At 64.8% G+C, this 57,398-nt stretch carries 49 protein-coding genes (2 of these 49 running past the window's edge); 31 read left to right on the top strand and 18 right to left on the bottom strand.

Translation table 11 applies throughout. The features are described 5' to 3' along the window. The 4 genes from EBB56_RS07390 to EBB56_RS07375 form a co-directional block, all read left to right on the top strand. A protein-coding gene (locus EBB56_RS07390; RefSeq protein WP_124803594.1) for a TRAP transporter small permease crosses the window boundary here: on the top strand, positions 1–170 show its final stretch. The gene continues 358 nt to the left of window position 1, outside the view; the window shows 170 of its 528 coding nt (coding positions 359–528); its start codon lies beyond the left edge, outside the window; its stop codon occupies positions 168–170. Beyond that, positions 160–1,449 carry a TRAP transporter large permease gene (locus EBB56_RS07385; protein WP_124803592.1) on the top strand — a complete coding sequence of 430 codons (1,290 nt, stop codon included), beginning with the start codon at positions 160–162 and terminating at the stop codon, positions 1,447–1,449. The genes EBB56_RS07390 and EBB56_RS07385 overlap by 11 nt, the downstream gene beginning before the upstream one ends. Positions 1,450–1,642: 193 nt before the next feature. Further along, positions 1,643–2,944, top strand: coding sequence for an acetyl-CoA carboxylase biotin carboxylase subunit family protein (locus tag EBB56_RS07380; protein ID WP_124803590.1), 1,302 nt, complete (start codon positions 1,643–1,645; stop codon positions 2,942–2,944). A 138-nt stretch (positions 2,945–3,082) separates the two neighbouring features. Then, positions 3,083–5,122 carry a CocE/NonD family hydrolase gene (locus EBB56_RS07375; protein ID WP_124803588.1) on the top strand — a complete coding sequence of 680 codons (2,040 nt, stop codon included), beginning with the start codon at positions 3,083–3,085 and terminating at the stop codon, positions 5,120–5,122. 155 nt (positions 5,123–5,277) lie between these two features. On the opposite strand, the gene EBB56_RS07370 is transcribed toward EBB56_RS07375, so the two are convergent. Continuing rightward, a complete protein-coding gene (locus EBB56_RS07370; protein ID WP_108132226.1) occupies positions 5,278–6,210 on the bottom strand; it encodes a helix-turn-helix domain-containing protein in 933 nt (310 codons plus the stop codon). Between the two features lie 172 nt (positions 6,211–6,382). Here EBB56_RS07370 and pobA point away from each other — a divergent pair, with 172 nt between their 5' ends. Next, positions 6,383–7,606 (top strand): 4-hydroxybenzoate 3-monooxygenase, encoded by a 1,224-nt coding sequence (gene pobA, locus EBB56_RS07365; protein WP_124803586.1) that lies wholly within the window; start codon positions 6,383–6,385, stop codon positions 7,604–7,606. Between the two features lie 221 nt (positions 7,607–7,827). Beyond that, on the top strand, positions 7,828–8,673 hold the full coding sequence (locus EBB56_RS07360; protein WP_260425302.1) for an ion transporter: 846 nt from the start codon (positions 7,828–7,830) through the stop codon (positions 8,671–8,673). A 34-nt stretch (positions 8,674–8,707) separates the two neighbouring features. Here the strand turns inward: EBB56_RS07360 and EBB56_RS07355 are convergent, their stop codons facing one another. Next, complete coding sequence (locus tag EBB56_RS07355; protein ID WP_124803582.1) at positions 8,708–9,061, bottom strand: hypothetical protein; 354 nt, start codon at positions 9,059–9,061, stop codon at positions 8,708–8,710. Then, positions 9,051–9,530: a PepSY domain-containing protein gene (locus EBB56_RS07350; RefSeq protein WP_185696399.1), complete on the bottom strand. Its 480-nt coding sequence runs from the start codon at positions 9,528–9,530 to the stop codon at positions 9,051–9,053. Before EBB56_RS07350 ends, EBB56_RS07355 begins: the two co-directional genes overlap by 11 nt. Before the next feature lie 167 nt (positions 9,531–9,697). On the opposite strand from EBB56_RS07350, the gene EBB56_RS07345 reads away from it, so the two are divergent. The 4 genes from EBB56_RS07345 (at position 9,698) to EBB56_RS07330 (ending at position 13,193) form a co-directional block, all read left to right on the top strand. Then, positions 9,698–10,087, top strand: coding sequence for a PepSY domain-containing protein (locus EBB56_RS07345; RefSeq protein WP_240184325.1), 390 nt, complete (start codon positions 9,698–9,700; stop codon positions 10,085–10,087). 48 nt (positions 10,088–10,135) lie between these two features. Next, complete coding sequence (locus EBB56_RS07340; protein ID WP_045994628.1) at positions 10,136–10,813, top strand: response regulator transcription factor; 678 nt, start codon at positions 10,136–10,138, stop codon at positions 10,811–10,813. After that, a complete protein-coding gene (locus EBB56_RS07335) occupies positions 10,810–12,165 on the top strand; it encodes a sensor histidine kinase (protein ID WP_124803578.1) in 1,356 nt (451 codons plus the stop codon). The genes EBB56_RS07340 and EBB56_RS07335 overlap by 4 nt, the downstream gene beginning before the upstream one ends. Positions 12,166–12,233: 68 nt before the next feature. Next, positions 12,234–13,193 (top strand): sugar-binding transcriptional regulator, encoded by a 960-nt coding sequence (locus EBB56_RS07330; RefSeq protein WP_045994626.1) that lies wholly within the window; start codon positions 12,234–12,236, stop codon positions 13,191–13,193. A 159-nt stretch (positions 13,194–13,352) separates the two neighbouring features. On the opposite strand, the gene EBB56_RS07325 is transcribed toward EBB56_RS07330, so the two are convergent. Further along, entirely contained in the window at positions 13,353–14,660 is a 1,308-nt protein-coding gene (locus EBB56_RS07325; protein ID WP_124803576.1) for a nitrate/nitrite transporter, read from the bottom strand. Between the two features lie 752 nt (positions 14,661–15,412). Between EBB56_RS07325 and EBB56_RS07320 the strand changes: the two genes are divergently transcribed. From EBB56_RS07320 to EBB56_RS07275, 10 genes are all read left to right on the top strand, one after another. Beyond that, complete coding sequence (locus tag EBB56_RS07320; RefSeq protein WP_124803574.1) at positions 15,413–16,762, top strand: sugar ABC transporter substrate-binding protein; 1,350 nt, start codon at positions 15,413–15,415, stop codon at positions 16,760–16,762. Between the two features lie 89 nt (positions 16,763–16,851). Beyond that, entirely contained in the window at positions 16,852–17,742 is an 891-nt protein-coding gene (locus EBB56_RS07315; protein WP_124803572.1) for a carbohydrate ABC transporter permease, read from the top strand. Positions 17,743–17,798: 56 nt separating this feature from the next. Next, a complete protein-coding gene (locus EBB56_RS07310) occupies positions 17,799–18,689 on the top strand; it encodes a carbohydrate ABC transporter permease (RefSeq protein WP_124803570.1) in 891 nt (296 codons plus the stop codon). Between the two features lie 203 nt (positions 18,690–18,892). Continuing rightward, a complete protein-coding gene (locus tag EBB56_RS07305) occupies positions 18,893–20,035 on the top strand; it encodes an ABC transporter ATP-binding protein (RefSeq protein ID WP_045991259.1) in 1,143 nt (380 codons plus the stop codon). Between the two features lie 9 nt (positions 20,036–20,044). Further along, the gene (locus EBB56_RS07300) at positions 20,045–20,725 is read left to right on the top strand and encodes an HAD family phosphatase (RefSeq protein ID WP_045991258.1); all 681 of its coding nucleotides are present in this window, start codon (positions 20,045–20,047) and stop codon (positions 20,723–20,725) included. Then, positions 20,722–21,525, top strand: coding sequence for an L-iditol 2-dehydrogenase (locus tag EBB56_RS07295; protein WP_124803568.1), 804 nt, complete (start codon positions 20,722–20,724; stop codon positions 21,523–21,525). Before EBB56_RS07300 ends, EBB56_RS07295 begins: the two co-directional genes overlap by 4 nt. Before the next feature lie 25 nt (positions 21,526–21,550). Further along, entirely contained in the window at positions 21,551–22,174 is a 624-nt protein-coding gene (locus EBB56_RS07290; RefSeq protein WP_108132238.1) for a nucleoside triphosphate hydrolase, read from the top strand. Between the two features lie 60 nt (positions 22,175–22,234). After that, entirely contained in the window at positions 22,235–23,707 is a 1,473-nt protein-coding gene (locus tag EBB56_RS07285) for a mannitol dehydrogenase family protein (protein WP_124803566.1), read from the top strand. A gap of 61 nt (positions 23,708–23,768) precedes the next feature. Beyond that, the gene (gene xylB / locus EBB56_RS07280) at positions 23,769–25,241 is read left to right on the top strand and encodes a xylulokinase (protein WP_124803564.1); all 1,473 of its coding nucleotides are present in this window, start codon (positions 23,769–23,771) and stop codon (positions 25,239–25,241) included. A gap of 101 nt (positions 25,242–25,342) precedes the next feature. Next, positions 25,343–26,914: an amidase gene (locus EBB56_RS07275; protein WP_124803562.1), complete on the top strand. Its 1,572-nt coding sequence runs from the start codon at positions 25,343–25,345 to the stop codon at positions 26,912–26,914. A gap of 31 nt (positions 26,915–26,945) precedes the next feature. On the opposite strand, the gene EBB56_RS07270 is transcribed toward EBB56_RS07275, so the two are convergent. Next, entirely contained in the window at positions 26,946–27,941 is a 996-nt protein-coding gene (locus tag EBB56_RS07270) for an LLM class flavin-dependent oxidoreductase (RefSeq protein WP_045991252.1), read from the bottom strand. A gap of 384 nt (positions 27,942–28,325) precedes the next feature. Between EBB56_RS07270 and EBB56_RS07265 the strand changes: the two genes are divergently transcribed. The 4 genes from EBB56_RS07265 to EBB56_RS07250 all read left to right on the top strand — a co-directional run bounded on the left by EBB56_RS07265 (position 28,326) and on the right by EBB56_RS07250 (position 33,024). After that, complete coding sequence (locus EBB56_RS07265; protein ID WP_083970190.1) at positions 28,326–29,993, top strand: BCCT family transporter; 1,668 nt, start codon at positions 28,326–28,328, stop codon at positions 29,991–29,993. Positions 29,994–30,289: 296 nt separating this feature from the next. Beyond that, a complete protein-coding gene (locus EBB56_RS07260) occupies positions 30,290–31,939 on the top strand; it encodes a BCCT family transporter (RefSeq protein ID WP_124803560.1) in 1,650 nt (549 codons plus the stop codon). A gap of 147 nt (positions 31,940–32,086) precedes the next feature. Beyond that, positions 32,087–32,266, top strand: coding sequence for a hypothetical protein (locus EBB56_RS07255; protein ID WP_045991250.1), 180 nt, complete (start codon positions 32,087–32,089; stop codon positions 32,264–32,266). Positions 32,267–32,346: 80 nt separating this feature from the next. Then, entirely contained in the window at positions 32,347–33,024 is a 678-nt protein-coding gene (locus tag EBB56_RS07250) for an extensin family protein (RefSeq protein ID WP_124803558.1), read from the top strand. Between the two features lie 63 nt (positions 33,025–33,087). Here EBB56_RS07250 and EBB56_RS07245 read toward each other — a convergent pair whose 3' ends face one another. The 5 genes from EBB56_RS07245 to EBB56_RS07225 form a co-directional block, all read right to left on the bottom strand. Further along, positions 33,088–33,330 (bottom strand): hypothetical protein, encoded by a 243-nt coding sequence (locus EBB56_RS07245; RefSeq protein WP_045991248.1) that lies wholly within the window; start codon positions 33,328–33,330, stop codon positions 33,088–33,090. 394 nt (positions 33,331–33,724) lie between these two features. Continuing rightward, positions 33,725–33,973, bottom strand: coding sequence for a hypothetical protein (locus EBB56_RS07240; RefSeq protein ID WP_045991247.1), 249 nt, complete (start codon positions 33,971–33,973; stop codon positions 33,725–33,727). A 142-nt stretch (positions 33,974–34,115) separates the two neighbouring features. Continuing rightward, positions 34,116–35,288 carry an agmatine deiminase gene (gene aguA, locus EBB56_RS07235; RefSeq protein WP_108132247.1) on the bottom strand — a complete coding sequence of 391 codons (1,173 nt, stop codon included), beginning with the start codon at positions 35,286–35,288 and terminating at the stop codon, positions 34,116–34,118. 8 nt (positions 35,289–35,296) lie between these two features. Continuing rightward, entirely contained in the window at positions 35,297–36,646 is a 1,350-nt protein-coding gene (locus EBB56_RS07230) for a Na+/H+ antiporter NhaC family protein (RefSeq protein ID WP_108132248.1), read from the bottom strand. A gap of 124 nt (positions 36,647–36,770) precedes the next feature. Further along, entirely contained in the window at positions 36,771–38,234 is a 1,464-nt protein-coding gene (locus EBB56_RS07225; RefSeq protein WP_124803556.1) for an aminotransferase, read from the bottom strand. A 274-nt stretch (positions 38,235–38,508) separates the two neighbouring features. Between EBB56_RS07225 and EBB56_RS07220 the strand changes: the two genes are divergently transcribed. Then, positions 38,509–40,941 carry an autotransporter outer membrane beta-barrel domain-containing protein gene (locus tag EBB56_RS07220; protein WP_124803554.1) on the top strand — a complete coding sequence of 811 codons (2,433 nt, stop codon included), beginning with the start codon at positions 38,509–38,511 and terminating at the stop codon, positions 40,939–40,941. A 9-nt stretch (positions 40,942–40,950) separates the two neighbouring features. On the opposite strand, the gene EBB56_RS07215 is transcribed toward EBB56_RS07220, so the two are convergent. Next, on the bottom strand, positions 40,951–41,775 hold the full coding sequence (locus EBB56_RS07215; RefSeq protein WP_108132251.1) for a helix-turn-helix transcriptional regulator: 825 nt from the start codon (positions 41,773–41,775) through the stop codon (positions 40,951–40,953). A gap of 164 nt (positions 41,776–41,939) precedes the next feature. Here EBB56_RS07215 and EBB56_RS07210 point away from each other — a divergent pair, with 164 nt between their 5' ends. After that, positions 41,940–43,289, top strand: a complete 1,350-nt coding sequence (locus tag EBB56_RS07210) for an MFS transporter (protein ID WP_260425301.1) — start codon at positions 41,940–41,942, stop codon at positions 43,287–43,289. Between the two features lie 65 nt (positions 43,290–43,354). After that, positions 43,355–44,113, top strand: a complete 759-nt coding sequence (locus EBB56_RS07205) for a sulfite exporter TauE/SafE family protein (protein WP_124803550.1) — start codon at positions 43,355–43,357, stop codon at positions 44,111–44,113. An 89-nt stretch (positions 44,114–44,202) separates the two neighbouring features. On the opposite strand, the gene EBB56_RS07200 is transcribed toward EBB56_RS07205, so the two are convergent. Both EBB56_RS07200 and EBB56_RS07195 read right to left on the bottom strand, forming a co-directional pair. Next, on the bottom strand, positions 44,203–44,841 hold the full coding sequence (locus EBB56_RS07200) for a flavin reductase family protein (protein ID WP_108449722.1): 639 nt from the start codon (positions 44,839–44,841) through the stop codon (positions 44,203–44,205). A gap of 187 nt (positions 44,842–45,028) precedes the next feature. Beyond that, complete coding sequence (locus EBB56_RS07195; protein WP_239452495.1) at positions 45,029–46,294, bottom strand: homoserine O-acetyltransferase; 1,266 nt, start codon at positions 46,292–46,294, stop codon at positions 45,029–45,031. Between the two features lie 134 nt (positions 46,295–46,428). On the opposite strand from EBB56_RS07195, the gene EBB56_RS07190 reads away from it, so the two are divergent. Together EBB56_RS07190 and EBB56_RS07185 are read left to right on the top strand one after the other, a co-directional pair. Then, positions 46,429–46,989, top strand: a complete 561-nt coding sequence (locus EBB56_RS07190; protein WP_045991239.1) for a TIGR02281 family clan AA aspartic protease — start codon at positions 46,429–46,431, stop codon at positions 46,987–46,989. Next, entirely contained in the window at positions 46,986–48,023 is a 1,038-nt protein-coding gene (locus tag EBB56_RS07185) for a nitronate monooxygenase family protein (RefSeq protein ID WP_045991238.1), read from the top strand. Before EBB56_RS07190 ends, EBB56_RS07185 begins: the two co-directional genes overlap by 4 nt. Positions 48,024–48,437: 414 nt before the next feature. Here the strand turns inward: EBB56_RS07185 and EBB56_RS07180 are convergent, their stop codons facing one another. From EBB56_RS07180 to EBB56_RS07165, 4 genes are all read right to left on the bottom strand, one after another. Beyond that, entirely contained in the window at positions 48,438–48,827 is a 390-nt protein-coding gene (locus tag EBB56_RS07180) for a cupin domain-containing protein (RefSeq protein WP_052704216.1), read from the bottom strand. Positions 48,828–48,887: 60 nt separating this feature from the next. After that, a complete protein-coding gene (locus EBB56_RS07175; RefSeq protein WP_052704215.1) occupies positions 48,888–49,268 on the bottom strand; it encodes a carboxymuconolactone decarboxylase family protein in 381 nt (126 codons plus the stop codon). A gap of 258 nt (positions 49,269–49,526) precedes the next feature. Further along, positions 49,527–50,555 carry a patatin-like phospholipase family protein gene (locus EBB56_RS07170; protein WP_045991237.1) on the bottom strand — a complete coding sequence of 343 codons (1,029 nt, stop codon included), beginning with the start codon at positions 50,553–50,555 and terminating at the stop codon, positions 49,527–49,529. A gap of 121 nt (positions 50,556–50,676) precedes the next feature. Beyond that, positions 50,677–51,456 carry a 3-hydroxybutyrate dehydrogenase gene (locus tag EBB56_RS07165; RefSeq protein WP_124803548.1) on the bottom strand — a complete coding sequence of 260 codons (780 nt, stop codon included), beginning with the start codon at positions 51,454–51,456 and terminating at the stop codon, positions 50,677–50,679. A 428-nt stretch (positions 51,457–51,884) separates the two neighbouring features. Between EBB56_RS07165 and EBB56_RS07160 the strand changes: the two genes are divergently transcribed. Together EBB56_RS07160 and EBB56_RS07155 are read left to right on the top strand one after the other, a co-directional pair. After that, a complete protein-coding gene (locus EBB56_RS07160; protein ID WP_124803546.1) occupies positions 51,885–53,579 on the top strand; it encodes a VRR-NUC domain-containing protein in 1,695 nt (564 codons plus the stop codon). Further along, positions 53,572–55,908, top strand: a complete 2,337-nt coding sequence (locus tag EBB56_RS07155; RefSeq protein WP_124803544.1) for an ATP-dependent DNA helicase — start codon at positions 53,572–53,574, stop codon at positions 55,906–55,908. The genes EBB56_RS07160 and EBB56_RS07155 overlap by 8 nt, the downstream gene beginning before the upstream one ends. A gap of 155 nt (positions 55,909–56,063) precedes the next feature. On the opposite strand, the gene EBB56_RS07150 is transcribed toward EBB56_RS07155, so the two are convergent. Next, positions 56,064–57,398 carry the 3' portion of a monovalent cation:proton antiporter-2 (CPA2) family protein gene (locus tag EBB56_RS07150; RefSeq protein WP_124803542.1) on the bottom strand. It continues 522 nt past the right edge of the window, so only the last 1,335 of its 1,857 coding nucleotides appear in the window; the start codon falls outside the window, past its right edge; the stop codon is at positions 56,064–56,066.

The following is a 57,398-nucleotide window of genomic DNA, read 5'->3' as shown; positions in this document are numbered from 1 at the left end:
CCCACGCCGCTGTCGAGTACGGCGAGGTCACCCAGGACCTGAGGATCTCGCTCGGGCCGATCTATCTTGTCGCTGCAGTGCTCAGTGGTCTGCTGGCGTTGCGCAGCCTGCTGCACGCGCTCCTGGGGGCGCTGTTCGGCCAGAGTGCGGAGGTGTCCCATGGCGACTGAGACGATCGGCGGGTTCGGGCTGCTGCTGTTGCTGGTGTTGATGATCCTGCGGGTGCCGGTAGCTCTGGCGATGCTGCTGGTCGGTGTCGGTGGTTTTGCCACCATCATCGATCTCGGCGCGGCGGTATCGATGTTGAAGTCGGTGCCGGTGGAGGTGTTGTCCAACTACAGCTTCAGCGCGATTCCGATGTTCATCCTGATGGGCGTACTGGCGGCGCATTCAGGCATGGCCGGCAAGCTTTTCCAGTCGGCTCGGGTGATCTGCGGTGGCTGGAAGGGCGGCCTGGCGATCGCCGCCGTCGGTTCCTGTGGCGTCTTTTCGGCGATTTCCGGATCTTCTCTGGCCACCGCCAGCACCATGACCCGGGTGGCCCTGCCGGAGATGGAGCGATACGGCTACCATCGTGGCCTGGCCACCGGGGCGCTGGCCGCGGGCGGCACCCTAGGCATCATGATTCCGCCCAGTATCGCCCTGCTGATCTATGCCATCCTGACCGAGCAGTCGGTGGGTGACATGTTCATGGCGGGTCTGGTGCCCGGGCTCCTGGGACTGGTGCTGTACGCCCTGACCGTCAGCGTGGTCATGCGGGTCAAGCCGGAACTGGCGGTGGCAGGGGAAGCGACGGGCTGGGGCGAGAAGCTTGCCTCGCTCGGCGGGCTGGTGCCCTTCTTCGCGGTCTTCCTGGTCATGATCCTGGGCATCTACCTGGGCATCTTCACTCCCACCGAGGGGGCCAGTGTCGGTGCCTTTGCCACCCTGATCTACGCCTTGGTCAAGGGGCTGCGTGCACGGGAGCTGTGGTCTGCGGTCCAGGAGACCCTGGCGCTGTCGGCGGTGGTGTTCTTCATGCTGGTCGGTGCCGAGGCGCTGGGCTACTTCATTTCGCTCTCACGCATCTCGTTCTCCATCAGCGACAGTCTGTTTGCCATGGAGCTGACGCCCTTCGTTGTCGTGCTGTGCATCCTGGCCATGTACTTCCTGCTCGGCATGTTCATGGACTCGATCGCCATGCTGGTGATCACGGTGCCGATGGTGTTCCCGATCATTCAGAGCCTGGGTATCGACCCGGTGTGGTTTGGCATCGTCACGGTGCTGACGGTCGAGTTGGGGCTGATCACGCCGCCGGTGGGGATGAACGTCTTCGTGATCAAGGCCATGGCGCCCCATGTGGGACTGGGAGAGATCTTCCGAGGCGTCTCTCCCTTTATCGTGTCTGACTTTGTGCGCCTGGCTCTGTTGCTGTTGTTCCCGACCTTGAGCACCCTCTTTTTGCTGTAGTCGGCATCGAAGCGGCGGCCAGTATTACGCTCAGCTCACCCCAAGCCCGCCATACGGCGGGCTTTTTTGATGCATTTAATGTCGGTTGGATGAGGTTTCTGATATGACGCTCTAGTCCAATATGAGCCTTTGTGGGAGGCGCGTTTCACTAAGCTTGCAGCGTGACACCATCGTAATGACGCGAGGGCTTGACGTGAGTGCGCGCAATATTTTTGTGGTGGGGCTGAACGATGACAATCATGAGCGTCTGCTGCGCTTGAAGGGTGCCGAAGAATGGCGCTTTCACCGAATTATTGCGCCGGAGGCGGTCTATGACACCGAAGAATTCGATATTCCCGCGATGCTCGAGGAAGCCGGCCAGACCCTGGACCGATTCGGCAGGCCGATAGACGCGATCATCGGCTATATGGATTTTCCGGTATCCACGATGCTGCCGATCCTGTGCAAGCGATTCGGTACCCGATCGACGTCGCTGGAAAGCTTGCTGAAGTGTGAGCACAAGTACTGGAGCCGTTGCGTTCAGCGCGAGGTGGTGCCGCAGTACATCCCCGGATTCACCGCCTTCGACCCCTTCGACGAGGCGGCGTTGGGCCAGATCGGTGCGGCGGGGCTGTCCTTTCCCTTCTTCGTCAAGCCGATCAAGTCGTCGGGCTCACGGCTCGGTTTTCGCATCGAGACGCCGGAAGACTTTGCGCTTGCCATTGACCGTCTGAAGGCGGAGATCGGTTCCATCGCCGAGCCGTTCAACAGCGTGCTGGATCAGGCCAACCTGCCTCCGGAGATCGCGGCGATCGATGGCCATTACTGCATGGCCGAGGAAATCATCGGCGGCTGGCAATGCACGCTGGAAGGCTACGTCCACGATGGCGAGGTCGTGGTCTATGGTGTGGTCGACTCGATTCGCTACCCAGGGGTGTTGAGCTTCTTCCACTATCTGTACCCCTCGGCCCTGCCACAAAGGGTTCAGCAGCAGATGATCGACGCCACCCGCCTGGTCATGACCCGCACCGGCTTCGATCAATCCGCGTTCAACGTCGAGTTTTTCTGGGACGAACTCCAGGATCGCATCTGGCTGCTCGAGATCAACACACGCATTTCCCAGTCACATTGCGACCTGTTCGAGAAGGTCGACGGGATAAGCCATCAGCAGGTGACGGTGGACCTGGCGCTGGGGCAGCGTCCGAGACTGCCCCACCGGGAGGGCGCCTACGCGGTCGCGGCCAAGTTCTTCTACCGCGTGTTCTTCCATGACGCCACCGTCGAACGGGTTCCCTCGGCGCAGACCCTCGCACAACTCGAACAGGACTACCCCAGCACGGTGATCAGTCTGCAGGTGGAGGAGGGGCAGCGTCTGTCGAGCCTGCCAGAACAGGATAGCTACAGCTTTGCATTGGCCTATATTTGGATGGGGGGCGACGACTATCAGACGCTGCTTCGTCGCTATCAGCAACTGGCGGCCCGACTGACCTTCGCATTCGGCGATATCGATAGTTGAGTCGGCGCGCCGCCGCTGTACCGAGCGTCACCGAGAGCGCTGGAGTGGCCAGGTTGCAGGGGTAGGGCGATCTCGGCAGAGCGGTATGGACAGGGCGATCTCGACAGGGTGAGCTTGAAGCCAGTGCAAGGAGCGACGATGCGGGTGGTCAGCGATTTTCCGCGCAAGGTGATGGAGCAGGAAACCTGGATTCCACTGGCCGACGGCACGCGGCTGGCTGCCCGTATCTGGCGGCCGGTCGACGCCGACGATGATCCGGTGCCGGCGATCCTCGAGTACCTGCCTTATCGCAAGCGTGACCTGACCGCGGAGCGAGACGCTCAGGTGCATCCTTACTGGGCCGGGCATGGCTATGCCGGGGTTCGCGTCGATATCCGAGGCACCGGCGAATCCGATGGCGTACTGACCGACGAGTACCTGCAGCAGGAACTGGACGACGGGGTGGCGGTACTCGAGTGGCTGGAACGCCAGCCCTGGTGTACGGGAAGTGTCGGCATGGTCGGTATTTCCTGGGGGGGGTTCAACGGCCTGCAGATCGCCGCCATGCGCCCACCGCAGCTCAAGGCGGTCATCACCATCTGTTTTACCGATGACCGCTACGCCGATGATATCCACCATATGGGTGGCTGCCTGCTGGCCGACAATCTTTCCTGGGCGTCGACCATGTTCGATGGCAATGCCATCCCGCCCGACCCGGCGCTGGTGGGTGGCGACTGGTTCAGGATGTGGCTCGATCGCCTGGACGGCAGCGGCCTCTGGCTTTCGCGCTGGCTTCAGCACCAGCGACGTGACGACTACTGGAAACATGGCTCGGTGTGCGAGGACTACAGCCGTATCCAGGTGCCGGTGTACGCCATCAGCGGCTGGGCGGATGGTTACTGCAACGCCGTCTTCCGGCTGCTGGCCGGTTTGACCTCGCCACGCAAGGGGCTGGTGGGCCCCTGGGCTCACAAGTACCCCCACCTCGGGGTACCGGGGCCGGCCATCGGCTTCCTGCAGGAAGGGCTACGGTGGTGGGACCACTGGCTGAAGGACCAGGATACCGGGATCATGGACGAACCGATGCTGAGGGTCTGGATGCAGCAATCGATGCCGCCATCGGCGCGCTACAGCGCTCGTCCCGGTCGCTGGGTCGCCGAGCCGAGCTGGCCCTCTCCCCACATCATGTCCCGGAGCTGGCGGCTGACCAGCGGACATGACCTGCGTGGCGAGGACGGCACCGACGCGAAGGACGGCGATGACGACGAGAGCCTGGATATCCGCTCGCCGCTGTCGGTGGGCCTGTATGCCGGCAAGTGGTGTTCCTACAACGCACCGCCGGATCTGCCTCACGACCAGCGTGACGAGGACGGCGGCGCCCTGATTTTCCAGACGCCCCGGCTCGAGCAGGATCTGGAAATCTGTGGTGCCCCATCGGTGCAGCTGGAACTGTCCGCCGACCAGCCGGTGGCGATGGTGGCGCTGCGTCTTGTCGATATCGCCGAAGACGACAAGGCGACACGGGTGTCCTATGGGGTGCTCAACCTGACCCATCGTGACAGCGACGAACACCCGGAGCCTCTGGTGCCGGGGCGCCGCTACCGCGTGACGGTGTGTCTCAAGCATATTGCCCAGCAGTTTCCGGCGGGGCACGCCATCCGGCTGGCGATCTCGACCAGCTACTGGCCGCTGGTATGGCCTGCGCCAAGGCCGGTACGCCTGACACTGTGGCCTGGTGCCTGTCGCCTGGTGCTGCCGACCAGGGTCCCCAGGCCGGCGGAAGAAGCGGCTCTGCGCCCCTTCGAGGAGCCGGAAGGGGCGCCACCGCTGGCCAAGACGCTGCTGCAACCTTCCCAGGAAAGCTGGAAGGTGATCCGAGATCTGGCCAATGACCAGACCACACTGGAGGTGTTCCACGACGAGGGCAGCTACCGGCTGGACGATATCGCGCTGGACATCTCCGGCTCGGTGACAGAGCGCTACAGCTATTCCTACGGCAACTACGACAGTGTTACCGGCTGGACCGAGTGGCAACGTACCTTCCGCCGGGGGGACTGGGAGATCCACACCCTGACCCGCACTCGGCTGACCAGCGACGCCGATAGCTTTCGGGTGCGTGCCACCCTGGACGCCTGGCAGGGCGATACTCGAGTCTTTTCGCGAAGCTGGGATGAGGTCTTCCCCCGGGATCTGGTCTAGGGCTTGTCTGAAAAGTGCCTGCGCTCGGTAATACGGCGTTAAAAATCGTCTGGTACGCCAGCCCGGTCAAAATGCTCATTTACACCCCGTAAACTGCGCTTTCTCACCGATTTTTGCCTTGTCTAACCTTCGCTCGTCGACTTTTCGGACAGCGCCTAGGGCGAGCTTGGCGATCCGTCGCCTTGACGATGGAACTGGCGGCGGCGGAAGTCGCGGGGAGCCACTCCGCTGAGCCGCTTGAAGAAGCGGGTGAAGTAGGCGGGCTCGGAAAAGCCCAGGCCATCGGCGATCTGGGCGATGGTCAGGTTGGTATAGGTCAACTCGCGCTTGGCTTCGAGCAGCAGACGCTGGTGCAGCACCGACAGGGCGCTTTGGTCCGCCAGGCGCCGGCACAGGACGTTGAGGTGGGCCGCGCTGATGTCCAGCTCGCGCGACATTTCCTCGATGCTCGGCTGCTGGCGAAAGCGCCGCTCGATCAGTGCCTGGTAGCGGGCCAGGTGACCGTGGCCGGGATCGGTGCTCACGGCAGACCTGGCCCGGGTGGCCGGATGCGTCGCCAGGCGAGCCGCTTCCACCGTCAGCGCCTGGATCAAGGCGTCGAGCAGCACGTCGCGGTCCCGTGCCGGCCGTCGGTATTCCCCGTCGATATGTTCCACCAATGCCTGCAGTCGGTGTCTGGCGTCGGCTAGTGCAGTGACTCCCGCACTGCGCCAGACCCTGCTGGCGTCCGGCAGTACCTGCTCGAGGTGGCTGACCAGCGGTGCCGCCAGGGTCAGGATGTGGCCCTGGATGTTCGGGGCGAAGGCAAACCCGTGAATGGTGAGCGCAGGTACCAGGATCAGCAGCGGGGCGGCCCGCCGTTGCCGGCTGTCTTCCAGTTGCAGTTCGACCTCGCCCGCGTACAGCAGCAGCAGGTGAGTCAGGTCGACGTGGCGGTGAGGATGGATGCGCCAATCGTGGAGCCGACTGCGTTCGGCGATGGACTCGCAGTGCAGCAGGTCGGGGGTCGGCCAGCTACCGGTTTCCCCGTAAAGGGTAAAGGTGGGAACCGCTGACGATATCGTGGTGGACGGGGTCTCGGGGTTCATGGTCCGCGCTCCTGGCGGTTGCCGGGGAGGTGATTGAGCGTGACTACGACAAATGTCAGGGTAGATTCCGCGAAAAGTCCAGTTTGTGGCGAGGAATATGCCTTATCTGGGGTGGTGTTTCAGCGAAAAATACAAGGCATAACCATAACGTTCCGCTGACGAGGTAGCCACCATGACGACAACATCTTCCCCCGAGCGTATCGATAGTGAACTCACGACCCAGGTCGCCATCATCGGGGCCGGGCCCTCCGGACTGCTGCTGGGGCAACTGCTCAGCCGGGCCGGGATCGACAATGTGATCGTCGAACGCAAGAGCGGCGACTATGTGCTGGGACGTATTCGTGCCGGGGTGCTCGAGCAGGGCATGGTCGACCTGCTGCGTGAAGCCGGCGTCAGCGAACGCATGGATGCCGAGGGCCTGCCCCACGACGGCTTCGAGCTTGCCTTCGACAACCGCCGGGTACGCGTCGACCTTGCGGGGCACACCGATGGCAAGCAGGTGATGGTGTACGGCCAGACCGAAGTCACCCGGGACCTGATGGAAGCACGCGAGCGAGAAGGCGGCATCAGCTACTACGAGGCCAGCGACGTCACCCCCCATGATCTGGATAGCGAGTCGCCCTCCCTCACCTTTCAGCATGAAGGCAAGGGGTACCGTCTGCGCTGTGCCTATGTGGCCGGGTGCGATGGATACCACGGCGTGTCACGCCAATCGATCCCGCAGGAGCGCCTGAAGACCTTCGAGCGGGTCTATCCGTTTGGCTGGTTGGGGCTGTTGTCCGACACGCCACCGGTGACCGATGAGCTGATCTACGCGCGCCACGAGCGGGGCTTCGCCCTGTGCAGCATGCGGTCGGAGAATCGCAGCCGCTACTACGTGCAGGTGGGCCTCGATGAGAAGGTCGAAGACTGGTCCGATGAGCGTTTCTGGGACGAACTGAAACGGCGCCTGCCGGATGACGTGGCCGAGACTCTGGTGACGGGACCTTCGATCGAAAAGAGCATCGCACCGCTGCGCAGCTTCGTGGTCGAGCCGATGCAGTACGGTCGCCTGTTTCTGGTGGGTGACGCCGCCCATATTGTGCCGCCCACCGGTGCCAAGGGGCTGAACCTGGCGGCGAGTGACGTCAACACCCTGTATCGCCTGCTGGTGAAGGTGTTTAACGAAGGGCGCAGCGATCTGATCCCGCGCTACTCCGAGGTGTGCCTCAAGCGTATCTGGAAGGCCGAGCGCTTCTCCTGGTGGATGACGTCGATGCTGCATCGTTTCAGCGACGAGGAAGACTTCGAGGCGCGCATGCAGTTGGCGGAGCTCGACTATCTGACCGGCTCGACAGCGGGCCTGACCACCATCGCCGAAAACTACGTGGGGCTGCCCTACGAACCCCTGGAGTAGCGTCATAGAGGTATCTGCCGGCGAGGGACCTGCGAGGGAAAAGCGGCTCTCGGTCAGGGGCAATACCGACATCGGGGCATCGACAGGGAAAGGTGCAATGGGGTCGACGTTGACCTGGTGAGGGCTCGGCGCATGTCCTGCCGCTAGGCAGCTTCCGGTGCATCGCGTAAGGTCGTGATTCTGCTTCCCGGTCGATGTCGAACCCCATGAAACAAGAGCGCTTGACCCCATTTCAGATCCTGATTCTGATCCTCTCCTTTTACGTGCTTGGTGCCATGGCGGTGCAGGAGCTGAATGACCTGCCGCCGGAGGTCGATGACCTGATTTTCAAGTTGGACCTGGTGGTCTGCGGCTTCTTCTTTGCCGACTTCTGCATCCGGTTCCACCGTGCGGAAAGCAAGTGGCGCTTTATGCGCTGGGGCTGGATCGATCTGCTGGCGAGCATCCCGGTGAGCTTCTTCATGGCTGGCCGTCTGGTGCGCGTAGTGCAGATCATCCGCATGCTGCGCGCGATCAAGTCGGTACACCTGATCTGGAACCTGCTGTTTCGCAACAAGGCCAAGGGCATCTTCGCCTCGGTGGCCTCGGCCACGGTACTGCTGTTGATCTTCGGCTCGGTGGTGATCCTGGTGGTGGAAGGCCCCAACCCGGAAAGCGCCATCGATACCGCCGAAGAGGCTTTGTGGTGGGCCTTCGTCACCGTCACCACGGTGGGGTACGGCGATTACTATCCGGTGACGTCGCTGGGACGGGTCGTGGCGGCGCTGTTGATGGTGGCCGGTGTGGGTCTGTTCGGTAGCTTCGCGGCCTACGTCGGTTCACTGTTCATCGATGATCAGGAGGACGAGTCCGAACGGCTGCATCGGGTCAATCGAGACATGCTGCGAGAGTTGCACCGCGAGGTGCTAGAACTCAAGGCCGAGGTGGTGGCCCTGAGGGGGGCACTCGATGCCAGCAGCGACGCCCCGTCAAGCGGGCAGGTTGCCCGCGAAGACCGGGCAGGCGGGTCAGATCAGGTGCCCGAGCCCGGTCCCGAACGGCTGCCGGGAGGCGATCCGCGCGAGTGACGCACACTCGCCGCTGCATCGCCCGCCGGGTGCTTCACTTGACCTCATACTGGCCTTCCCAAACGCGGGCATCGTCCTGACCGGGGGCTCGGGTGGTCGCCCCAGGCGTGATGTCGTCGGCATGATCGGCGCGGTAGGCCTCCATGCGCTTCTTCATGCGGTGACGCACCAGCGGCATCAGCGCCAGTCCCACCAGGCTCAGCACCAGGGCCATCATGGTGGCCAGCACCAGGGTGATGGCGCCGACCAGGGTGGCGAGAGCCAGCTTGAAGCCACCCATCCGGCGGGTGGGGCGTGCCTGGCGAGCGCGTTGCTGCCAGCGGGACGCCGCCCTCCAGGCGGCGTTGTGCTGGTAGTCGTCGGTGCTGAAGGAATGATCAGTCGTCATGCTGGACTCCGGTCACGTCAAAGGTATGGCGATCGAGGCGGACCTCGAGCTCCTGGTGCTGGGCGTCGTAGCCTTCGATCTCGATATCACCTGTACGGTCGACATCCAGCGAGCTGAACAGTTCCAGGCCGGCCGACTGGGCGGCGTCCAGCGCCTTGCCGACATCGTCGCCGCTGAGGCTCCAGGTCGGGATTTCGCTCTGGCGCCGCTGTTCGCCCAGCAGGCTGCCGTCGCTGAGGTCCATGTCGACGTCCAGGCGCCAGCCGTCGTCGCGCCAGCCTTCCGCCTCGAAACGATCGCCGTCGTCGATACCCAGCTCATCGTAGTGGGTGAAGCCGTACTCCCCGGTGCTGGCCAGCAGGCGGTCGATCTCCTCCCGGTTGACGGCTTCATCGTCGGCCATGGCGGTGGTGGCGAGGGTGCCGCTCAAGGTCAGGGCGGCCAGGCTCAGGGTGACAGTCTTGTTCATGCTGGGGACTCCATTCGCTGTTGAGGTAAGCTCACCGTGTGCTTGGTGATCTCGGCGAGTGGGACCATCCTGACAGGGGGGACCTGTCGCCAGCCTGACGGGATCGTTCATCTTTCATTCATCTGCAGTGGGTCAGACTTCGCCTCATGACCTCCAAGACACTTTTCTTGCTATGCACGTCCGTGATGGCCGCGAGCCTGGCCCAGGCCCCGCGCCCGAGTGACGACGTCAGCCTCGCGGCGCTGGCGAGCGAGTCGCTGGGAATCAGTTTCGCCCGCGCGGATGACGACTGGCGTGACTTGCACCAAGAGGTGCGTGAAGGCCGGCTGGTGGCGTTGCCGACGCTGCTGGACTGGCTCGATGAGCGCTACGACGGTCAGGTGCTCGAAGTGGAGCTCGAACGTGACGACGGCAGAATCCTCTACGAGATCGAACTGGTCGGCGCTCAGGGACAGGTCGTGGAGTTCGAGTTCGACGCGGGCAGTGGTGAGCTGTTGAGCATCGAAGGGGTCGGCATCGATGCCATGCAGCGCCCCTCGCCGCAGAACACGGACTAGCCCGCGGGGATCACCGCAATACAGGGATTACGCCGGAGGAGGGGTGGCATGAAGATTCTGCTGGTCGAGGATGACCAGGCGCTGAGCGAAGCGCTCGCCGCCTCCCTCGAGGAAGGCGGGCTGCTGGTGGAAGTCGCGGCGACCGGAGGCGAGGCGGATTTTCTGCTGCGCACCGAGCGCTACGACGCAGTCGTGCTCGACCTGGGACTGCCGGATGGCGATGGCACGCGCTGGCTGGCCCAGTGGCGCGACGACGACATCGACCTGCCGGTACTGGTGCTGACCGCGCGAGAGCGCTGGTCCGACAAGGCTGCGGGCTTTTCTGCCGGGGCCGACGACTACGTCACCAAACCCTTCGAGACCGCCGAAGTCATGTTCCGGCTGCGGGCCCTGGTGCGCCGCAGCCACGGCCACGCCCACCCGGTGCTCAGCGCCGGGGCGCTCAGCTTCGACACCCACACGGGGGCCGTGACGCTGGCCGGCAGGCCGGTGGCGCTGACGGCTCAGGAGTCACGGTTGTTGTCCTACCTGATGCACGCCCGCGAGCGGGTGGTCAGTCGCGCCGAGCTGGCCGAGCACGTCTACGACCGTGACCATGAACCCGATTCCAACGTCATCGACGTCCAGATAAGTCGCCTGCGGCGCAAGCTCGGCAGCGAGCGGATCGAGACACGGCGCGGCGAGGGCTATCGCCTGGTGACCCCGGCGGGAGAGGATGCGCCGTGACGCCGCCGCGCGGTTCGCTGACCCGGCGGCTGCTGCTGGCGTCGCTGGTGCTGGTGCTGGTGATCCTGCCGCTGGTCGGCGGTGGGCTGTCCTACAGCTTTCGCGAATCCGCCTCGGCCTCGTTCGACGAACGCCTGTCGTCGATGCACCGGGTGCTGCTGGCGGCCCTGGATCGGGATCCCCAGAGCGGTGCCCTGGTGGTCAACGACAGTCTCGGCGATGCGCGCTTCGATCAGGTGTTCTCCGGTTGGTACTGGCAGATCAGCGACGGCGAGCGCCTGTCCCGGGGCTCACGTTCGCTATGGGATCAGCGCCTGCCGATCACCGCCTCCCCGGACACCGTCTGGCGCACCATCGAAGGGCCTCGTGGGCAGTGGCTGAGGCTGGTCGAGCGTTCCCTCAGGCTGTCGGGACATCCCCACCCCGTTCACGTCAGCCTGGCGGTCAGCCGTCAGGAGCTCGATGCCGAAGTGGCACGCTTCGAATGGCTGCTATGGCTGTCGCTGCTTGGGCTCGGCGTGCTGTTGCTGACCGGTCTGGCGCTGCAGATCCGCTGGGGGCTGGCGCCCTTGAGGTCGCTTCACGCGGATCTGGCGGCGGTCAAGGGCGGCCAGCGGGAGCGCCTCGATACCCGGCTGCCGACCGAGCTCGCGGAACTGGCGGTGACCATGAACGAGGTGCTCGACCATGACCGGCGGCTGATCGAGCGCGGTCGCGCCACCGCCGGCAATCTGGCCCACGCGCTCAAGACGCCGGTCAGCGTATTGATGACCCAGGCGGAACGCCTTCCCGAGACCGAGCGAGCCAGGATGCGCCAGGAGCTAGGACGTATCGATGCTGCCGTGCGCCACCACCTGGCCCGTGCCAGCGCCGTCGGCAGCGCCGCCCTGGCCGCCAGGGTACGTCTGGCCAGGGTGCTGGCGCCGGTGCTGGACGGCCTGTCTCGGCTGGCCACGCGTCGCGGTATCCGTCTCGAGACCCGCGTGGCGGATGGGCTGGCGCTGCGCATCGATCCCAACGATCTGCAGGAGCTGACCGGCAACCTGCTGGAGAACGCCATCGACTGGGCGCGTACCCGGGTCGAGCTCGATCTCTGGCTCGAGAGGGACAGCGTGCGCCTGCGGCTGGAAGATGACGGTCCGGGCATGAGCGCGCAAGAGCGTGAGGCGGTACTCAAGCGCGGCGTGCGTCTGGATGAGCGCCGCCCCGGCAGTGGGCTGGGGCTTTCCATCGTCGAGGAACTGGTGTCACTGTACGGCGGTACGATGACCCTGGATCGTGCGGCGCTTGGTGGACTGAGGGTAAGCGTCACGCTGCCCGGCGGCTTGCTGGAAAAGGCGCCAGCCGAGTAAGCCTGCGTTGTGCCGGTGTCCCTGGCTTGCGATGATGCAGGCTGTACGATCAGCCAGAGAGACGATGCGTGGACAAGTTCGAGGTCAAGCTGGACCAGGCCGCACGAGCCGCCTGGCTTTCCTATGTGGGTGGACAGACGCAGGATGAGATCGCCGCACAGCTTGGGGTCTCCCGGCCGGGCGTGCAGCGACTGCTGGCGCTGGCCAGGCAGGAAGGCCTGGTCAAGGTCCATATCGACCACCCCGTGGCCCACTGCACCGCACTGTCCCAGGCCATCCGTGAACGCTTCGAACTGGACTACTGCGACGTGGTGCCTGCGTCCGCCACCGCTGAGGACAGTACCCCCTACCTGGCGGTGGCCGGCGCCGAGCGTCTGTCACGCATCATCGAGCGCAGCGAGCCGCAGACCCTGTCGCTGGGCTCCGGCCGCTCGATTCGTGCGACGGTGGAGGCCCTGAGCCGGATCGACCGTCCACGTCATCGCTTCGTCTCACTGGTCGGTAACGTGGCCAGGGACGGCTCGTCCAACCGCTACGACGGGGTCATGGTGGCGGCGGACAAGACCGGTGGCGAGCGCTACCTGCTGCCGACGCCGGTGGTCGCCAGTTCGGTCGAGGAGAAGCGGGCGCTGGCGGCACAGCCGCTGTTCCGCGCCATCGGCGAGGTGGCCGAGCAGGCCAGCGCGGCCTTCGTCGGGGTAGGGCGGATCGATCGCCAGGCGACGCTGTTTCAGGATCATTTCATCAGCGAGTCGGAACTCGACGAGCTGCTGGCGCTGGACGCCGTGGGAGAGCTGGTGGGCTGGCCGATGGATGCCGATGGCCGGTTGATCGACTGCTCCACCAGTCAGCGAGTGACCAGCCTGCCGCTGACCACGCTGAAGCGTCAGGCGATGGTGGCGGTGGCCGGTGGCCGCGACAAGGGGCCGGCCATCCTGGCCGCGCTGCGCGGCGGCTGGCTGACCAGTCTGATCACCGACGATCAGGCGGCGCGCTATATCGTCGAGCGCCTTTCCTCGCAAATCTAGGCAGCACGGCTGCTGTATCGTCGAGCGCCTTTGCCTGGCCCCCTTCCTGGCGCCCTTCCTGACACCCTCGCGCCCCGGCGGCTCGCCGGGGCGCGAGGGTGTTGTCTGACGCGCTTCTTCGTCACTTCGTGTGGATCTGGCCTGCTTGCCTTCATGCCTTCACGCCTGCTGGTGCTGCAACTGCTGCTCCTTGCGCGCGGTGATCGCCTTGAGCTTGAGCGATGCCAGCATCCCGACGATGCCCATGCAGGCGATGTAGCCGAAGTACAGCTGGTAGGCGGTGACCGCCTCGAAGCGTGCCGACAGGAAGCCGTAGATCTGCGGCAGGAAGATGTCCGGGGTGTAGGCGAGCAGCGAGATTACGCCGATGGCCAGTCCCGCCACCTCCATGGAAATATCGCAGTCGTCGAGTATCGCCCAGTACAGTCCGCGCAACGCATAGGTGAGCACACCTATCATCAGCACCACCGCCAGCAAGGCCACCGTGCCTACCGAGGTCGGCATCAGGATCAAGGTGGCCAGAAAGGCGGTGGCGCCTAAAAACAGCAGTGCCAGCACATTGGTCTTGCCGAAGCGGTCACCGAGAAAGCCGGCGGTGATGCCGCCGATAGGGCGCATCCACAGCTTGGCCACGGTGATGGCGCCGGCGGCGACGGCGGTGACGCCATATCCCTCCTGGACATAGGCCGAGAAGGAATAGGTCGCCCAGAACAGCTGGTAGCCGCACAGGATGATAAGCGCAACCAGCCACAGCGCCGGAATCGACGCCAGATGCTTGAGGTCGGCGAGTACATTGCCGCTGGTCTTGATCTTCTTGGCGCGTATCTCGGAGCCGTCATGGCGAGTGAAGAAAATGAAGGTCAAGGCGGCGATCACCAGACAGGTGAACGAATACATGTAGACCACCACCTTGAGCGCCTCGGTGGTGTTGTCCTGCTGGTCGTTGAGGTAGTAGGCGAACAGGCTGATCGCAATGGTTGCCAGGATCGCCTCGATCAGTCCGCGCCCGCCATCGAGGATACCGAAGAAGCGGCCCTGCTCGTCTTTCTTGGCCAGCATCTTCACCCCCTTCAGCATCGCCGACCAGAAGGTCAGCCCCGAGGTCAGTCCCCAGCCGAGAAAGACCATCGTCAGCATGACGCCGGAAGGGATGGTCGCGAACAGTAATCCGAGCAGCCCGGTGCCGGCCATGGAGACCGTCACCAGCAGGCGGGGCGAGAACTTGTCGGCGAGCCAGCCGCTGGGCAGGTAGCACAGGAAGAACACGACACCCAGCATGGAATAGAAGTTACCGAGTTCACTCGAGGTGATGTTGAAGACCTCGAGGATCGGTGTTTCGAAATTCTGGCGCAGGTAGAGCAGGGGATAGATGGACCCGGCCGCCAGCAGCATCAGACTGAACTGGAAGTAGCGCTTGCGATTGGACTTGTTGGCGATGGCCGGAGGCAGAGCAGCGTGGTCTGGCATTGTTGTGGCTCCCTCGATCCAGGATCGATTGGCGTGGCATGCGTGGTGGCGTGGGGCCTGCAGGCATGCTCGGCGAGGCCCTGGCCGGCGCTTCACGCAAGGGCCCCGGGGCACCGGACGAGAAGGCAGGGAAATAAATGACAGGTCGCGCGGTGGATCTGCAGAAGTGCCGCAAAGGACGCATCGAACTGCCGGATCAGCGATCGATCGAAGCCTAGGAGGCGGGTCTGAGAGCGTCAATTTTATTCCATATAGGGAATAAGATTTCTATATATGGAAAACAAGGAGAGGATTGGGTTAGTCGATTGATTTTAAAGAAAGTGCTGACTGTTACAACGGCTTTTCGAGGTAAGGGGCCAGGCTGAAGCCAAGGGCGGGAAAATACCATGGGAGGATGAAAAGCCTTTAAACAACAAGGTAATGAAGAGGCTGAATATCTAATATTTGCTGTTTTGTGCGAGCTCGGTGAAGGCCAGACGTTTGGCTGATTTACGTCGATGAGTGGTTGCCGGGGCAGGGGCTGAAAGGCGTCCGTGTACCGCTAAAGTCTAAAGCTATCGGCTTTGCGTTTTGTGTGGCTGTGTTCGATCATTTGATCATCAAGTGATTTGATTGATCATTTTCTGGGAGAGGTATCCGCAGCGTTGGCTTGCTCGGATGCACGCAATGCCCGACCACCACGACGAGTCCGAGGATTCGCGTCGGCGGTACAACAATATCCCCGCCAAGCGGGTAACGATCAGGAGTGCGCCATGAAGCCGTCTTACACCCTCCGTCCTCTTTGCGCGGCGCTGTCCAGGCCGCTGGTGCCGGCAAGCGCGCTGGTGCTGTCGCTGGGCGCGTCAGCCGCCCAGGCCGAGACCATCACCGTCGCCACCGTCAACAACAACGACATGGTGATCATGCAGAGCCTGACCGAAGCGTTCGAGAAGGCGCATCCGGACATCACCCTCGACTGGGTGGTACTGGAAGAGAACGTGCTGCGTCAGCGCATGACCACGGATATCGCCACCCAGGGTGGCCAGTTCGACGTCATGACCATCGGCAGTTACGAGGCCCCGATCTGGGCCGAGCGAGGCTGGCTCGAGCCGCTGGATGATCTGCCCGAGAGCTATCAGGTCGATGACCTGCTGGGACCCGTGCGCGATGGCCTGAGCCACGAAGGCAGCCTCTACGCGCTGCCGTTCTACGCCGAAAGCTCGATGCTCTACTACCGCAAGGATCTGTTCGCCGAGGCCGGTATCGAGATGCCCGAGCAGCCCTCCTGGAGTCAGGTGCGCGACTGGGCAGAAGCCCTGCATGACGACGACGGCGAAGTGGCCGGCATCTGTCTGCGTGGCAAGCCGGGCTGGGGCGAGAACATGGCCTTCGTCTCGACCTTGACCAACACCTTCGGCGGTCGCTGGTTCGACATGGACTGGAACGCCCAGATCGACAGCCCGGCCTGGCAGGAGGCGGTCGCCTTCTACGTCGACCTGCTCGACAACTACGGTCCGGCCGGTGCCAGCTCCAACGGCTTCAACGAAAACCTGGCGCTGTTCTCGCGCGGCAACTGTGCCATGTGGGTGGACGCCACCTCGGCGGCGGGCAAGCTGTTCGATGCCGATGAGTCCCAGGTCGCTGACCAACTGGGCTTCGCCCCGGCGCCGGTGGCCGAGACCCCCAAGGGCTCTCACTGGCTGTGGGCCTGGGCGCTGGCCATTCCCGCTTCTTCGGATGCCAAGGATGCGGCTCGTCAGTTCGTGACCTGGGCCACCTCGCCGGAGTACGTGGCCCTGGTCGGCGAGCGTGAAGGCTGGACCAGCGTGCCCCCCGGCACCCGCCAGTCCACCTACGACAACGCCGAGTACATCGAGGCCGCGCCCTTCGCCAGCTTCGTGGTCGACGCCATCAGCAAGGCCGACCCGCTCGACTCGAGCCTCGAGCCGAACCCCTACGTGGGCGTCCAGTTCGTCGGCATCCCCGAGTTCCAGGCCATCGGCACCCAGGTCGGCCAGATGGTGGCCTCGGCCCTGACCGGCGAGACCAGCGTCGAGCAGGCGTTGTCCGCCGCCCAGCGGGCTACCGAGCGCACCATGAAGCGCGCCGGCTACACCGACTGAAGCTCGTTCGCGGGCCGGCCTCCACGGTCGGCCCCTGGCTCCGATCGCCTGCGGACTTACCCCGCAGGCCTGACCAAGCGTGATCCCCCATGAACAAGAACCGTACTTCCGGGCGCACCGTCGGAGGGCTTCGCACCCTCTCGCTGCAGGCGCCGGCCGTTACTCTGCTGCTGCTGTGGATGATCGTGCCGCTGGCGATGACCGTCTGGTTCTCGTTTCAGCGCTACAACCTGTTGATGCCGAGCATGACCGGCTTTGCCGGTTTCGAGAACTACGAATACCTGCTGACCGACCCGGCGCTGTGGTCGGCGATGGGCACCACCCTGCTGCTGGTGGGCTGGGTACTGGCCATCACCGTGGTCGGTGGCACCCTGCTGGCGGTGCTGTTCCAGCAGGACTTCATGGGGCGCGGCGTCGCCCGAGTGCTGGCGATCTCGCCGTTCTTCGTGATGCCCACGGTCAGCGCCCTGGTGTGGAAGAACATGATGATGCACCCGGCCAACGGCGTATTCGCCTGGCTCGCCGAGAGCCTGGGGCTGCCGGCGATGGACTGGTTCTCGAGCCTGCCGCTGACCTCGATCATCATCATCGTGTCCTGGCAGTGGCTGCCCTTTGCGCTGCTGATCCTGCTGACCGCGATGCAGTCGCTGGACGACGACCAGGTCGAGGCTGCGCGCATGGATGGTGCGGGCCCGGTGGCGATCTTCTTCTACATCACCCTGCCGCACCTGAAGCGTGCCATCAGTGTGGTGGTGATGATCGAGATGATCTTCCTGCTGACGATCTTCGCCGAAATCTTCGTCACCACCTCGGGCGGACCGGGGCTGGCCACCACCAACCTGGCCTACCTGATCTACATCCGCGCGCTGCTCGACTTCGACGTGGGCACCGCCTCCGCCGGCGGCGTCATCGCCATCATCCTGGCCAACATCGTCGCCATCTTCCTGGTGCGCATGGTGGCCAAGAACCTCGAGCAGTAGCGCCTTGCGGCCGCTGACGACCCATCGACCAACAACAAGCTGACGAGGTGCACCACATGACCACCACCACTACCACCGGCGACAGCGTCAAGGCGCCGGTCGCCGACGCCGGGCGAGATGCCTCGGCCCTGCGCGCCCAGCGCAGGCGCAAGTTCGGCATCACCCTGCTGGGCTGGGGCGTGGCCCTGATCATCTTCTTTCCGATCTTCTGGATGATCGTCACCGGCTTCAAGACCGAAGCCGAGGCCATCGCCGATCCCAGCCTGATCTTCACCCCGACGCTGGAAAGCTATGTCGAGGTACAGGAGCGGGCCGACTATCTCAAGTTCGCCTGGAACAGTGTTGTCGTTTCCTTTGGTTCGACCCTGCTGGCGCTGTTGATCGCGGTGCCCTCGGCCTATGCCATGGCCTTTTTGCCGACCAAGCGCACCAAGGGCACCCTGCTGTGGATGCTGTCCACCAAGATGCTGCCCTCGGTGGGTGTGCTGGTACCGATCTATCTGCTGTTTCGCGACTTCGGCCTGCTCGATACCCGAATCGGCCTGACCATCGTCTACACCTTGATGAACCTGCCGATCGTGGTGTGGATGCTTTACACCTTCTTCAAGGACCTGCCCAGGGAGATTCTGGAAGCGGGCCGCATGGACGGTGCCAGCACCTTCCAGGAGGTGTGGTATCTGCTGCTGCCGCTGACCCTGCCGGGGATCGCTTCCACCGGATTGCTGTCGGTGATCCTGAGCTGGAACGAGGCCTTCTGGAGCCTGAACCTGACCACCTCTCAGGCGGCGCCGTTGACCGCTTACATCGCTTCCTTCTCCAGCCCCGAGGGACTGTTCTGGGCCAAGCTGTCGGCGGCCTCGACCATGGCCATCGCGCCGATCCTGATTTTTGGGTGGCTCACGCAAAAGCAAATGGTCCGTGGTCTGACCTTCGGCGCGGTGAAGTGAGCGAACTGATCGACGAGAAGCTTCGGCTGGCGCTCTTCACAAGCCCAAAAGCAGATGGTCCGTGGCCTGACCTTTGGCGCGGTGAAGTGACCGAGCTTCGGCGCGATGAAAAAACCGATCTTCGGCGCGGTGAACGACGCACCGGCAGACAGATATTTCAGGCGGCGCCGAGGCGCCCCTGACAGAACTTCGAGGACAACAAGATGGCAACACTGACACTCAACCAGGTGGTCAAGAGCTTCGGCGACACCCACGTCATCAAGGGCGTCGATCTGGAGGTCAAGGACCAGGAATTCGTGGTCTTCGTCGGCCCGTCCGGCTGCGGCAAGTCGACCCTTTTGCGGATGATCGCGGGACTCGAAAGCACCAGTGACGGCGATATCGTCATCGACGGCCAGCGGGTCAATGACCTGGGGCCGGCGGAGCGGGGGCTGGCCATGGTGTTCCAGAGCTATGCGCTGTACCCCCACATGACGGTGGAGGACAACATGGGCTTCAGCCTCAAGCTGGCGGGGGTGTCCCAGCAGGAACGCCGCCAGAAAGTGCTGGACGCGGCGAAGATCCTGCAGCTGGAGCCGCTGCTCGAGCGCAAGCCCAAGGCGCTTTCCGGCGGTCAGCGCCAGCGTGTGGCGATCGGCCGCGCCATCGTGCGCAACCCCAGCATCTTCCTGTTCGACGAGCCATTGTCCAACCTGGACGCGGCGCTTCGGGTACAGATGCGCATCGAACTGGCGCGTCTGCACGAAGAGCTCAAGGCGACCATGATCTATGTGACCCACGACCAGATCGAGGCCATGACCATGGCCGACAAGATCGTGGTGCTCCAGGGCGGCGTGGTGGAACAGGTCGGCTCGCCGATGGAGCTGTATCACCATCCGCGCAATCGTTTCGTGGCGGGGTTCATCGGCTCGCCCAAGATGAACTTCCTGAAGGTCGAAGCCGTTGCCGGCGACGCCCAGGGGGTCGAGGTGCGTGTGCCGGGCGGCGATACCGTCAAGGTGCCGGTGGAAGGTGACGAGGTGGCCCAGGGCCAGGCGCTGGAGCTCGGCATCCGTCCCGAGCATCTGATGCTCGACGACCAGGGACCGCTGAAGGCCAGCGTCAGCGTGATCGAGCGGCTGGGCGGACAGACCTCGCTGTACGTGGAGATGGACGGCGACTTGCTGACGCTGATGGTGGATGGCGACGTGACCCACCGGGTGGGAGATGAGATCCGCTTCGGCTTCGAGCCGGGCCGGGCACATCTGTTCGGTGAGCAGGGTCTGGCGCTGGCAAGCCTGGAGCGTCACCCGCTGGCATCTCTGACCCGCCAGGACAATCGTGCCGCCAGTACCGCGGAAGCCTGAGGAGCGACCATGACGACCCTGATCTTCGACTGCGATGGCGTGCTGGTGGACAGTGAGGTGATCGCCGAGGCGACCCTGGCCGAGCGGCTGGCCGAGTGGCTACCCGACCTCGACGTCGAGGCGGCCCTGAATGAAGCCCTGGGCCGCACCACCGCGGCGATTCTCGAACTTCTCGACGGCCAGAGCGCCCACGCGCTGCCCAAGGACGCGCTGGCCCTGCTCGACGACGAGATCGAAGCCCGCCTCGCTCGCGAACTCACCGCCATCGATGGCGTGGCGCAGGCGCTGTCGGCGATTCCCGGTGCCAAGGCGGTGGTCTCCAACAGTCGTCGTCAGCGGGTCGTCGCCTCGTTGTCGCGCACTGGTCTGGATCAGGTGCTGGGCACGGCGCCGATCTTCTGTGCCGAGCAGGTCGACAAGCCCAAGCCCGATCCCGGCGTCTACCTGCTGGCCGCCGAGACCCTGGGGGTCAGCCCTGGTGCCTGCCTGGTGGTCGAGGACTCCATCGCCGGTGCCAGCGCCGCGCTGGCCGCCGGCATGACGGTCATCGGCTTCGTCGGGGCAAGCCATCTGCCCGCCGATCACGCCGAACGGCTGAGCCAACTCGGTGTGTGGCAGGTGATGACCCATATGGCGCAATTGCCCGCCCTGGTGTCCAACTGGCAGCAGCGTCAGCAGGCCAGCGCATGAAAGACGGCTCTGTTGGCCCGGTGGCGGGCAAGCTCCAGGACAAGACCGCCGTGATCACCGGTGGTGCACGCGGGATCGGGCTCGCCATCGCCCGGCGTTACGCTGAGGAGGGCGCGCGCGTGGTGATCGCCGATCTCGACAGCGAGGCCATCGACGAGGCGCTGGAAGGTTTCGACCGCGAGCGTGCGATGGGTACTGCGCTGGATGTCCGCGACAACGCCGCCATCACTGTTATGGTTCGAAAGGTAGAGAAACGTTTTGGCGCTATCGACGTGCTGGTCAATAATGCGGCGGTATTTGGCATGGCGCCGGTGCTCGAGGTGGATGAGGCCGACTTCGAGCGCCAGTTCGCGGTCAACGTCAAGGGACTGTTCTTCACCCTGCAGGCGGTGGCCAGGGCCATGGTCGAGGCGAAACGTGGCGGTGTCGTCATCAACATGGCCTCCCAGGCCGGGCGGCGTGGCGAGCCTCTGGTCAGCACCTACTGCGCCACCAAGGCAGCGGTGATCAGTCTGACCCAGTCCTGCGCGCTGGACCTGATTCGCCACGGTATCCGTGTCAACGCTATCGCCCCGGGGGTGGTCGATACCCCCATGTGGGACGAGGTCGATGCCCTGTTCGCCCGCTACGAGGGACGCCCCCTCGGCGAGAAGAAGCGACTGGTCGGCGAGGCGGTGCCCTGTGGCCGCATGGGGCGACCGGACGACTACGCCGGCGCTGCGGTGTTTCTGGCCAGCGCCGACAGCGACTATGTCATCGCCCAGACCCTGAACGTCGATGGCGGCAATTGGATGAGTTGAGCCACGGGCACGAGCGAGGTGACAGATGACCCCCACCATGGAAGCGATCGCTGACGAACTGCTGACGCGCAGCGAGGGCAGGGCGCGCTATATCGTTGCTCTGGCCGGCCCGCCGGGGGCCGGCAAGTCCTTTCGCTCCGCCTGGCTGGCGCGTCAGCTCAACGAGCGGCAACCCGGCGTCGCTGAGGTGGTGCCCATGGATGGCTATCACTTCGACAACGGCGTGCTCGAATCGCAGGGGCTGCTGCCCATCAAGGGCGCGCCGGAAACCTTCGATGTGGATGGCCTGCGCCATGACCTGGCGCGGCTGAAGCGAGCCGACCGGGACGTGGCCGTACCGGTATTCGACCGACCGCTGGACCTGGCGCGTGCGGGCGCCCGGGTGATCACGCCCGGTCATCGGGTGCTGATCGTCGAGGGCAACTACCTGCTGCTGGATCACGGGCCCTGGCCGGCGCTGGCGGACTACTTCGACTTCAGCCTGTTTCTCGAGGTCGCCGATACGGTGCTCGAGCAGCGATTGATCGAGCGCTGGCTCGGCATGGGCCAGGACCAGGCCGGGGCCATCGCCAAGACCCGGGACAAGGACATGCTCAACGCGCGCCTGATCAAGACCCGCTCGATCACCGCCGATCTCCACTGGCACTAGCCAATCCCATTTTTGGAAAGCGGCTCTGCTTTCTCATTGTTCATCTGGCGGAGAGCCTTCATGACACGACTTTGCAACGCGGAACTGGCTGGCCTCGCTCCGCATCTCTCGGTGCCCAGCTACGATCGTCGGGCGCTGACACCGGGAATCGCCCATTTCGGCGTCGGCGGTTTTCATCGGGCCCATCAGGCCATGTACCTGGATCGTCTGATGGAAGCCGGGCAGGCCCATGACTGGGGTATCGTCGGCATCGGCGTGATGCCAGGCGACAAGCGCATGCAGGAGGCGCTGGCCAGCCAGGACCACCTCTATACCCTGGTGGTCAAGCATCCCGATGGCGCGCTGGAACCCCGCGTCATCGGTTCGATCATCGATTACCGCTTCGCGCCGGACGACCCCGAGGCGGTGATAGAGACCCTGTCGGACCCGACCATCCGGATCGTCTCGTTGACGGTGACCGAGGGCGGCTACAACGTCCACCCGGTCACCGGCGAGTTCGATCTCGATGCCGCCGAGGTGGTGTATGACCTGTGCAACCCCGAGCGTCCGCGTACCAGTTTTGGCCTGATCGTCGCGGCGATCGAGCGCCGGCGCGAGCGCGGCATCCCGCCCTTCACGGTGATGTCCTGCGACAACATCCCGGGCAACGGCGAGGTAGCGAGGCGCATGTTCACGGCCTTTGCCTACGCTCGTGATCGCGCGCTCGGGCAGTACGTCGAGGCGGAAGTGCCTTTCCCCAGTTCAATGGTCGATCGCATCACGCCGATGACCACGCCGGGCGACATCGAGGAACTTTCCGAGCGCTTCGGACTGGAAGACGCCTGGCCGGTGATCTGCGAACCCTTCACCCAATGGGTGCTGGAGGATCATTTTGCCAGTGACCGACCGGCGTTTGATGAGGTCGGCGTGCAGCTGGTCGAGGACGTCGAGCCCTACGAGCTGATGAAGCTCAGGTTGCTCAACGCAGGCCACCAGGCGCTTTGCTATGTCGGCTACCTGGCCGGCTATCGTTACGCCCATGAGGTCTGTCAGGACCCGCTGTTCATCGACTTCCTGCTTGGCTACATGGCCGAGGAGGGCAGCCCGACACTGCCTCCGGTCCCTGGCGTCGATCTCGATCAGTACCGGCACACCCTGATCGAGCGCTTCGCCAATCCCGAGGTGAGAGACACGCTATCGCGACTCTGTGCTGAAAGCTCGGACCGAATCCCGAAGTGGCTATTGCCGGTCATTCGTCACCAGCTCGAACACGGCGGTGAACTCAAGCGTTCTGCCGCGGTGGTGGCAAGCTGGGCGCGCTACGCCGAAGGCGTGGACGAGCAGGGCCAGCCCATCGCGATCGTAGATCGCTGGAAGGATCGGCTGACCGAGCTCGCCGGTTCCCAGCGCGAGCACCCCACCGCCTTTATCGAGAATCGTGAGCTGTTCGGGGATCTCGCCGACTCGCCGCGCTTCGTGGTGGCCTACGTCGAGGCGCTGAAGCTGTTGCAGGACAAGGGCGCCAGGGCGACCCTGGAGGCGCTGGCGTCCTGACCCACCGCTGAGCGCGTCGGCTTCGACGCACCGTGTCGATGCGCCAACGAGGAATCTTTTCATGTATCTCGGTGTGGATTGTGGCACCCAGAGCACCAAGGTGGTGGTGGTGGATCTGGCGCGTGGCGCCACCACCGGCGAGGCCAGTCGACCCCACCGCATGATCGAGGGCGCCAGGGGACGGCGCGAGCAGGACCCGGCACAGTGGATCGAGGCCTTTATCGGCGCCTTCCGCGCGGCGATCGCGTCGGCCGGTGTCAGCGCCGGCGATATCCGAGGCATCGGTGTCTCCGGCCAGCAGCATGGCATGGTGGCGCTGGATGCCAGGGACCAGGTGCTGTACCCGGCCAAGCTGTGGTGCGATACCGAGACCCATGCCCACAACCAGGCCCTGATCGGCGCTCTGGGCGGGGAAGAGGGCTGCCTGGCGCGGCTCGGCCTGGTGCCTCAGACCGGCTACACCGCCTCCAAGGTGGCCTGGCTGCGCGAGCATCATCGCGACATCTATGATCGCGTGGATGGCGTGCTGTTACCCCACGACTACCTCAATCTGTGGTTGACCGGCGAGCGTGTCAGCGAGGCGGGAGACGCCTCGGGTACCGGTTATTTCGATAGTCGCCCACGGCGCTGGAGTCCTGAGGTGTGGCAGTTGATCGCCCCTGAGCTGGACCCGGCCCGGGTGCTGCCAAGACTGATCGAGTCCCGCGACACGGCAGGGCAGGTCCGGCCGGTGCTGGCCCGGGAGCTGGGGCTTTCCCCTGGCGTCGCGGTCGCCAGCGGCGGCGGAGACAATATGCTCGGCGCCATCGGCACCGGCAACATCGTGCCGGGCAAGGTGACCATGAGCCTTGGCACCTCGGGCACCGTCTGCGCCCACTCCGATCACCCGGTGCTGGCCGATTCGGCCATGGTCGCCAACTTCTGCGCCAGCCACGCGGGCTGGCTGCCGCTGGTCTGCACCATGAACACCACCTCGGCCACCAATCGCGTGCGTGAGCTGTTCGGTCTCGACCTGGCGGGCTTCAACCAGGCCCTGGCCCAGGCGCCTGTCGGCGCCGATGGCGTGACGGTCTTGCCGTTCTTCAACGGCGAAAGGGTACCGAGCCTGCCCGAGGCCAGCGCCTCCTTTCTCGGCCTGACCAGCCGCAACACCAGCCCCGCCCATCTGTGTCGCGCGGTGGTGGAGGGCGCTACCTTCTGTCTGCGCTACGGCCTTGACCTGATGGGGCCGCTGGCCGACCAGGCACGCCAGATTCGGCTGATCGGCGGCGGCGCCCACAGCGCCGCCTGGCGCCAGATGGTGGCGGACATCACCGCCACCGAGGTGGTGTGCCCCCGGGTGACCGACGCCGCCGCGCTTGGCGGCGCCATCCAGGCGGCCTGGTGTGCCAGGGAGGGCGAGCTGGACGAGCTGTGTCAGACGCTGGTGCAGCTGGATGAAGGCTCCCGGGCCGAGCCCGACGCAGGCCGAGTCAAGCGCTATGGTGAGGTCTACCTGGGCTGGCTGGTCGCCCTCGATCGTCTGCATGGATGACAGCTGAGGCGCTTGCATAAGTGACAGCTGAGGCTCTGCCGGCTAGCGTTGGAGCAAGTCGGGCCAGCCCGCTCGTCTCAATGCCGTGCAGCGAGGACGCCATGCCTATTCCACCGCCATCGTCACCTTTACCGTCTGATTCGCCCACCTCACCGCCCGGCGCTTCATCCTCTGCTCCGTCCGTGGGCGAGGGCGCCACCAGCCCTGCCCAGCGCGAGATCCTGGCCCTGGGGGCGCTTGCGCTGTCTCGGACGATCCATGCACGAGAGCTTAGTTGCCGCGAGGTGATGGACGCCTACCTGGCACAGATCGACGCGGCCAACCCGGTGGTCAACGCCATCGTCTCTCGCCGAGACCACGAGGTGCTGATGGACGAGGCCGGGGAGCGCGACCGCGAACTGGCGGCGGGGCGCTCTCGCGGCTGGCTCCACGGCATTCCCCAGGCGATCAAGGACCTTTCGGCCACGCGTGACCTGCCGACCTCGATGGGCTCGCCCTTGTTCAAGGGTCAGGTGCCGCAGCAGGACGGCATCATGGTCAGGCGGATGCGCGAGGCCGGCGCCATCTTTGTCGGCAAGACCAACACGCCGGAGTTTGGCCTCGGTTCCCAGACCTACAACCGCGTCTTCGGCGCGACCCGCAACGCCTTCGATCCCGCCCTGTGCGCCGGTGGCTCCAGCGGCGGGGCCGCTGCCGCCCTGGCCATGCGCATGCTGCCGGTGGCCGATGGCAGCGACATGATGGGGTCTTTGCGAAACCCTGCCGCCTACCACAACCTGTTCGGGTTGAGGCCTTCCTTCGGTCGCGTTCCCCATGGTCCAGGCCCTGATATCTTCGGCCATCAGCTGGCCACCGAAGGGCCCATGGCGCGCAGCGTCGGCGACCTTGCCAGGCTGCTGGCGACCCAGGCCGGGGCCCACCCCCGCGCTCCCCTGTCACTCGCCGATGATCCCGAGCGTCTCGCCGATCCGTTCGATGACGCTGACGCGGCGTCGGGCCTGCGTATCGGCTGGCTCGGCGACTGGCAGGGCTACCTGGCGATGGAAGAGGGTGTGCTGGACGTCTGTCAGGGGGCGCTGTCGGTGTTCGAGCGCCTCGGTGCTCGGGTCGAGCCGGTGGTGCCGGAGATGGCACCCGAACGGCTGTGGCAAAGCTGGCTGGTGCTGCGCCAGTGGGCGGTGGCGGGCAGTCTGTCAGAGGTCTGGGCCGACGATAGCCGTCGTTGCCAGCTCAAGCCCGAGGCCTGCTGGGAGGTCGAGCAGGGCATGGGCCGAACGGCGCTGGATGTGCACCGTGCCAACGTCGAGCGCAGTGCCTGGTACGCCTGCCTGCTCGGACTGTTCGAGCGCTTCGATGCGCTGGCCCTGCCCAGCGCCCAGGTATTTGCCTTCGACGTCGACACACCCTGGCCCGGGCAGATCGCCGGGCGCACGATGGACAGCTACCATCGCTGGATGGAGGTGGTGATCGCCGGCTCCCTGTCGGGGTGCCCGGTGATCAATCTGCCCGCAGGCTTCAACCCGCGCGGCCAGGCCATGGGCGTCCAGCTCATCGCTCCCCATCGTCGTGATCGCGACCTGCTGCGCTGGGCTCATGCCTTCGAGCAGGCCGCTCCCGACTGGCTCGCGCGCGAGCCCGAATGGCGTACGCCCGGGGCTCACCCGCCGCGTTGAGGCCCCGTCGCGCCACGTTGCCGGGCGGGGCTCAGCCCTGCCATACCTCAGCGACCAGGCGGTAGCTCTCGAGGCGATCCTCCAGGGCATAGGTGTCGGTGTTGATCATCAGCTCATCGGCCTGGGTGCGTTCGAGCAGGCGCTCCAGACCGTCGCGCACCGTCGCCGGGCTGCCGATCACCGCGGCGCCAAGAAACCCTTCCACCTGGGCGCGCTCCATGGAACTCCAGTCCAGCGTCGCCACCGGTGGCCGGGCGCGTCCGCGCTGGCCGCGAATCAGGCCCAGAAACTTCTGCCTTGCGGTGCTGGCGAGGTAGTCGGCGCGCTCGTCCGTAGCGGCGGCCAGCACCGGCAGACCGACCATGGCGTAGGGCGCCGCGAGCACCTCGGAGGGGCGGAAGTCGCGGCGATAGATGGCCAGCGCTTCGTCGAGCTGGGCCGGGGCGAACTGGGCGGCGAAGGCAAAGGGCAGCCCCTTGTGGGCGGCCAGCTGGGCGCTGTACAGGCTCGAGCCCAACAGCCAGATCGGTACTCGGGTGCCCTGGCCGGGCACCGCCCGGACCCGCTGCTCCGGTCGGGCCTCGCCAAGAAAGCCTTCCAGTTCGGCCAGACGCTGGGGGAAGTCCTCGACGCCAGCGTGTGGATCGCGGCGCATCGCCGCCATGGTGGCCGCGTCCGAGCCCGGAGCCCGGCCCAGCCCCAGATCGATGCGGCCCGGATAGAGCGTCTCCAGGGTGCCGAACTGTTCGGCGATCACCAGCGGTGGATGGTTCGGCAGCATGATGCCGCCGCTGCCCACGCGGATGCGTGAGGTCTTCTCCGCCAGGTGTCCGATCAGTACCGAGGTCGCCGCGCTGGCGATCCCCTCCAGCCCATGATGTTCGGCCAGCCAGTAGCGGGTGAAGCCAAGCGATTCGCTCAGGCGGGCGAGGGCAACGCTGTCGTGGAAGCTGTCGGCGACGGTGCCTCCATCCCGGATCGGCGCCAGGTCCAGGACCGAAAGGGGCGTAGTGTCGAGACGGGCCATGGGGCTCTCCTTCTTTTGGGCCGGGCTTTTGGCCGGGAAAATTCGTACCTGAGGCGACGAATTTGGCGGATGTTTTGCTGCGCCGACTGGCGGGTGGTGGATTCCGCTGTCTTGGTGGCGAACTTCACTATGATGTCACCGAGGTGCCTCATCGGTGCTTCGACTCTCCAGTGGCAGTCCAGTGTCAGCTTAGTGCCAAGCCGGATCGGTGGGCTGCCCGGGGATGATAGATAACAACCTAACGGTTATCAAAGTACGGGTCTGCAAAGGCTGCTCGGCGAATGCCCGGGCAGAAGCGTTCGATAAGGAGCGTCCGAGCGTGGTCTTCGCCGGAGCGGCGCTGCACAGGCCTTCCAACAAGCAGTCGAACAAAAGGAAGGCGATATGCAACGCAATGAAGGACAGCGGGTCTTTTACGTCTCCGCGATCATCATCCTGATCCTGGTGGCCCTGGGGGCCATGTTCCCTGAAGGTTTCGGCGAAGTCGCCAGTCGCGCCCTGGGAGGCGTATCCCACTATTTTGGCTGGTTCTATCTGCTGTCGGTCACCGGCATCGTGGTATTTCTGCTCGGCCTTGCCGTGAGCAAGTACGGCAAGGTGCGCCTGGGGCCGCAGGACGGCAAGCCAGAATACGGCTTCTTTTCCTGGGTCAGCATGCTGCTTGCTGCCGGCTTCGGGGTTGGCCTGGTGTTCTACGGCATGGCCGAGCCCATGACCCACTATATTGCACCACCCTACGCCGACATGACGCCGGAAAGCGCGGAGTCGGCCCGCTACGCGATTCAGTACAGCTTCTTCAACTGGGGGATTCATCAGTGGGCGGCCTTCGCCCTGGTGGGCTTGATCATCGCCTACTACCAGTTTCGCAAGGAGCAGGCGGGCCTGGTGTCGGTGGTGCTGCGTCCGCTGACCGCCAAGCGACCTGGGCTGCGCAAGTTCAACGGCGCCCTGGACGTCTTTGCCGTGGTGGCTACGGTGATGGGGGTGGCGACCTCGCTGGGGCTGGGCGTGCTGCAGACCAACGGCGGCCTGCACGCGGTGTTCGGCATCCCGGAGAACGGCCTATGGCAGTTCATCATCCTGTTCTGCATGTTCCTGGCCTACATGGCGTCCACCTGGTCGGGCCTGGACAAGGGGATCAAGCGACTGTCCAACCTCAACATGATCATGTGTATCGCCATGATGGTCTACGTGCTGGCCACCGGCCCCACCATCAAGCTGCTGGAGACCATCACCCTGGGACTGGGCGACTACCTGCAGAACTTCTTCGTGATGAGCCTGCGCATGTCGCCCTACAACGATAATCCCTGGGCCCAGAACTGGACCATCTTCTACTGGGCCTGGGTCATCGCCTGGTCGCCCTTTGTCGGCACCTTCGTGGCGCGCATCTCCAAGGGGCGCACCATCAAGGAGTACGTGTTCGGCGTGCTGTTCGTGCCGCCACTGCTGGCCTGCCTGTGGCTGGGCGTGTTCGGTGGCACCGCCATCCATATGGAGCTGGCCAACGAGGGCCTCGGCCTGGCCCAGGCGACCCAGGACAACATCACCGTGGCGCTGTTCGAGATGTTCGATCTGATGCCCTTCTCGGGACTCTTGTCGGTGATGGCGATGATGCTGATCTTCATCTTCCTGGTGACCTCGGCAGACTCGGCGTCCTATATCGTTGCCCAGATGACCGACAACGGCTCGATCAATCCTCCCCTCTACAAGCGGGTGCTGTGGGGTGTGCTGATCGCCGCCATCTGCCTGACGCTGATCGCCGCTGGCGGCCTCAAGGGACTGCAGTCGGCATCGGTACTGTCGGCGCTGCCGTTCACCTTCATCCTCTACATGATGGTGATCGTACTGGTGAGAGAGCTGCGCAAGGATCGCAAGCTGATGCTCGACGGTCTCTATCAGCACTACCGCGAGATGCCGGTCGGTGCAGACGCCTTCGAGGCGCGTGACCAGGCCAAGACCGAAGGCATGGAGCCCCCCGAGGAAGCGCTGAAAATGGATGACAGTGAGGAGGGTGGCTCCAGCGAGGCGATGGCCACACCGAAACCGCAGTAACCACTAGTGGCGGTCGGGCTTCGATCACCCGTCTCTGATAGCCCCGGCTGGTAAGGGACAGGCGGAGCCAGACCTGACCGCAGGAAACCAGAAGGCCCGCCCCATGGCGGGCCTTCTGCTATGTCGTCAACTGACGGCGCTATTGGAGGCACTATTTCCGACACTATTGCCGGTACCCCAGGGTGCCGGCATTTTTTTGTGCCGAATCGAATATTCGCCTACCGTGATGGAGAGTCCGACTTTTGTTAGGGTGCTACGCCCCTCACATCATGACCGCCGTCTGGCAAGGAGTGTCCATGAACGGTCGAGCGCTGCAGGAGCGCCTGCCGCTGTCTGGCAAGGATCGCGTCTTTCGTCTATCTGCCCTTATCATCATCGCCCTGGTCGCCGTGGGCGCCAGTTTCCCCGACGCCTTCGGTGACGCCGCCAACACCGCGCTGAGCCAGGTGACCCACTACTTTGGCTGGTTCTACCTGATGGCGGTGTTCGCCTTCGTCATCTTTCTGGTGGCGCTGGCGATGAGCAAGTACGGCAAGGTGCGCCTGGGGCCCCAGGATAGCACCCCCACCTACGGCACCTTTTCCTGGATCAGCATGTTACTGGCGGCCGGCTTCGGCGTCGGTCTGGTGTTCTACGGCATGGCCGAGCCCATGACCCACTTCGCCGAGCCTCCCTATGGCGCGGTCCCCGCCGAAAGCGTGGAAGCGGCGCGCTACGCCATCCAGATGAGCTACTTCAACTGGGGGGTGCACCAGTGGGCGGCATTCTCGCTGGTCGGGCTGATCATCGCCTACTTCCAGTTCCGCAAGGACCAGGCCGGGCTGGTCTCCTCGGTGCTGTCGTCGATGACCGCCAAGCGCCCGGCGCTGCGCCCCTACACCGACTGGCTCGACATCTTCGCCGTGGTCGCCACGGTGATGGGGGTGGCGACCTCGCTGGGGCTCGGGGTCCTGCAGGTCAATGGTGGCCTCAATGCGGTCTTCGGACTGCCGGAAAGCGGCCTTTGGCAGGCGGGCATCCTCGGGGTGATGTTCGTGGCGTACATGGCCTCGACCTGGTCGGGGCTCGACAAGGGCATCAAGCGATTGTCCAACCTCAATATGGCGCTGTGCATCGCGATGATGCTGTACGTGCTGTTCACCGGCCCCACGGTCAAGATCCTCGAGACCATCACCCTGGGCATCGGCGACTACCTGCAGAATTTCATCGGCATGAGCCTCAAGATGTCGCCCTACAACGATGACCCCTGGGCTTCCAGCTGGACCATCTTCTACTGGGCGTGGGTGATCGCCTGGTCGCCCTTTGTCGGCACCTTCGTGGCTCGGGTCTCGCGGGGACGGACCATTCGCGAGTACGTACTCGGTGTGCTGGTGGTGCCGCCGCTGCTGGCGTGTCTGTGGATCGGGGTGTTCGGCGGGGCGGCCCTGCATATGGAGCTGGGCGGTGATGCCGGCCTGGCCGCCGCCACCCAGGACAATATCACCGTGGCACTGTTCGAGATGTTCGACCTGATGCCGTTTTCCACGGTGCTGTCGGTGCTCGCCATGATCCTGATTTTCATCTTTCTGGTCACCTCGGCAGACTCCGCCTCCTTTATCGTCGCCCAGATGACCGACCATGGCTCCATCGCTCCGCCGCTGTACAAGCGGATCTGCTGGGGGCTGTTGATTGCCGCCATCTGTCTGACGCTGATCGCTGCAGGTGGGCTCAAGGGACTGCAGTCCGCCGCCGTGCTGGCGGCCCTGCCGTTCTCGTTCATCCTGTTCGGGATGATGTTCGTGCTGGTCAAGGAGCTGCAGGCGGATCGCCGCAACATGCTGTCACAGCTGTACCGTCAGCATGGCGAGACCCCGGTGGGCGCGGATCCGTTCGAGGCCGGCAACCTGGCCGAGGAGGAGCGTCTGCGGCGGGCCCCCAACGTGGTCAACCGGCGCATCAACCACTGAGGTGACGTCGACCGGCACCGGCGATCTGTGACCCCGGGCGAGCACCGTCAAACGAAACTTGGCGCAAAATGCAGTATCTACGATGCATTGGTAGTCAGGAAGAGTGCCAGGACGTAAGCTCAGGGTATCGTCGGAAGGATCTCGGCCATGTCTTCACCCCCTGCCCGCGGCGCGACCCGCCGCGGGCCTCCGTCTCGTCGCAGGCGGCTGACATTCAACTGGGTCACCTTCGATCGCTGGCTGGACCGTATCGTCATCCTGGCGGTGGTAACCGCCGTGACGGTCGGTATCGTCGCTCTGGCGCTATCCTTGTTGGTGGACCCCTGATCGTACTCGACGCCCCGGTCGTGGGATGAACCGTGGCCAAGGGTCGGGCGCAGGAAGGGTCGGGCACAGGAAGGAACCATATGGGGCAGTGGCTGTTGATCATGTTGCTGGTGTTGGGCGTTGCCCTGGACAAGGGGATGATCGCAATACCGGATCGCTGGTTGCCCTGGACACCGATATCGATCGAGACGCCGCCTGGTCCTTTCCTCGGCTGGAAGCTGGCGCGGCTGGCGGATGACCCCGAGGCCTGCCGTGCGGTGCTGGCGGCGGACCCGCCCCAGCGATATACCCCACTGGATGACGTCACCCGGGGCCAGTGCGAGCTTTCCAATCTGGTGCGCTACGCCGGTGGCCAGTCGCGCATGCAGCCGAGCGTGATGACACGCTGCCCGCTGGCGGTGGCCTGGGCGGTGTTCGAGCGTCATGAGCTCAGCGCCGCTGCGCGCGCCCACCTTGGCGTGGACGTGGCCCAGATCGAACACTTCGGCAGCTTCGCCTGCCGCAACATCTATGGTCGGGCCGAGGGACGTCGCAGCCAGCATGCCAGTGCCGAGGCCCTGGATGTGGCCGCCTTCGAACTCGAGGACGGTCGTCGCATCAGCTTGTCGGGCCACTGGGGCAAGGGAGCCGAAGGACGTTTCCTGAAGGAAGTGGGGCAGCGCGCCTGCAAGGTCTTCGGCACCGTGCTGGGGCCTGACTACAATGCCGCCCACGCCGATCACTTTCATCTCGGCGTGGGCGGTCGGGTCTGCCGCTGAGGGCGGCATCCTGGCTCGGATCGGGGCGGGGTCGAAAGCTGCCTGGACGCCTCGGGCCTGGCCCTAGCGACTGAGGTCGATGTCCCGGGAATCGGTGGCAGCACCGGTCGCCGCACCCACGCCGCCGCCGATGACCGCGCCCTTGCCCACGTCGCCGCCGGTGATCGCCGCCGCGCCGGCACCTACCGCTGCACCGACCCCCGCGCCACTCAGCGCCCGTTCTCCGGTACCGGTACCGCAGGCCGACAGTGCCAGGGCCATGGTCAGGGCAGTAGCGCTCAGCCCGGTCATCTTCAGAAGTTTCATGTCGTCGTCCTCATGCTGGGGGATGACCCTAACAGTAACAACGGCACAGAAAGGAGCAAGTGAAGCAAATATGCAGCAATTGTCGCCAATTGGCGCCAATTGTGGGAGCCGTGCTCGCTTGGTCGAACCAGGTCAGACACACGACAGCTCAGACACACGGCCGGCCAGACCCAGGCGAGATACCCGACCGGCCAGACCCAGGCGAGATACCCGGCCGGACAGACCCGGGCGAGATACACGACCGGCCAGACCCAGGCGAGATACCCGGCCGGACAGACCCGGGCGAGATACACGACCGGCCAGATACAAGAACACCGCCGGCAAGCCGGCGGTGTTCTTGTGCGTCGAGCAGGTCTGGAACGAGACACCCTCGCCTCGCCCCAGGCCCAGGACCTTAGTTGTCCAGGTCGACGTCGTCCTCATCGGTGGCGGCGCCGGTGGCCGCGCCTACGCCACCGCCGATCACGGCGCCTTCGGCGACGTCACCACCGGTGGCGGCGGCGGCGCCGGCACCTACGGCGGCACCCACGCCAGCCCCACTGGCGGCGCGTTCACCGGTGCCGGTGCCGCAGGCGGCGAGGCCCAAGGTCATGAAAGTGGCCAGCAGCAGGCTGGAGAGTGTCTTGATGGAACCCTTCCTCATGATGTTTCTCCTATGCTGTTATGTGCCATATCGAGCCTATTGGCCAAGAGAGCCGAGCACAACCCCTTGATTCCCCGATGCGGTGTCGCTTCCAGCAGACATTTTCTGGTGCCGTGTCGTCACCGGCGACGACTCCCGCCTGTCAGGTACGTCTTGGATCCCTCGGCTGTTGTTGGGTGATGCAGTGGACGTTGCCGCCGCCGAGCAGGATCTCTCGGGCGGGCACGCCGATCACCCGACGCTCGGGAAAAAGCCTCGCCAGAATGTCGCGAGCCTCATTGTCGCGGCGTTCATCCAGCAGGGGCATGACCACCACTCGATTGCCGATGTAAAAGTTGACGTAGGAGGCCGCCATGCGGTCCCCGGGCTGACGTGGGTGCGAGCTTGAGAGCCGGTCGATGCCGCTGGCCTCGTCTTCGCCGATAAACAGCGGGCCGGGCTGGGGCAGACGGTGCACGGTGAACGGTCGACCGCAGGCATCGGTACTGGCTTCCAGCACCGCCAGGGCGTCGCGGCAGATCTGGTACTCCGGGTCCGCGGCGTCGTCGCACCAGGTCAAGGCAACTTCGGCGGGGCCCACAAAGCAGCAGAGATTGTCGACGTGGCCGTCGGTTTCATCGAGGTAGCAGCCCCGGGGAAGCCAGATGACCTTGCTGATGCCCAGCTGCTCACTCAGGCGCGCCTCCATGGCGGCGCGATCCAGACCCGGGTTGCGGTTGGGGTTGAGCAGGCACTCCTCGGTGGTGATCAGGGTGCCCTCGCCGTCGACGTGAATGGCGCCGCCTTCCAGCACGATACCGGCATCGAAGCGGGGGATGCCCAGCATTTCGGCGATCTTGGGGCGAATCCGGCGGTCCTTGTCCCAGGGAAAGTAGAGTCCGCCCTTGAGTCCGCCCCAGGCGTTGAATTCCCAGTCCACCACCGCCAGGCCATGTTCGGGGTGGGTCAGAAAGGTCGGGCCCACGTCACGCATCCAGGCGTCGTTGCTGGATAGTTCGACCACACGAATCGATTCCGGAAGCTGATAACGGGCGTTTTCGTACTGATCGTCGTTGACGCCCACGTAGACGGTCTCGCTCTCGGCGATGGCGCTGGCCACCGCGACGAAGGCCTGTTGGGCGGGCTTGGCTCCCAGGCGCCAGGTATCCGGGCGCTGGGGCCACAGCATCCAGCAGGCGTCGTGAGGGGCGAATTCCGCCGGCATGGACCAGCCAAGTCGGGCGGGACTGTGCGCGTCGCTGCCGGCGGAACGCGACGCGATAGGGGACGCGATAGGGGCCGGGGTCGGTGAAGACGAATGGTGTGTCTGGTTCATGGAGGCTCTCACAAGAATCCGATCAGCAGGAACACGCCGGTGGCCAGGGCCGCGGCGATCAACACGTAGGGGATCTGAGTCAGGGCGTGGGCCATGGGGCTGCAGCCGCTACCCTGGGCCGACAGCACCGTGGAGTCCCCGTAGAAGCAGGCGTGGCTACCGAAGGCGCTGGCCGAGATCAAGGCGCCGACCACCAGCGGCATATTGGCGTCCATGCTGATCGCCAACGGCAGCACGATCGGCATGGCCACCGCGAACAGCCCCCAGAAGGAGCCGGTGGCAAAGGCCAGGAAGGCCATGGTGACGAATACTACGGCGGGCAGCAGGCCGGCGGTCATCAGCGGCTGTACCGCCTGGATCACCACCTCGGTGAGGCCCAGGACGTCGTTGACCTCCTTGAGCGAGAAGCCGGCGACCAGGGTACCCAGCGGCATGATCATCGCCTTGAAGCCTTCCAGGGCGGTATCGAAGGTGTCGTTGAAGCTCAGCAGACGCTGGACGGCGATCAGCACCAGGGTGACGGCCAGGGCAACGATGACCCCGCGCAGGATGTCGATATCGAAGTACCAGGTGGCGACGATCAGGCTGGCGATGGGCAGCAGGAAGTTGAGCAGATGCGGGCTCTGGCCATCGTAGTTGGTGTCGATCTGCAGCGCGTGCTCCTCGCCGCCATCGGGCACCGGCTGGCCGGCCTTGGCACGGGCCTCGGCGGTCTTCATCGGGCCGATGTCAGGCAGCCAGCCCAGCGCGACCAGGGGCACCAGGGCCGCCGCCACCCAGGCGTAGGCCATGTACGGGATCGCCGAGATGTACAGCGACATGCCGTTGTCGGCGACGTTGTTGTCCTCGAGCAGGCCGGCGAAGAACACCGCCCAGGTCGAGAAGGGCACCAGGATGCACACCGGGGCGGCGGTGGAATCCACCAGATAGGCCAGCTTTTCGCGGGAGACGCCGAAGCGATCGGTGATCTTCTTCATCGAGGCGCTGATGGTCAGGGCGTTGAGGTAGTCGTCGACGAAGATCACCAACCCCAGCACCCAGGTGGTCAGCAGGCTCTGGCGACGACTGTGCAGTCGTTTGGTCATGGCGTCACCGAAGCTCAGCACGCCGCCGGTCTTGACCAGCAGGGCGATCAGGCTGCCGAACAGGCCGCAGACCAGGATGATCCAGGTGACGGTGTCATTGCCGAGGACCGTGAGCAGGATGTCCGACCCGCGGGTGACGACCTCGCTGGGGGCGATCATCAAGAGCCCGACCAGGCAGCCGGCAAGCAGTGATTCGATGGTGCGACGAGTGATGATGGCGGTGACCAGCACCACCAGGGTGGGAACCAGGCTCCAGACGCCGTAGGTTTCCATGCAAGCTCCTTGTATCGCCTGTGGCGACGGTTGTTATTGGACGGAAGCTATCGCGCAGGGGCGAGCCCTGCGCTGGCCGCGCGGCAAAAAAGCGTGCGGACTCGTGTTGCAGGAGGGTTCGTGGCTAGAGATAGCCGTCGCGACGCAGGGACTCGGCGGTGGCGGCAAGCGCCTCGTCGAGGATGGCGACGGCCTCGTCGACGGTGTCGCGGGTCCAGATCAGGGGCGGCGAGATCACGTTGAGATGCCCCACCGGACGAATGATCAGTCCGCGCTGCTGGGCCTCGAAGGCCACCCGATCGCCGACACGCGCGTCCACCGGGAACAGCGCCTTGGTGTCCTTGTCGGCCACGTTCTCGATGCACATCATGAAGTGGCTGCCGCGCACGTCGCCGACGGTGGGATGTCGTGACAGTGTCGCCAGTGCCTGCTCCAGATAGGGGCCGACCTCGCGGACGTTGGCGCAAAGCTCTTCTCGCTCGAGGATCTCGATATTCTTGAGCGCCGCGGCGCAACTGACCGGATGTCCGGAGTAGGTGAAGCCGGTGCTGAGTACTCCGCCCTTGCCCTGGGGCGTGCCCAGCACCTCGTAGAGGCGGTCGGAGATCAGGGTCGCGCCGAGCGGGGCATAGCCCGAGGACAGGCCCTTGGCCAGGTTGATGACGTCGGGCTGGGTGTCGAATACCGCTTCCGAGGCGAAGATGTGGCCGAGGCGACCGAAGCCGGTGACCACCTCATCGGCGATATACAGGATGTCGTGAGCGCGCAGCACCTCCTGCATGCGGGCGTGATAGCCCCGGGGGGCCACCAGTACGCCGCCGGCCCCCATGATCGGCTCGGCGATGAAGGCGGCGATATTGTCGGCGCCGATCTCGGCGATGGTGGCCTCGAGTTCCGCGACCAGATGATCACAGTACTGTGCTTCATCCATGCCATCGGGGCGACGATAGAGGTTGGCCTCGCTCAGATGGGTGACCAGACCATCGAGGGTGTCGAATTCCCAGTTGTTGCTCTCGATACCGGTCAGGCTCGCGGCCAGGTAGGTGGTGCCGTGGTAGGCGTTGCGGCGCGACAGGATACGCTTCTTGTTCGGCTTGCCCAGGCGGTTGAAGTAGTAGTGCACCAGGCGGATGGTGGCGTCGTTGGCGGTGGAGCCTCCGCAGCTGTAGAAGACATGGTTGAGGTGGGCCGGGGCCAGTTCGGCGAGCTTGGCGGCCAGCTGCGTGGCCGGCGCGTTGGACAGATTGTTGAAGGTCGAGAAGTAGGCCATGCGGGTGGCCTGTTCGGCCATGGCCTGGCCGATCTCGGCGCGCCCGTGGCCAACGTTGACGCACCACAGCCCGGCGATGCCGTCGATAAAGCGGTTGCCGTGAATGTCCTGGACGTGGATGCCCTCGGCATCGGTGATCAGCTCGCAGCCCTTGTCGTGGAAGACGCTGAAGTCGGTGAAGGGATGGACGAAGTGGTCCCGATCCTGGCGCCACAGGGTCTCGGCATCCACTGTTGTTGGGACTGGGGCCGGAACCGGAGCCGTGTCGGCGACGGGAGTCGAGGGGCGGGACGAGAGGCGAGTGTCGGGTGTTGTCATTGGAAACCTCCTTGGGAAGGTCTCCAGTCTCGCCAGACTGCCCCTGTCGATGACATATCCTTATGAGGGTAGGTCTCCTCGGGCCGCCAGGCGGCGGCAGTGCCGGTATCACCGATGGGGTAGCCTATGATCGACTCAGGTTGCCATGACCTTGATCTACCTCATGATTGAGAGAGGGGTGCGCGAAACGGCACTACCGAGACTTGAGGCAGACGTAGCGATCCTCCGACGTTGGTGTAGGCTGTGCCGTAATGATCCGCAGGTGCCGGAAGAGGTGGCCCAGATTCTGGCGCGGCGGATGCTGAATGGTCAGTCCGGATACTTTGCCATGTTGCCAGCACCACCCTTTACTCGTCGTGCCCTGGGCACCCTTGTCGCCTTTCTGATGTCGGCCCCGTTACCCGCTATCGCCGCCAACTGTGGTGCCTCGGGAGGGCTGGCTTTTGTCGGTGTCACCAACGATGGTTCGCGCTCGGTGTGGTTGTCGGGGACCTCGCCGGGTGACTTCGGGTTGGAGGCGGCGCAGGGAAAGCAGAGCGTCGATGAGTGGACGCGCAATGCCGGCGGTCTGCACCTGACCCTGTCGCCAGTGGTATCCAACGGCAACGGTGGTGTGCACAAGCTTCTGGATCTGGGGGGCAACAAGGATTGTCTGCTGGATACCCAGAACCAGAAGGGTGGCTTCACATTGCCGCCGGCCGGGCAGATCCCGATGCCGGAGCGTCCGGGCATTACCCCTCCCATCGGCAAGATCTTTCCGGATTTTTCCCGCCCTGGCGGGGTGACGCCGCCGATAGGGACGGTGCCGCCAGGCTTCCGGCCACCCACCGGGGTGACGCCGCCGATAGGTACGGTGCCACCGGACTTCAGACCACCCACCGGGGTAACGCCGCCGGTAGGCACGGTGCCACCGAACTTCCGGCCACCCACCGGGGTGACGCCGCCGATAGGGACGGTGCCGCCAGGCTTCCGGCCACCGACCGGGGTAACGCCGCCGGTAGGCACGGTGCCTCCAGACTTCCGACCGCCGACCGGAGTGACGCCACCGATAGGCACGGTGCCACCGGACTTCAGACCGCCGACCGGGGTAACGCCGCCGATAGGCACGGTGCCACCGGACTTCAGGCCACCGACCGGGGTAACGCCGCCGGTAGGTACGGTGCCACCGGACTTCAGACCACCCACCGGGGTAACGCCGCCGGTAGGTACGGTGCCTCCGGGCTTCCGGCCACCGACCGGGGTAACGCCGCCGGTAGGTACGGTGCCTCCGGGCTTCCGGCCACCGACCGGGGTAACGCCGCCGGTAGGCACGGTGCCACCGGCTTTCCCACCAATCGAGCGGCCGCCGACCGGGGTAACGCCGCCGGTAGGCACGGTGCCTCCGGGCTTCCGGCCGCCGACCGGGGTAACGCCGCCGATAGGTACGGTGCCCGCCCCCGAACGTCCGCCGGTGGGGGTGACGCCGGGGCGGCCCACCCTGGGGCAATGGAGCCTTCCTCCGAACGTTGCGCGGCCGGGCGAGGTAGCGCCCCCCATCGGTGTCGTGCCTCCGGATGTCAGGCCACCTTCCGGGGTGACACCTCCCATCGGCGTCGTACCGCCTGAACAGCGTCCGCCGTCGGGTCTGACACCCTCTGTGCCATCGATACCCCAGGGCCAGATCGTTGGCCGTGTCGATGCGGCCGAGTGGTATGCCGGGCGGGTGCCGCTGCCGGCTAACCGCTGCATCGACCCTCGTCACGACCCCAGACTCGGGGGCGCGCCGCTGGCCGATGGCACCCTGCCGGTGGTGACCTGCCCCGAGAACCTGCTGCGCCAGCACGCCCAGGCAAGAACCCGGAACGCGCTGGAGGCCACCTTGATGGAACAGGTGCCGATCACCGCAGGGCGTCAGGGAGAGCCGGTCTCTCCCTGGAACACCTGGGTGGATGCTCGTTATACCGATATCTCCGATGACCGTGATGGCCAGGATCTGGATGGCGAGGCCCAGGTAGTGGCGGTGGGGGTCGACCGCTGGGTGTCGGAGCAGGCGGTGGCGGGTGTCAGTTTTAGCGTCGACTCGAGCCGCTCTGACAACTTTGGCGGCGCCTGGGACAGCGACAGCGATGGCTTCAGCATCTCGCCCTATGTCGCCTATCGACTGTCCGAGCGCTGGGCGTTGGACGCATCGCTGATCTGGCGCTGGGGTGACAATGACACCGAACTGGCGACCCTGGATGGCAGCTTCGACACCCGTAGCTTCGGCGGCGCGCTCAATGCCCACGGTCAGTACCGCTGGGGGGAGGCCCTGTTGCGTCCCACCGTCTCGCTGTTCTACTCCCGTGAGCGCAGCGACGACTATGACCTGGACGGCAAGATCCTGGGGATACCGGTGGAGGTGGAAGTGCCCGGCGACTCCTACAGCACCGGCGTAGCGTCGGTCAGTGGTGAGCTTAGCCGTATCTACCACACTGACCACGCGGGTCTGATCATGCCCTACGCCGAACTGGGGGTGGACTGGGCCTTCGAGCAGCCCAACGACGGGCGCTACCTCAACGAGGATCTGGAGTGGGAGGACCCTTCTGACCTGACGGGTACCCTGCGCACTGGCGCTCGCTGGTTTGTCGGCGAGGCCACCCTGCTCGAGGCCAGCGCCGGCTATCTCAGCATCGGCCATGATGACCTGGATATCTGGGAGGGGCGGTTGTATCTCTCCTACCGCTTCTGAGCGGGTGCGTCAGTCACGCTGCTGGCGGGAGATCAGCGCTACGTGATCGAGAAAGGCGCGAAACAGCTCGGCCTGACTCGTGACCTGCAGGCGCTGATAGACGTGCTTGCGGTGGACCTTGACGGTGCCGTCGCTGATGCCGAGCTCTCGCGCCGCCGACTTGGCCGAGTGGCCCGCGAGCAGCAGGCGCACGATATCCTGCTCGCGGCGGGTGAGCACACCCTGGCCAAAACTCGAGAAGGCGGCGTCGACGGGCTCGACCTCCTGGTGTTGCGGTTCGAAGGCACTGCGTTGCCAGCTCCAGAACCGCTGAAGCAGGGCTTCGACGATGGGCGTCAGGTGGCGTAGCGCCTGTACGGTGCGCCGAGTCAGCGGTGGCGACTGGGTACGGAAGCCGAGAGACAGCACCATCACGGTGTCGTCGCTGACCCGTGCGAAGAGTCCGATCTCATCCTTGAGTCCCAGGCCGCGATAGTAGTGGTGGTAGTACTCGCTGCTCTCGAAACGGTCCGGCGCCAGATCGCGCAGTCGATGGGTACCGTTATCCTGACCAGACTCGATGGCCTGGAACATCGGGTCGAGCAGGTAGACGCGACTCAGATAAGGGTCGATGTCGCGCTGGCGGCGTTCGGGGGGATAGTTGTCATGGACCACTCGCGGACGGCCTCGGCCCTGGTAGGCATGCAGGATCAGGGTGTCCATGGGCACCAGCTCGGCGAGTGCCTGCTCCAGCTGTCGCGGAAGGTCGCTGCGATCGGCACCCTGAATCAGGCCAGCCAGTCGTTGGTGCCAGGCCTGGGCCGCGCTGGATGCCAGGTAGTCGATGGGAGTCATGAGGCTCGCTGGGTCGAAAGTCTGAAGCCCACACTGTATCACTTCGTTATTGGTGTCAGTGGTCGTCCCGAGGGTCTGCCGGGCTCGGCGTGACGTGGCGCTGGGGCGAGTCGGGCTGCTATCTTGGACTCCTTTGCCAACGGGACGGCAGCATGAGCGTGAGCATGACGACTCCAAGGGGCGGCGACAGGGCGAGCCGGCGCGAGATCTTCGGCTGGGCGATGTTCGACTTCGCCAATCAGGCCTACACCCTGCTGATCATCACCGTGGTGTTCGGTGAACTCTTCACCACGGTGATCGTCGGCGACCGAGGCGACGACTTTCGCCTGGCCAACCTGCTGTGGAGCCTGGCGCTGGCGCTGAGCTTTCTGCTGGTGGTGGTGACCGGTCCGCTGTGTGGTGCGGTGATGGACTACCGCGCCGAAAAGAAGCGCTTCCTGTTTGCCAGCTATCTGGCCACCATCGCCACCACCGCCATGCTCTACTTCGTCGAGCCGGGCTACGTGGCGCTGGGCTTTGTGTTGATCATCCTGTCCAACTACGCCTACTCCATGGGTGAGTCCTTTATCGCGGCCTTTCTTCCGGGGCTTGGGCCGCCAGAGAAGCTCGGCGCCATCTCCGGTTTCGGCTGGGCGCTGGGCTACGTCGGCGGACTGGTGGCAGCGGGCTTCACCCTGGCCATACTGGGCGAGGCCACCGCGGATAACTTCGAGCGGATCCGTTGGGTCGGGCCCTTCGCCGCGGGATTCTTCCTGTTGGCGGCGATACCAACCTTCGTCTGGCTCAAGGAGCGCGCCGAACCACAGCCCCATCGCCAGCCCTTAGCCCGCATCGCCTGGCAGCGGGTATCGACCACCCTGCACGAGCTGCGTCGGTTCCGTGACCTGGGTCTGTTTCTGACCTCGGTGCTGTTCTCCATGGCCGGTGTCTACATCATCATCGCCTTCGCCTTCATCTATGGCGCCCAGGTCATCGGCTGGCAGGAAAGCACCCGCAACCTGATGTTCATCATCGTCCAGATCACCGCCGCGGCAGGGGCACTCGGATTTGGCTTTATCCAGGACCGCATCGGTACCCTGGTGACCTATCTGATGACTCTGGTGCTGTGGGTGCTGGCGATCCTGGCCATCTGGGCCACCCCCGAGGTCACCGCCTGGCTAAACGCTACCTGGGGACTCGACTGGCAGGCCGAGCAACTGTTTCTGGTGGTCGGCTGCCTGGCGGGCCTCAGCCTCGGCTCCAGCCAGTCGGCCAGCCGGGTCCTGGTAGGCCTGTTCTCGCCCCGCCAGAAGGCGGCCGAGTTCTTCGGGTTCTGGGGGTTGGCCAACAAGCTGGCGGGGGTCATCGGTATCGTCGGCCTGGGACTGCTGCAGGCGGCGGTGGGGCTCAAGGCTTCGATCCTGTTGTGCGCTGCCTTCTTCATCATCGCCATCGTGATCTGCGCTGGCGTCAATCAGCGCCGCGGCCAGCGGGTGGCAGGGGAGTGGGAAGCCAGGCTGGACGATACGCACTGAACCACCTGGGCCGAGGGAACGCTATCGAGGACCTTGGCCGAGAGACCCGCTCCGAGGACGTTTGAATGCTGCCGGACGCGCTGTTCGCACCCGATACTCTGATCCTTTTGTCGGCCATCTTCGTCCTGGCAGGACTGGTCAAGGGAGTGCTCGGCATGGGCATGCCCACGGTACTGCTGGCGCTGTTGACCGCGACCCTGGGGCTGCCTCTGGCCATGGCGCTGATGCTGGTGCCCACGGTGGTCACCAACGTCTGGCAGGCCCTGGTGGGAGGGCATCTGCTGACGCTATGCCGTCGGCTCTGGTTGTTTCTGCTGGCGGCGGTGCTGGCGGTCTGGCCGGGGGTATGGGTGCTGGCCAGCGTCGAGGCTCACTGGCTATCGTTGCTGCTGGGGCTGTTGCTGATGCTCTACGCACTGATGAATCTGAGCGTGCGACGGCTGCGCTTCTCGGGAAGCCCGGTCCAGGCCGGGGCCGTCGGCGCGATGAATGGCGTCCTGACCGGGCTGACGGGCTCCAGCGTCTTCCCCGGGGTGCCCTTTCTGCAGGCCATCGGTCTGTCACGGGACGCCCTGGTTCAGGCCATGGGGCTGTTGTTCAGCCTGTCGACCCTGAGCCTGGCGCTGGCACTCGGCGAGAGGGACTTGCTCTCCACCGACCTGCTGCTGGCGTCGAGCCTGGCGCTGCTGCCGGCGAGTCTCGGCATGTGGTGGGGCGCCTGGCTCAGACGCCGGCTATCCGAGGCGCGCTTTCGCCAGGTGTTTCTGCTTGGCCTGCTGGCCATGGGCGGCTACCTGGTGACGCGTTCGCTGCTTGCGGCTTGAGCAACGACCCGGGCGACCCGAGCTTCATCGAGAGCTGCATTGGGCCGTTGCAGGCGCCGTCAGGGGTTGCCGGGGCGCCCCAGGGTTCGTTACTTCGGACGTTCCAGGGAGAACAGGTCGGTGCAGCGTGCGTAGTCGCTGCCGGCCATGCGCCCGATCGGGGCCAGGGCGTCGCAGCTGACGTGTCGACCGTTCCACACCCGGGGATCGGCGTGGATGACGGTCACCTCGGCCAGTACCAGGTTGCCTGACAGCGGACGGTCGCCGAAGTGCAGGATATCGTGAAGGCGACAGCCGAAGGCTACCGGTGCCTCCTGAATACGCGGTACCCGCAGGTCTCCCAGGCTGGCCTTGGTCAACCCGGCATGGTCGAACTCGTCTCCCTCGGGCGGCAGGCTTGCGCTGGTGGCGTTGAGCGCCTCGGCCAGCGCCTCACCACCGATATGCACGATGCACTCGCCGACCTGCTTGAGGTTGGCGATGGTGTCCTTGGTGGCGCCTTCGCCGTTGAGCAATGGAGAAAATGCCAGCACGGGGGGATCGACGCTGGCCACATTGAAAAACGAGAAGGGCGCCAGATTGGCGTGACCGCTCTCGCTCAGGGTCGACACCCAGGCGATGGGACGCGGAGCGATGGCTCCGGAGAACAGTCGATAGATCAGGCCGGCGTCCAGCTCGCTGACCTTGAGGGTGGCGTCGTCGCTCACTGTCGAACTCCTTGTGTTCATTGTCGTTGCAACAGCACCCGTTGTGATGGTGCCAGTTGGCGTGGGGCGGTCCAGGCGCTATCCCAGCACGCCGAGCCCGACAGGTCCAGCCTTGGCGGAGATGCGTGATCGAGGCCATCGCGCCGGTGCTGGAAAGGCGCCGGGGCCGCCAATCAGGCCCCGGTGCCTGGTCGGCGACGGCGAGCGTTCAGGGAATCGGTGCCTCGAGGAAGTCACGCAACTGTTTTTCGGCCTGCTGGATGTTCACCACACCGTCGATGTGGCCGCGGTCACCCTCCAGGGCCTCGAGGGTCACCGGAGTGCCGTCGGCCTCGATCAGTGCGGCGGTCTCGCGAACCTTCTGGGGCGAGAACACCAGGTCGTCTTCGCTGTAGAGCATCAGGGTCGGGGCCTCGATGGCGGCCAGGCCCGCTTCCAGGCTGTCGCCATGGCCGGTCATGAAGGCCTGGTTGGCCTTGACCAGATACAGCAGGTGATTGGCGTCGGCGGTGGCAGCCCGCTGTTCGGCGACGCTGTCCAGGGTCGCCTCGACCTCGTACTGGGCTTCCAGTGAGCTCATCGGTGAGGTGTTGGCGTCGGCCCAGTCGCGGTCGAAGGTGGCGTCCGCCCAACGCCAGTGGTTGGCCTGCAGGGTGATCAGCTTCAACGACTCGCGTAGACCGTCGAGCGGTGGCGTCTGTGCGTAGTAGTCACCGCCGCGCCAGTTGGGGTCCAGCGTGATGGGGGCGGCCCAGGCGTCCAGGCTGGCGATCAGCCAGGGATCGGCCACGCCCGCACCGATCACCGGAATCAGGCGTTCGACCCGCTCGGGATAGGCGCTGGCCCACTCGTAAGCCTGCAGCGCCCCCATGGAGGCACCCATCACCGCGTGCAAGCGCTGGATACCGAGATCATCCAGCAAGGCCTTCTGCACATTGACGAAGTCGCGAATGGTCACCAACGGGAAGTCGGTGCCCCAGGGCTCGCCGGTGTCGGGGTTGTGACTGGCAGGGCCGGTGGTGGTGACTCTGGGGTCGCCGGCGTTGAGGTTGACCAGGGTGTCCGACGACACGACGTAATAGCGGTCGGTGTCGAGCGGCTTGCCGGGGCCGATGATGGCATCCCAGTAGCCCGGGGTCTCTTCACCGTCATAGCGGCCGGCGGCGTGACTGGTGCCGGAGAAGAAGTGGGTGATCAGGATGGCGTTATCGCCTGCCTCGTTAAGCTCGCCATAGGCCTCCCAGCCGACTCTGACCGGGGCGATGGTGTCACCGCCGACGGTGGTGTAGCTTGGCATCTCGAAGACCTGTTTGGTGACATAGTCCAGGCCGGTGGAGGCCGCCTCGTCATCGTTGTCGGCGCTGGCCAGTGCCGGCGAGGCGATAAGCCAGACCGAGGCGACGAGGAGGCCAAGGGCGACGGCGGCGCCAGGCTGGCGCCGGTCATGGAGAGCGGAGGAATAAACTGTCATCATGAACCTTCCCTGGTGGTGGTCGGCGCGGACGATGCCGCGTACAGACACCAGTACAGCGTTCACCTGGCGCCTTCGCCATGCTGCCTTCGTCGTCCCGGCGCGAGGAGGAAGAAACCGCCCGTGAGGAGAAACCGATGACCCAGCGACAGGGGACACGTGGCCCCGGGCTCGCCATGATGCTGTTGTTCTGGGTGCTGTTCATGGGGCTCGGTGGCTGGTGGGCGACGTCCTGGCTGGAGCAGCGCCTGAACCCCAATGCCAACCTGAATCAGGTGGCCGAGGGCGAGCCGTTGAGGCTCAAGCGCGGGCCTGGCGGACACTTCGTCGCGCCCGGCAGCATCAATGGCACGCCGGTGACCTTCCTTGTCGACACCGGCGCTACCCGTGTCGCTCTGCCGGGAGATCTGGCCGCAAGACTGTCGTTGCCGGACCTCGGCAGCGCCTGGTTTCATACCGCCAATGGTCGTGCACAAGGCACCCTGACACGCCTGGACAGCGTTACCCTGGGCGGCCTGTCGGCGACTCGGGTCGATGGCTCCATCAGCCCGGGCATGGAAGGTGAGACGGCGCTGCTGGGCATGAGCTTTCTCGGACGCTTCGACATTGCCATCCGTGGCGATATCCTGGAATTGCAGGCGCGCGGCTCCTCGTCACCGAGAGCCGACGCCGCTCCACACAAGGAGATTCAACAATGACCGCGCTCTCTCGATTGCGGCTGAAGTGGCCCATCCTCCAGGCTCCCATGGCCGGCGCCCAGGACGAGACACTGGCGCTTGCGGTCACCGCAGCCGGAGGCCTGGGAGGCCTGCCTGCCGGCATGCTGGCCCTCGAGGCGCTGGATCAGGCCCTTGCAGCGGTGGAAGGACAAGGCCCGGTCAACGTCAACTTCTTCAGCCATGCGTCGCCCGAGCCTCAACCGAGTCGACTGGAGAAGTGGCGAGCGTTGCTGGCCCCTTACCATGAAGAGTTGGGAATCGCGCCGCCACCTCCAAGTGACACGCCTACTAGACGGCCGTTCGACAGCGATGCCTGTGCCATCGTCGAGCGCCACCGTCCCGCCGTGGTGAGCTTTCATTTCGGTCTACCTGAGGCACAACTGGTCGAGCGGGTGAAGGCCTGCGGTGCGCTGGTGCTGTCTACCGCCACCACGGTGGATGAGGCCCGGTGGCTGGAAGCCCATGGCGCCGACGTGGTGATCGCCCAGGGCCTTGAAGCAGGGGGGCACCGGGGACATTTCTTGAGTGACGACCTGAGTCTTCAGTTGCCGCTGGCGTCATTGCTGCCCCGGGTGGTCGAGGCTATCTCGTTGCCGGTGGTGGCGACCGGAGGGATCGGCGACCCCCAGGGGGTCCGGCAGGCACTGGATCTGGGCGCCCAGGCGGTCCAGATCGGTACCGCACTGCTGTGCTGCCCCGAGGCATCGGTGAGGGCCGTCCACCGCAGGGCGCTGCTGGATGATGAAGCCTCCACCGACATCACCAATGTCTTCTCCGGTCGGCCCGCCCGCGGGATCGTCAATCGTGCCATGCGCGAGCTGGGGCCGCTGTCGGATGAGGTACCCGACTTTCCGCTGGCTGCCAGCGCCCTGTGCGAGCTGCGCGCGGCCCACGAGTCCCGTTGCAGCGGTGACTTTTCTCCGCTGTGGGCGGGCCAGAATCGACGCCACTGTCGTGAGGTACCGGTGGCCGAGCAACTCCAGTGGCTGGCGGGAGAACTCGAGGAGCAATGAGGAGCACGTCTTCCTGTGCGCTCGCAACGCCAACCTGGCGACAAGCGTAGATTGCGGTTCCTGGGGCAGGTCAGGGTCGCGAGGCAGCGCTAACGCTTCGGAAATCACGCGGCGCGTTTGCATAACCTGCGGCTTCGCTCTGGCACACAAGGCCGCGGCGCGTTTGCATAGCCTGCGGCTTCGCTCTGGCACGCAAGGCCTCGGCGCTTTTGCATAGCCTGCGGCTTCGCTCTGGCACGCAAGGCCTCGGCGCTCTGGCATAACATCCAGCTTCGCTCTGGCATAAAAAAGCCGCGGCACTCGGCGATGAGTGGCCGCGGCTTCTGCTGATATCGGTTGATTATTGCTTTACCGATGTATTACCGCCTTGTGGCGGGGCGAACGACATCGCCGAGCATGCTTTCGGTCTGTCGATCAGCACTCGCCTTCGGCGCACTTCTCGGTCTCGGCCAGGTCCGCGGCGTAGATGATGACGTCACCGTCTGTCTCGTTCTTCCACCAGTGCCAGATCTCGTTGAACTCGGCGATGATCGACGGCGCCTTGTGAACGCGCGGCTGCTCATGCTTGGAGTTGTACTCGACGATCTCGCCCTGGAACACGAACAGGATAGCCGGGCGGTTCTCGTGGGAGTGGTAAGGCACGATGCCACCTGGTGCCACGTCGACGCGGCGGAAGCGCAGGTGACGTTGCTCCAGCGGTGCAGCGCCTGCCGGCAGCTTGACGTCCGCAAGGTCGATGTAGGCCAGTGTGGTATCGACCTCGTCAACGGGTTCCATCGGCGGATTTTTCTGATGTTCAAACATGGCGTAATTCCTTCTTGCGCAGCGTTGGGGTTGGTGGGGCGTGTATCACCGTGGTGATCTTCAGGTATCGGGGTAGATGTCTTTGACGGCCAGCACCGCATTGATGGTGACCGGGAAGCCGGCATAGGGCGCCAGCTGCATGAACAGTTCGACCAGCTCGTCACGGGTGAAGCCCAGTGAGCGTGCGATGCCGATATGGATGCGTAGCTGATTCTCGTGGCCTCCACAGGCCAGTGCCGAGAGCGTGGCGCTCTGGCGCAGCTTGGGGTCCAGGCCATCACGACCGTACATTTCGCCAAAGGGGAATTCGGCGACCAGGCGCATCAGGTCGGGGGCGAAGTCACCGAGCTTTTCCTCCAACGCTTGTGCGGCGGCGGGATTGTGCTTACGGAAGAAGGCGAGTCCCTTCTCCATGTTGGGTGAAACGGCGGTGGAACTCATTTTCCAGCATCCTCATGGCGACGGTAGTGGTCGGGATAATCGCGTTCCGTGTCGGCCTTTCCGTAATCGGCAGCAGCAGGAAGACAAGCCATTTTTTTGCCGCTACCAATCTCTATATCGTTTGAAACATACGACTGTTTTATCTTGCTGAGTCATCACTTCTTGTCGGACTGATCCGTTTGCTCAGCTTGGTCGGTGCCGGGCCTGCAACCTTACCGGCACCGCTATGCCATAACGCCTATCGGGACCCGTTGCCGATCAGTGGGTGCCCTCGAACATGGCTCTCAGGTCGACGCTGTCCTGCTTGCCGATGTCGTCGTAGTGTTGCTCGATCCAGTCCTGGGCGCGTTTGCGGCCGAGATCTCGCAGATGGCACAGGAAGTCCCACTCGGCGTTGAGCTTCGATGAGGCCCCGAGGGGTTTCAGCAGGTCCTGGCTATCGATGATATGGACCAGCATGTCGCGATAGTTCTTGGGGTCGAGGTGGCCTTCGTGGATCAGTCGCTTGACGAAGGCAAGCGCCCTCAACTCCTTGAGCAGACTGGCGTTGAAGGTGATCTCGTTGGTGCGATTGAGGATCTCCTGGGCGCTGGTCGGCGACCCCTCACGCTCCACCGGATTGACCTGGACGATCAGAATGTCCCGGGACTCGGTGGTGTGATAGAAGGGAAACAGCGGAGGGTTGCCGGAATAGCCGCCGTCCCAGTAGGGCACGCCGTCGACTTCGACCGCTTCGAACAGGAAGGGCAGGCAGGCCGACGCCATCACCATGTCGGGGGTGAGTTCGGCGCGATCGAAGATCTTGACGCGCCCGGTCTCGGCGTTGGTCGCGGCCACGAAGACCTTCATCTGGTCGCAGCCACACACATTGTCGAAGTCGACCTGCTCGACGATGATGTCCCGCAGGGGGTTGTACTTCATGGGGTTGAACTGGCTCGGCGAGAAGAATCGCGTCATCAGGTCGAAGTAGACGTGGCCCGGCGAGTAGTCGAGGCTCCAGTTTCCGCTAAGACGATCCCAGGGGGTGCGCTGCAGAATGCTGAAGCGCGCCGACTGGGACACGGCACGCCAGAACGTTTCCAGTTTTTCGCGCCCAGCCTCTCGCCCGCCCTGGACCAGACCATCGGCCAGAACGACAGCGTTCATGGCGCCAGCGGAGGTGCCGGAAATGGCCTCGATCTCGATGCATGGGTCGTCGAGCAGGGCATCGAGGACCCCCCAGGTAAAGGCGCCGTGAGCGCCTCCACCCTGAAGTGCCAGACTTATTTTCTTGGGTGGCTTGGCCATCAAGCTCTCCTGTCATCTTGGTGCGGTCGTCCGTGAGGCCGTCTTCCCTTGCCGGGAAAAGTGCGGCAGCAGCGGCGTCGGCGGCAGGTTCGCCGCATGCTCTACCCTGTCGAACGGTGCTTCAGTGTGCTGTCCAGCCGCCATCGACCGGCAGGGCGATTCCCGTCATGGAGGCGGCGCCGTCCGAACACAGGAACAGCGCCGTGGCCGCCAGTTGTTCGGTGGTGACAAATTGGCGGGTCGGCTGGTTGGCGAGCAAGACGTCGCGAATGACCGAATCCTCGGAGATACCGCGTGCCTTGGCGGTGTCGGGAATCTGCTTCTCGACCAGAGGCGTCAGCACGTATCCCGGGCAGATGGCATTGACGGTGATGCCGTGTTCGGCGACTTCCAGCGCCACGGTCTTGGTCAGTCCCAGAACGCCGTGCTTTGCGGCCACATAGGCCGACTTGAAAGGCGATGCCACCAGAGCATGGGCGGACGCGATGTTGATCACTCGCCCCCAGCCACGTGCCTTCATGCCAGGCAAGGCGGCCTTGGTCAGGTGAAAAGCGGAATTCATGTTGATGGCGATGATCGCGTTCCACTTGTCCTCGGGGAACTCGTCCACCGGTGCCACATGCTGAATACCGGCGTTGTTGACGATGATGTCCACGCTGCCGAATTCTGCCTCGGCCCGCTTGTGCATGGCGCTGATCTCGCCGGGGTCCATCATGTTGGCGTTGTCATAGACGACCTTGACGCCGTACTTTTCGAGACTGGCGCGGGTGGCCTCCACGTCCGCGGCGGCCTCGATACCGTTGATGACCAGGTTGATACCCGCCTTGGCGAAGCCTTCGGCGATACCGAGACCGATACCGCTGGTGGAGCCGGTGATGATGGCGGTCTTCTGCTGGGGCATGGATCACTTCCTCTAGAGACGAGATCGCCGGCGCTGGCCGGCAGGAACTTGCAGCGTGTTCATGGCTTGACCGATAGGTCGCTTCACTGGCCTCGCTTCGTCGACGAGCTTTTTCGATGGCTTCATCGTCGGGCTGTATCGATGAGCTTTGTCGATGCCGTCATCGACATCGACCAGCTCCACAGAGCTCGACGTGTTTCGCCGAGTCCGATCAGGCGACAGGTCGGCAGCAGGCTCGTTAGTCATGGCCTTGTTCGACAGTGTCACCAGCATAGACTGGCATGCAAGATTCGGCTTTTGCTGAAATGGCTTTATCCACATAATGCTCATCAATGCTTAGCAGCAAAGCCGTTTGCCGCCTGACGAATACCCGGGCGCGCGTCGGTAACTTCCTTGGGAGCGCAGCGAACCACTGGTAAAATGCCTGCATGAATCCCAAGTCGCCCACGCTACCTGCCGACCTGCGCGACGATCCTCTCTACTACCTGCGTCACTTTCAGTTTGTGCTCGACTGGGTGATGGCACGCCACGCCGACCTGCTGGCAGAGCCAGAACAGCGCTTTATCATGGCCTTCGGCGAGCTGCCGGAGGCAGCCCAGGCGTTGCTGGTCCGCATGGTCTCGCGCAAGGGCGAGCTGTTTCGCACAAGTCGCCTGGTCTACACCGAGGTCGATGATCTCGAGCAGGCGCTGAGTCGACTGGCGGCGGCGCAGCTGGTGGAGCTTGATCCCGTGCTGAGTCTCGATGACCTGCTTGCACAGTTGCGCCTGCCCGAGGCTCGACGGGTCTTCGCCGAAACTGTGTCCGCTTGCGGTCTGTCCAGCTCGGTCTCCAAGTCGCGTCTGTGCGAGGCGCTGGACGGCCAGTTCACGCCGCGGCGCTGGAGCGTCTGGTGGCCTGAGTCCGACGACACCCTGGTGCGGGTCTCGGTAATGTCGGTGTGTGATCGACTGCGCCTGATGTTCTTCGGCAATCTGCGCCAGAGCTGGTCCGATTTCGTGATGGCCGAGCTTGGCCATATGCGCTATGAACGGGTGAGTCTCGATCCCGCATCGCGGGGGTTTCAGCAGCGTCAGGAGGTGGATGCCTATCTCTGCCTGCATCGGCTGCGAGAGCGATTCGACGACGGCGAAGCCGTGGCTGATATCTGGTCTGCAGTCCCAAGGTTGCCCGACGACAACCCCTGGCTCGCGGCGCGGCGGTCTCGCCTGCTGCTGCGTCTGGGTCAGCAGGCCCAGCGAGAGGGGCAGGCGGCGCTGGCGCTGGAGATCTTCTCCTTTGCTGGCCCGGGCGAAGCGCGGGTGCGTCGACTGCGCCTGCTGGAGCGAGAGGGCGAGCATCACCAGGCGCTGACACTGGCGACCCAGGCGCTCGAGGCACCGCTGGACGACGCCGAGTGCCAGGCGCTTGCCCGGCTGGTGCCGCGATTGCAGCGCCGCCTGGGTCTGCCGGTGCTCAAGCCGGCAGCACAGGCGCCGCCGAAGAGCTGGAGCCTGAGCTTGCCGCCACAATCGCTGGCGGCCAGTGGCTCGGTGGAGTTGGCGCTGCGTGATCACCTGGCCCGGGATGAGGCCCCAGCCTTCTACGTCGAGAATCACCTCTTCGCCGGGCTCTTCGGGCTGCTCTGCTGGGACGTCATCTTCGCCCCCTTGCCGGGAGCCTTCTTTCATCCCTTCCATCGCGGGCCGGCGGATCTGTATCGGCCAGACTTCGTATCGCGGCGGCGTGATCGCTTCGATGCCTGCCTGGAGGCGCTGGCGAGCGGCGACTACCGCGAGCGTATCAGGGCCCGCTGGCGCGACAAGCAGGGGCTGGCCAACCCCTTCGTCTATTGGGAGGTGCTCGACGAAGCCTTGCTGGAACTGGCACTTCACTGTATTGCGCCTGAACACCTGGCGGTGCTGTTCGAGCGCCTTCTCGAGGATCTCAAGGCCAACCGATCGGGCTGGCCGGACCTGATCCAGTTCTTTCCCGATGCTGGGCAGGGCCAGCCCCGCTATCGTCTGATCGAGGTCAAGGCGCCAGGAGACCGGCTGCAGGACAACCAGCGACGTTGGCTTCAGCACTTCCAGTGCCACGGCATTCCGGTGTCGGTGTGCCACGTGAGGTGGTCCGATGGCTGAGGGATCTTCAACGTCTGACGATGCCGAGACAGCTACCTCGGACACGGCCGAGTCGATCTCTCTCAGCGTCGGCGTGCGTGAACTGTGCGAGTTCACCGGTAGACGCGGTGATCTGGATCACCGCTTCACCCCGGCCCCCAGCTCGCGGGAAGGGATAGAGGGCCATGCCCGCGTCGTGGCCCGACGTGGCGAAGACTACCGCAGTGAGGTGATGGTGGTCGCCACCCTCGAGGGACTCAAGGTCCAGGGGCGCATCGACGGTGTGGCCGAGAACGGTGGGCGACTCGAAGAGATCAAGACCCACCGGGGACGCCTGGAGCGCATGGCCGACAATCAGCGCGCGTTGCACTGGGCCCAGGTGCGGGCCTACGGCGCACTTTGGTGCCGCCAGCAGGGGCGCGAGCGGATTACCCTGGCGCTGGTCTATCTGGATCTGGTCAGCGGTCGCGAGACTTGCCTGAGCGTCGAGGCCGAGGCCGCCACGCTGTGGCAGGAGCTTGAGTCGGCCTGTCGCGCCTATCGAGCCTGGGCGCTGGCCGAAGCCTCACATCGCCGGCGGCGAGATGAAGCGCTGGACCGTCTGACGTTTCCCTACCCTGCGTTCAGGCCTGGGCAGCGCGAGATGGCCGAGACCACCTACAAGGCCGTCGCCACTGGCCGGGATCTGCTGATCGAGGCGCCGACTGGCATCGGCAAGACGCTGGGGAGCCTGTTCCCGCTGCTCAAGGCGATGCCCCGTCAGGCGCTGGACCGCGCCGCCTTTCTGACCATGAAGACCACCGGCCGACAGCTGGCACTGGCGGCACTGGCGCAGCTCGACCCTGGCCCACAGCGCAAGCTGCGCACGCTGGAGCTGATCGCTCGGGACAAGGCCTGTGAGCATCCGCAACTGGCCTGCCACGGAGATAGCTGTCCTCTGGCTGAGGGCTTCTACGACCGACTGCCCGAGGCGAGGCAGGCGGCAGTGGAGCAGGGCTGGCTAGATCGTGACGGGCTCAGGCAGGTGGCGCTTGAGCATCGCGTCTGCCCCTACTACCTGGGCCAGGAGATGGCTCGCTGGTGCGATCTGGTGGTCGGCGACGTCAATCACTATTTCGACTCGAGCGCGCTGTTGCACGGCTTGGCCCAGGCGCGACAGTGGCGCCTGGGTGTGCTGGTGGACGAAGCCCACAACCTGATCGAGCGTGCCCGTGGCATGTACTCGGCGAGCCTCGACCAGCGCCGTCTTGCTCGTTTGCAAAAGGAGGCGCCGGGGGCGCTGCGCCAGCCTCTGGCCAGGGTGATCAAGCAGTGGCAGGCACTGGTGCGTCAGCACGGCGGAGAGGACCCGGGCAGTCGCGAAGCGCCACGCTGGTTTGCCCTCGACGCCTTGCCGGCGGAGTTGATCGGCTCCCTTCAGGGACTCTGTGGTGCCATCGGCGACCACCTGGGCGAGCATCCGGAGGACACCCAGCCGGCGCTGACCGACTGCCTGTTCGAGGCGTTGGCCTTCGTTCGGCTGGCGGAGCGTTTCGGTGAACACTCGCTGTGCGAGCTCACCCGTCACGGGCGCGGGCGGGCACGACTGGCCATCGTCAACCAGGTGCCCGCCGACTTCCTGCGGCCCCGTTTCGCCGCGGCTCACGCAAGCGTGCTGTTTTCCGCGACCCTGGCGCCACCACGCTATCAGATCGACCTGCTGGGGCTAGCCGAGGACACGGTATGGTCCGAGGTCGCGTCGCCTTTTGTCGCAGAACAGCTCGAGGTGCGGGTGTGCGCGCAGCTGTCTACCCGCTACCGCGATCGGAAGCGATCCCTGCCGGGAATACTCGACGTCATGAGCGAGCAGTACCGTCGACGTCCCGGCCACTATCTGGCGTTCTTCTCGAGCTTCGCCTACCTGGAGCAGGTGCGAGAAGCCCTGGCCGAGGCCCATCCCGACATTCCTCAGCGCGCCCAGCGACGCGCCATGAGCGAGGCGGAGCGAGAGGCCTTTCTGGAGGATTTTGTGCCAGGGGGCGAGGGGATCGCCTTCGCGGTACTCGGAGGCGCCTTCGCCGAAGGCGTCGACCTGCCCGGCGAGCGCTTGATCGGTGCCTTTGTCGCCACCCTGGGGCTACCCCCCAGCGATGCCCGCCAGGAGGCGCTGAAGACACGCCTCGAGCAACGCTTCGGTCGCGGTGACGACTACGCCTATCGTATTCCCGGGCTGATCAAGGTGGTCCAGGCGGCCGGGCGGGTCATTCGCGGGCCCCAGGATACCGGCACCCTGGTATTGCTGGACGATCGCTTCGCCAGGCCTGAGGTGCAGGCGAGGCTGCCCCGCTGGTGGGAAACAGCCCGGCGCTGACGTCGTCCCTGTGTCTGACCTGTCGCTGCCCTTGTCCGTTCTCTGCCCTTGCCTGGGCAGACTGGCCGTCGACGTGGCCGGCGAATGGCTGGGCAAGCGATTTCTGGCACAGGTTCTGGCATGAGGGCCGGAGGTTCTGGCATGAGGGCCGGAGGTCAGGACTCGTTGGCCGAGCGCTTGGTGTCGTCGCTATCCGAGGCTTGGCGCCGGGGGATTTCCTCGACCCGGGTCAGGATGTCCTCGTCGGCCTCGAACAGGGTCTCGAGCTCCTTGGCCGCCTGCCGCACCGTCTGCATCTGCTTCTTCTCGTTGCCGAAGACCTCGAGCTGACGCCGCAGGGTCTCCTCGTCGTGGGGGCGGAAGGTGTCGATGGTGTGCTGGGCCTGGTCGCGGGGCACACCGAGCCCGATCAGCACCTCACGGGTCATTTCCAGGCTCGCCGGCAGCAGCTCACGAAGGATAAAGCCGACCTTGGCACGCATCAGCAACTGGGCATGGTGACGATCTCGGGCACGTGCATAGATCTTGAGGTGGGGGAAGCGCTTGCTGGCGCGATGGATGATGCGCATCGAGATATCCGGATCGCCGACCGCGACCACCAGCACCTGGGCATGACGCGCGCCGGCGGCATCCAGCAGGTCCAGTCGGGTAGCGTCGCCGTAGTACACCTTGTTGCCGTAGCGACGCACGAAGTCGACGTGGTCGGCATTGATGTCGAGGACGGTGTAGGGGATCTCGAGCCCTTGAAGCGCACGCCCCATGATCTGACCGAAGCGACCGAAGCCGACCAGAATGATGCGTGGCGAATCATCGTCCATGGCATCGAAGTCGCGCTTGGGCCTAGGCTTCTTGAACAATGGCCGAACCAGCCGTTCGTGGCCCAGAAACAGGATCGGGGTGGCGGCCATGGACAGCGACACTACCAGCACCAGAACGTGCACGAGGTCCTGCGCCAGCAAGGCGGCTGAACCCGCGGCGGTCAACAGCACGAAGGCGAATTCTCCGCCCTGTGACAACAGCACGCCGAGGGTGGTGGTCTCGCGCCAGCCGCAGCGGTAGACCCGAGCGGCGATCATCAGGCTGGCGCCCTTGGCCAGCAGCAGCAGTGCGGTCAGCCCCAGCACCAGCCCAGGGGACTGTGCCAGCAGGCCGACCTTGGCGGTCATGCCCACCGCCATGAAGAATAGCCCCAGCAGCAGACCGCGAAACGGTTCGATGTCGGCCTCGATGCTGTGGCGATACTCGGAATCGGCCAGCAGGATACCGGCGATAAAGGCGCCAAGTGCCATGGACAGTCCGGCAAGCTCCATCAGCAGGGCGGCACCGATCAGTACCAGCAACGACATGCCGGCGAACACTTCGCGGCTGTCGGTGGCCGCGGCCAGGCGGAACAGCGGCGGCAGCAGCTTGCGCCCACCAAAGATCAGACCGGTGAAGGCGACGACGGCGATGGCGACTTCCTTGAGCACCGCAGTCATGCCGCCGCTGAC

Origin of the sequence: Halomonas sp. YLB-10, assembly GCF_003856855.1 — a bacterium.
GTDB lineage: Bacteria > Pseudomonadota > Gammaproteobacteria > Pseudomonadales > Halomonadaceae > Halomonas > Halomonas litopenaei.
Note: the sequence above shows the minus strand (reverse complement) of the source record. Positions and strands in the feature narration are given on the sequence as shown.

What these genes read in the sequence shown, in the direction of transcription:
- EBB56_RS07355 (WP_124803582.1), bottom strand. Translation starts at nt 9,061, where the DNA reads ATGACGACTGATCATTCCTTCAGCACCGACGACTACCAGCACAACGCC.
- EBB56_RS07185 (WP_045991238.1), top strand. Translation starts at nt 46,986, where the DNA reads ATGACCGCGCTCTCTCGATTGCGGCTGAAGTGGCCCATCCTCCAGGCT.
- EBB56_RS07205 (WP_124803550.1), top strand. Translation starts at nt 43,355, where the DNA reads ATGCTGCCGGACGCGCTGTTCGCACCCGATACTCTGATCCTTTTGTCG.
- EBB56_RS07245 (WP_045991248.1), bottom strand. Translation starts at nt 33,330, where the DNA reads ATGAAACTTCTGAAGATGACCGGGCTGAGCGCTACTGCCCTGACCATG.
- EBB56_RS07300 (WP_045991258.1), top strand. Translation starts at nt 20,045, where the DNA reads ATGACGACCCTGATCTTCGACTGCGATGGCGTGCTGGTGGACAGTGAG.
- EBB56_RS07215 (WP_108132251.1), bottom strand. Translation starts at nt 41,775, where the DNA reads ATGACTCCCATCGACTACCTGGCATCCAGCGCGGCCCAGGCCTGGCAC.
- EBB56_RS07385 (WP_124803592.1), top strand. Translation starts at nt 160, where the DNA reads ATGGCGACTGAGACGATCGGCGGGTTCGGGCTGCTGCTGTTGCTGGTG.
- EBB56_RS07175 (WP_052704215.1), bottom strand. Translation starts at nt 49,268, where the DNA reads ATGAGTTCCACCGCCGTTTCACCCAACATGGAGAAGGGACTCGCCTTC.
- EBB56_RS07270 (WP_045991252.1), bottom strand. Translation starts at nt 27,941, where the DNA reads ATGGCCCGTCTCGACACTACGCCCCTTTCGGTCCTGGACCTGGCGCCG.
- EBB56_RS07275 (WP_124803562.1), top strand. Translation starts at nt 25,343, where the DNA reads ATGCCTATTCCACCGCCATCGTCACCTTTACCGTCTGATTCGCCCACC.
- EBB56_RS07255 (WP_045991250.1), top strand. Translation starts at nt 32,087, where the DNA reads ATGTCTTCACCCCCTGCCCGCGGCGCGACCCGCCGCGGGCCTCCGTCT.
- EBB56_RS07200 (WP_108449722.1), bottom strand. Translation starts at nt 44,841, where the DNA reads ATGAACACAAGGAGTTCGACAGTGAGCGACGACGCCACCCTCAAGGTC.
- EBB56_RS07240 (WP_045991247.1), bottom strand. Translation starts at nt 33,973, where the DNA reads ATGAGGAAGGGTTCCATCAAGACACTCTCCAGCCTGCTGCTGGCCACT.
- EBB56_RS07180 (WP_052704216.1), bottom strand. Translation starts at nt 48,827, where the DNA reads ATGTTTGAACATCAGAAAAATCCGCCGATGGAACCCGTTGACGAGGTC.
- EBB56_RS07285 (WP_124803566.1), top strand. Translation starts at nt 22,235, where the DNA reads ATGACACGACTTTGCAACGCGGAACTGGCTGGCCTCGCTCCGCATCTC.
- EBB56_RS07155 (WP_124803544.1), top strand. Translation starts at nt 53,572, where the DNA reads ATGGCTGAGGGATCTTCAACGTCTGACGATGCCGAGACAGCTACCTCG.
- EBB56_RS07170 (WP_045991237.1), bottom strand. Translation starts at nt 50,555, where the DNA reads ATGGCCAAGCCACCCAAGAAAATAAGTCTGGCACTTCAGGGTGGAGGC.
- EBB56_RS07160 (WP_124803546.1), top strand. Translation starts at nt 51,885, where the DNA reads ATGAATCCCAAGTCGCCCACGCTACCTGCCGACCTGCGCGACGATCCT.
- EBB56_RS07190 (WP_045991239.1), top strand. Translation starts at nt 46,429, where the DNA reads ATGACCCAGCGACAGGGGACACGTGGCCCCGGGCTCGCCATGATGCTG.
- aguA (WP_108132247.1), bottom strand. Translation starts at nt 35,288, where the DNA reads ATGAACCAGACACACCATTCGTCTTCACCGACCCCGGCCCCTATCGCG.
- EBB56_RS07370 (WP_108132226.1), bottom strand. Translation starts at nt 6,210, where the DNA reads ATGAACCCCGAGACCCCGTCCACCACGATATCGTCAGCGGTTCCCACC.
- EBB56_RS07305 (WP_045991259.1), top strand. Translation starts at nt 18,893, where the DNA reads ATGGCAACACTGACACTCAACCAGGTGGTCAAGAGCTTCGGCGACACC.
- EBB56_RS07350 (WP_185696399.1), bottom strand. Translation starts at nt 9,530, where the DNA reads ATGAACAAGACTGTCACCCTGAGCCTGGCCGCCCTGACCTTGAGCGGC.
- pobA (WP_124803586.1), top strand. Translation starts at nt 6,383, where the DNA reads ATGACGACAACATCTTCCCCCGAGCGTATCGATAGTGAACTCACGACC.
- EBB56_RS07265 (WP_083970190.1), top strand. Translation starts at nt 28,326, where the DNA reads ATGCAACGCAATGAAGGACAGCGGGTCTTTTACGTCTCCGCGATCATC.
- EBB56_RS07195 (WP_239452495.1), bottom strand. Translation starts at nt 46,294, where the DNA reads ATGATGACAGTTTATTCCTCCGCTCTCCATGACCGGCGCCAGCCTGGC.
- EBB56_RS07250 (WP_124803558.1), top strand. Translation starts at nt 32,347, where the DNA reads ATGGGGCAGTGGCTGTTGATCATGTTGCTGGTGTTGGGCGTTGCCCTG.
- EBB56_RS07290 (WP_108132238.1), top strand. Translation starts at nt 21,551, where the DNA reads ATGACCCCCACCATGGAAGCGATCGCTGACGAACTGCTGACGCGCAGC.
- EBB56_RS07225 (WP_124803556.1), bottom strand. Translation starts at nt 38,234, where the DNA reads ATGACAACACCCGACACTCGCCTCTCGTCCCGCCCCTCGACTCCCGTC.
- EBB56_RS07295 (WP_124803568.1), top strand. Translation starts at nt 20,722, where the DNA reads ATGAAAGACGGCTCTGTTGGCCCGGTGGCGGGCAAGCTCCAGGACAAG.
- EBB56_RS07310 (WP_124803570.1), top strand. Translation starts at nt 17,799, where the DNA reads ATGACCACCACCACTACCACCGGCGACAGCGTCAAGGCGCCGGTCGCC.
- EBB56_RS07340 (WP_045994628.1), top strand. Translation starts at nt 10,136, where the DNA reads ATGAAGATTCTGCTGGTCGAGGATGACCAGGCGCTGAGCGAAGCGCTC.
- EBB56_RS07325 (WP_124803576.1), bottom strand. Translation starts at nt 14,660, where the DNA reads ATGCCAGACCACGCTGCTCTGCCTCCGGCCATCGCCAACAAGTCCAAT.
- EBB56_RS07165 (WP_124803548.1), bottom strand. Translation starts at nt 51,456, where the DNA reads ATGCCCCAGCAGAAGACCGCCATCATCACCGGCTCCACCAGCGGTATC.
- EBB56_RS07260 (WP_124803560.1), top strand. Translation starts at nt 30,290, where the DNA reads ATGAACGGTCGAGCGCTGCAGGAGCGCCTGCCGCTGTCTGGCAAGGAT.
- EBB56_RS07315 (WP_124803572.1), top strand. Translation starts at nt 16,852, where the DNA reads ATGAACAAGAACCGTACTTCCGGGCGCACCGTCGGAGGGCTTCGCACC.
- EBB56_RS07210 (WP_260425301.1), top strand. Translation starts at nt 41,940, where the DNA reads ATGACGACTCCAAGGGGCGGCGACAGGGCGAGCCGGCGCGAGATCTTC.
- EBB56_RS07320 (WP_124803574.1), top strand. Translation starts at nt 15,413, where the DNA reads ATGAAGCCGTCTTACACCCTCCGTCCTCTTTGCGCGGCGCTGTCCAGG.
- xylB (WP_124803564.1), top strand. Translation starts at nt 23,769, where the DNA reads ATGTATCTCGGTGTGGATTGTGGCACCCAGAGCACCAAGGTGGTGGTG.
- EBB56_RS07230 (WP_108132248.1), bottom strand. Translation starts at nt 36,646, where the DNA reads ATGGAAACCTACGGCGTCTGGAGCCTGGTTCCCACCCTGGTGGTGCTG.
- EBB56_RS07375 (WP_124803588.1), top strand. Translation starts at nt 3,083, where the DNA reads ATGCGGGTGGTCAGCGATTTTCCGCGCAAGGTGATGGAGCAGGAAACC.